The organism is Streptomyces sp. bgisy130, from assembly GCF_057708345.1.
Window position 1 is genome coordinate 112,822 of the sequence record NZ_JBYISA010000020.1, and the last position, 44,024, is coordinate 156,845.

General features: G+C 73.2%; 43 protein-coding genes and 3 pseudogenes (1 of these 46 running past the window's edge). 22 read left to right on the plus strand and 24 right to left on the minus strand.

Annotated features, from left to right (window positions below; all coding sequences use genetic code 11):
* Both AC3EUV_RS24420 and AC3EUV_RS24425 read right to left on the minus strand, forming a co-directional pair.
* Window positions 1-489: the 5' portion of a class F sortase gene (locus tag AC3EUV_RS24420; RefSeq protein WP_432143275.1), read on the minus strand. Its footprint begins 198 nt before the window's first position; the window shows 489 of its 687 coding nt (coding positions 1-489); it begins with the start codon at window positions 487-489; the stop codon falls past the left edge of the window.
* Window positions 486-1,310 carry a hypothetical protein gene (locus AC3EUV_RS24425; protein WP_432143274.1) on the minus strand — a complete coding sequence of 275 codons (825 nt, stop codon included), beginning with the start codon at window positions 1,308-1,310 and terminating at the stop codon, window positions 486-488. Before AC3EUV_RS24425 ends, AC3EUV_RS24420 begins: the two co-directional genes overlap by 4 nt.
* 553 nt (window positions 1,311-1,863) lie before the next feature.
* Between AC3EUV_RS24425 and AC3EUV_RS24430 the strand changes: the two genes are divergently transcribed.
* Window positions 1,864-2,592, plus strand: coding sequence for a DUF4232 domain-containing protein (locus AC3EUV_RS24430; RefSeq protein ID WP_435603903.1), 729 nt, complete (start codon window positions 1,864-1,866; stop codon window positions 2,590-2,592).
* Window positions 2,593-2,729: 137 nt separating this feature from the next.
* Here AC3EUV_RS24430 and AC3EUV_RS24435 read toward each other — a convergent pair whose 3' ends face one another.
* Window positions 2,730-3,491: a S1 family peptidase gene (locus AC3EUV_RS24435; protein ID WP_435603904.1), complete on the minus strand. Its 762-nt coding sequence runs from the start codon at window positions 3,489-3,491 to the stop codon at window positions 2,730-2,732.
* A gap of 69 nt (window positions 3,492-3,560) precedes the next feature.
* Complete coding sequence (locus AC3EUV_RS24440) at window positions 3,561-4,364, minus strand: S1 family peptidase (protein ID WP_432143271.1); 804 nt, start codon at window positions 4,362-4,364, stop codon at window positions 3,561-3,563.
* 193 nt (window positions 4,365-4,557) lie between these two features.
* Here AC3EUV_RS24440 and AC3EUV_RS24445 point away from each other — a divergent pair, with 193 nt between their 5' ends.
* Window positions 4,558-5,055, plus strand: coding sequence for a GNAT family N-acetyltransferase (locus AC3EUV_RS24445; protein WP_432143270.1), 498 nt, complete (start codon window positions 4,558-4,560; stop codon window positions 5,053-5,055).
* A 43-nt stretch (window positions 5,056-5,098) separates the two neighbouring features.
* Here AC3EUV_RS24445 and AC3EUV_RS24450 read toward each other — a convergent pair whose 3' ends face one another.
* Window positions 5,099-5,995, minus strand: coding sequence for a trypsin-like serine peptidase (locus AC3EUV_RS24450; RefSeq protein WP_435603905.1), 897 nt, complete (start codon window positions 5,993-5,995; stop codon window positions 5,099-5,101).
* 260 nt (window positions 5,996-6,255) lie between these two features.
* Here AC3EUV_RS24450 and AC3EUV_RS24455 point away from each other — a divergent pair.
* Window positions 6,256-7,082 (plus strand): annotated as a pseudogene (locus AC3EUV_RS24455) (MFS transporter); the annotation flags it as partial.
* An 85-nt stretch (window positions 7,083-7,167) separates the two neighbouring features.
* On the opposite strand, the gene AC3EUV_RS24460 reads toward AC3EUV_RS24455, so the two are convergent.
* The 3 genes and pseudogenes from AC3EUV_RS24460 to AC3EUV_RS24470 all read right to left on the minus strand — a co-directional run bounded on the left by AC3EUV_RS24460 (window position 7,168) and on the right by AC3EUV_RS24470 (window position 9,961).
* Window positions 7,168-7,443 (minus strand): CsbD family protein, encoded by a 276-nt coding sequence (locus AC3EUV_RS24460; RefSeq protein WP_435603906.1) that lies wholly within the window; start codon window positions 7,441-7,443, stop codon window positions 7,168-7,170.
* Window positions 7,444-7,487: 44 nt separating this feature from the next.
* Window positions 7,488-9,096 (minus strand): annotated as a pseudogene (locus AC3EUV_RS24465) (helix-turn-helix domain-containing protein).
* A 70-nt stretch (window positions 9,097-9,166) separates the two neighbouring features.
* Window positions 9,167-9,961 (minus strand): 3-hydroxybutyrate dehydrogenase, encoded by a 795-nt coding sequence (locus tag AC3EUV_RS24470; protein WP_435603907.1) that lies wholly within the window; start codon window positions 9,959-9,961, stop codon window positions 9,167-9,169.
* Between the two features lie 285 nt (window positions 9,962-10,246).
* On the opposite strand from AC3EUV_RS24470, the gene AC3EUV_RS24475 reads away from it, so the two are divergent.
* Complete coding sequence (locus tag AC3EUV_RS24475) at window positions 10,247-10,789, plus strand: hypothetical protein (RefSeq protein WP_435603908.1); 543 nt, start codon at window positions 10,247-10,249, stop codon at window positions 10,787-10,789.
* A gap of 53 nt (window positions 10,790-10,842) precedes the next feature.
* Here the strand turns inward: AC3EUV_RS24475 and AC3EUV_RS24480 are convergent, their stop codons facing one another.
* From AC3EUV_RS24480 to AC3EUV_RS24490, 3 genes are all read right to left on the minus strand, one after another.
* Entirely contained in the window at window positions 10,843-11,346 is a 504-nt protein-coding gene (locus tag AC3EUV_RS24480; RefSeq protein WP_432143266.1) for an NUDIX hydrolase, read from the minus strand.
* A gap of 75 nt (window positions 11,347-11,421) precedes the next feature.
* Window positions 11,422-12,039, minus strand: a complete 618-nt coding sequence (locus AC3EUV_RS24485; RefSeq protein WP_432143265.1) for a hypothetical protein — start codon at window positions 12,037-12,039, stop codon at window positions 11,422-11,424.
* Between the two features lie 94 nt (window positions 12,040-12,133).
* Window positions 12,134-12,982 carry a glutamate racemase gene (locus AC3EUV_RS24490; RefSeq protein WP_435603909.1) on the minus strand — a complete coding sequence of 283 codons (849 nt, stop codon included), beginning with the start codon at window positions 12,980-12,982 and terminating at the stop codon, window positions 12,134-12,136.
* Window positions 12,983-13,187: 205 nt separating this feature from the next.
* Here AC3EUV_RS24490 and AC3EUV_RS24495 point away from each other — a divergent pair, with 205 nt between their 5' ends.
* Window positions 13,188-14,336 (plus strand): glycosyltransferase, encoded by a 1,149-nt coding sequence (locus tag AC3EUV_RS24495; RefSeq protein WP_435603928.1) that lies wholly within the window; start codon window positions 13,188-13,190, stop codon window positions 14,334-14,336.
* A 21-nt stretch (window positions 14,337-14,357) separates the two neighbouring features.
* On the opposite strand, the gene AC3EUV_RS24500 is transcribed toward AC3EUV_RS24495, so the two are convergent.
* Window positions 14,358-15,740, minus strand: a complete 1,383-nt coding sequence (locus AC3EUV_RS24500) for a TerD family protein (protein ID WP_435603911.1) — start codon at window positions 15,738-15,740, stop codon at window positions 14,358-14,360.
* Between the two features lie 248 nt (window positions 15,741-15,988).
* Between AC3EUV_RS24500 and AC3EUV_RS24505 the strand changes: the two genes are divergently transcribed.
* From AC3EUV_RS24505 to AC3EUV_RS24530, 6 genes are all read left to right on the plus strand, one after another.
* A complete protein-coding gene (locus AC3EUV_RS24505) occupies window positions 15,989-16,441 on the plus strand; it encodes a DUF6643 family protein (protein ID WP_432143262.1) in 453 nt (150 codons plus the stop codon).
* Window positions 16,442-16,488: 47 nt separating this feature from the next.
* Window positions 16,489-17,313 carry an MOSC domain-containing protein gene (locus tag AC3EUV_RS24510; protein WP_435603912.1) on the plus strand — a complete coding sequence of 275 codons (825 nt, stop codon included), beginning with the start codon at window positions 16,489-16,491 and terminating at the stop codon, window positions 17,311-17,313.
* A gap of 130 nt (window positions 17,314-17,443) precedes the next feature.
* Window positions 17,444-18,334, plus strand: a complete 891-nt coding sequence (locus tag AC3EUV_RS24515) for an MEDS domain-containing protein (RefSeq protein WP_435603913.1) — start codon at window positions 17,444-17,446, stop codon at window positions 18,332-18,334.
* Window positions 18,328-18,774, plus strand: a complete 447-nt coding sequence (locus AC3EUV_RS24520; RefSeq protein ID WP_432143259.1) for an ATP-binding protein — start codon at window positions 18,328-18,330, stop codon at window positions 18,772-18,774. Before AC3EUV_RS24515 ends, AC3EUV_RS24520 begins: the two co-directional genes overlap by 7 nt.
* A gap of 175 nt (window positions 18,775-18,949) precedes the next feature.
* On the plus strand, window positions 18,950-19,543 hold the full coding sequence (locus AC3EUV_RS24525; protein WP_435603914.1) for an Rv1733c family protein: 594 nt from the start codon (window positions 18,950-18,952) through the stop codon (window positions 19,541-19,543).
* A 168-nt stretch (window positions 19,544-19,711) separates the two neighbouring features.
* Complete coding sequence (locus tag AC3EUV_RS24530) at window positions 19,712-22,150, plus strand: right-handed parallel beta-helix repeat-containing protein (protein WP_432143257.1); 2,439 nt, start codon at window positions 19,712-19,714, stop codon at window positions 22,148-22,150.
* Here the strand turns inward: AC3EUV_RS24530 and AC3EUV_RS24535 are convergent.
* Window positions 22,120-24,534 carry a hypothetical protein gene (locus AC3EUV_RS24535; RefSeq protein WP_435603915.1) on the minus strand — a complete coding sequence of 805 codons (2,415 nt, stop codon included), beginning with the start codon at window positions 24,532-24,534 and terminating at the stop codon, window positions 22,120-22,122. The genes AC3EUV_RS24530 and AC3EUV_RS24535 overlap by 31 nt on opposite strands.
* Before the next feature lie 414 nt (window positions 24,535-24,948).
* On the opposite strand from AC3EUV_RS24535, the gene AC3EUV_RS24540 reads away from it, so the two are divergent.
* Both AC3EUV_RS24540 and AC3EUV_RS24545 read left to right on the plus strand, forming a co-directional pair.
* On the plus strand, window positions 24,949-25,794 hold the full coding sequence (locus AC3EUV_RS24540) for a DeoR/GlpR family DNA-binding transcription regulator (protein WP_432143255.1): 846 nt from the start codon (window positions 24,949-24,951) through the stop codon (window positions 25,792-25,794).
* Between the two features lie 63 nt (window positions 25,795-25,857).
* Window positions 25,858-26,331, plus strand: coding sequence for an SRPBCC family protein (locus AC3EUV_RS24545; protein ID WP_432143254.1), 474 nt, complete (start codon window positions 25,858-25,860; stop codon window positions 26,329-26,331).
* 67 nt (window positions 26,332-26,398) lie between these two features.
* On the opposite strand, the gene AC3EUV_RS24550 is transcribed toward AC3EUV_RS24545, so the two are convergent.
* Window positions 26,399-27,556, minus strand: a complete 1,158-nt coding sequence (locus tag AC3EUV_RS24550) for a PLP-dependent cysteine synthase family protein (RefSeq protein WP_432143253.1) — start codon at window positions 27,554-27,556, stop codon at window positions 26,399-26,401.
* Window positions 27,557-27,796: 240 nt separating this feature from the next.
* On the opposite strand from AC3EUV_RS24550, the gene AC3EUV_RS24555 reads away from it, so the two are divergent.
* Together AC3EUV_RS24555 and AC3EUV_RS24560 are read left to right on the plus strand one after the other, a co-directional pair.
* On the plus strand, window positions 27,797-28,084 hold the full coding sequence (locus AC3EUV_RS24555; RefSeq protein ID WP_387247854.1) for a hypothetical protein: 288 nt from the start codon (window positions 27,797-27,799) through the stop codon (window positions 28,082-28,084).
* A 175-nt stretch (window positions 28,085-28,259) separates the two neighbouring features.
* Complete coding sequence (locus AC3EUV_RS24560) at window positions 28,260-28,766, plus strand: ATP-binding protein (RefSeq protein ID WP_432143252.1); 507 nt, start codon at window positions 28,260-28,262, stop codon at window positions 28,764-28,766.
* Between the two features lie 24 nt (window positions 28,767-28,790).
* On the opposite strand, the pseudogene AC3EUV_RS24565 reads toward AC3EUV_RS24560, so the two are convergent.
* The 4 genes and pseudogenes from AC3EUV_RS24565 to AC3EUV_RS24580 all read right to left on the minus strand — a co-directional run.
* Window positions 28,791-29,000 (minus strand): annotated as a pseudogene (locus AC3EUV_RS24565) (SHOCT domain-containing protein); the annotation flags it as partial.
* A gap of 27 nt (window positions 29,001-29,027) precedes the next feature.
* Window positions 29,028-30,299, minus strand: coding sequence for a multidrug effflux MFS transporter (locus tag AC3EUV_RS24570; RefSeq protein WP_435603916.1), 1,272 nt, complete (start codon window positions 30,297-30,299; stop codon window positions 29,028-29,030).
* A gap of 3 nt (window positions 30,300-30,302) precedes the next feature.
* The gene (locus AC3EUV_RS24575; protein ID WP_201883201.1) at window positions 30,303-30,947 is read right to left on the minus strand and encodes an NAD(P)-dependent oxidoreductase; all 645 of its coding nucleotides are present in this window, start codon (window positions 30,945-30,947) and stop codon (window positions 30,303-30,305) included.
* A gap of 23 nt (window positions 30,948-30,970) precedes the next feature.
* Entirely contained in the window at window positions 30,971-31,723 is a 753-nt protein-coding gene (locus AC3EUV_RS24580; protein WP_432143250.1) for an MBL fold metallo-hydrolase, read from the minus strand.
* A gap of 82 nt (window positions 31,724-31,805) precedes the next feature.
* Here AC3EUV_RS24580 and AC3EUV_RS24585 point away from each other — a divergent pair, with 82 nt between their 5' ends.
* Complete coding sequence (locus AC3EUV_RS24585; protein ID WP_201883198.1) at window positions 31,806-32,435, plus strand: winged helix-turn-helix transcriptional regulator; 630 nt, start codon at window positions 31,806-31,808, stop codon at window positions 32,433-32,435.
* 35 nt (window positions 32,436-32,470) lie between these two features.
* Here AC3EUV_RS24585 and AC3EUV_RS24590 read toward each other — a convergent pair whose 3' ends face one another.
* Window positions 32,471-32,605, minus strand: a complete 135-nt coding sequence (locus tag AC3EUV_RS24590) for a hypothetical protein (RefSeq protein WP_432143249.1) — start codon at window positions 32,603-32,605, stop codon at window positions 32,471-32,473.
* A 254-nt stretch (window positions 32,606-32,859) separates the two neighbouring features.
* On the opposite strand from AC3EUV_RS24590, the gene AC3EUV_RS24595 reads away from it, so the two are divergent.
* Genes AC3EUV_RS24595 through AC3EUV_RS24605 form a run of 3 tightly spaced genes read left to right on the plus strand, consistent with a single transcriptional unit; the run spans window position 32,860 to window position 35,033 of the window.
* Entirely contained in the window at window positions 32,860-33,462 is a 603-nt protein-coding gene (locus AC3EUV_RS24595) for a TetR/AcrR family transcriptional regulator (RefSeq protein WP_435603917.1), read from the plus strand.
* 30 nt (window positions 33,463-33,492) lie between these two features.
* Complete coding sequence (locus AC3EUV_RS24600) at window positions 33,493-34,077, plus strand: DUF4865 family protein (protein WP_432143247.1); 585 nt, start codon at window positions 33,493-33,495, stop codon at window positions 34,075-34,077.
* The gene (locus AC3EUV_RS24605; protein WP_435603918.1) at window positions 34,074-35,033 is read left to right on the plus strand and encodes a phosphotriesterase family protein; all 960 of its coding nucleotides are present in this window, start codon (window positions 34,074-34,076) and stop codon (window positions 35,031-35,033) included. Before AC3EUV_RS24600 ends, AC3EUV_RS24605 begins: the two co-directional genes overlap by 4 nt.
* Window positions 35,034-35,067: 34 nt before the next feature.
* Here AC3EUV_RS24605 and AC3EUV_RS24610 read toward each other — a convergent pair whose 3' ends face one another.
* Together AC3EUV_RS24610 and AC3EUV_RS24615 are read right to left on the minus strand one after the other, a co-directional pair.
* Window positions 35,068-35,451: a PPOX class F420-dependent oxidoreductase gene (locus tag AC3EUV_RS24610; RefSeq protein WP_435603919.1), complete on the minus strand. Its 384-nt coding sequence runs from the start codon at window positions 35,449-35,451 to the stop codon at window positions 35,068-35,070.
* Between the two features lie 133 nt (window positions 35,452-35,584).
* Complete coding sequence (locus AC3EUV_RS24615) at window positions 35,585-36,805, minus strand: ROK family protein (protein ID WP_432143244.1); 1,221 nt, start codon at window positions 36,803-36,805, stop codon at window positions 35,585-35,587.
* A gap of 17 nt (window positions 36,806-36,822) precedes the next feature.
* Between AC3EUV_RS24615 and AC3EUV_RS24620 the strand changes: the two genes are divergently transcribed.
* The gene (locus AC3EUV_RS24620) at window positions 36,823-38,052 is read left to right on the plus strand and encodes an MFS transporter (protein WP_435603920.1); all 1,230 of its coding nucleotides are present in this window, start codon (window positions 36,823-36,825) and stop codon (window positions 38,050-38,052) included.
* Between the two features lie 96 nt (window positions 38,053-38,148).
* Window positions 38,149-38,910 (plus strand): maleylpyruvate isomerase family mycothiol-dependent enzyme, encoded by a 762-nt coding sequence (locus AC3EUV_RS24625; protein WP_435603921.1) that lies wholly within the window; start codon window positions 38,149-38,151, stop codon window positions 38,908-38,910.
* Between the two features lie 65 nt (window positions 38,911-38,975).
* Here the strand turns inward: AC3EUV_RS24625 and AC3EUV_RS24630 are convergent, their stop codons facing one another.
* From AC3EUV_RS24630 to AC3EUV_RS24640, 3 genes are all read right to left on the minus strand, one after another.
* Complete coding sequence (locus AC3EUV_RS24630) at window positions 38,976-39,641, minus strand: response regulator (RefSeq protein WP_432143241.1); 666 nt, start codon at window positions 39,639-39,641, stop codon at window positions 38,976-38,978.
* Entirely contained in the window at window positions 39,638-40,930 is a 1,293-nt protein-coding gene (locus tag AC3EUV_RS24635; RefSeq protein WP_435603923.1) for a sensor histidine kinase, read from the minus strand. Before AC3EUV_RS24635 ends, AC3EUV_RS24630 begins: the two co-directional genes overlap by 4 nt.
* A 197-nt stretch (window positions 40,931-41,127) precedes the next feature.
* Window positions 41,128-42,333 (minus strand): geranylgeranyl reductase family protein, encoded by a 1,206-nt coding sequence (locus AC3EUV_RS24640; RefSeq protein WP_432143239.1) that lies wholly within the window; start codon window positions 42,331-42,333, stop codon window positions 41,128-41,130.
* A 174-nt stretch (window positions 42,334-42,507) separates the two neighbouring features.
* Between AC3EUV_RS24640 and AC3EUV_RS24645 the strand changes: the two genes are divergently transcribed.
* Window positions 42,508-43,860 carry a dipeptidase gene (locus AC3EUV_RS24645; protein ID WP_435603924.1) on the plus strand — a complete coding sequence of 451 codons (1,353 nt, stop codon included), beginning with the start codon at window positions 42,508-42,510 and terminating at the stop codon, window positions 43,858-43,860.
* Window positions 43,861-44,024: the final 164 nt, after the last annotated feature.

The window sequence follows — 44,024 nt, forward strand, 5'->3', positions numbered from 1 at the left end:
CCGGGAGACCTCGATGGTGTCCCCGCGCTTCATCGACGACAGCTTGTGGAACACCGACGGCTTGCCGTTCCAGGAGACATGGCCGGCGATCACCGCCGGTCCCTGGGAGCCGGGCGTGGGCCCCGGCTGGTACCAGCCCGCCTTGTCGGGGTCCCGGGGCGTCTCCATGGCACCGTTCTTCTGCTGTCCCAGTGTCTCCAGCGTGGAGGAGACCTGGAGCGACGGGATGGAGAGCCGCTGCGGAGCCGACTTCGGCAGGCTGGCGGCCGCCTTGCTCCCGGAGCCGCCGCCCGGTGCCGTGTCGCCGGACGACTGCCCGCCGCCGTCACCCGGCTGCTGCCCCGCGGGGAGTGACTGGGCCGGTGGCGCGTCCTGCCCTCCGCACCCGGCGAGAAGCACGGCCGACAGGGCCGCGGCGACGGCGCAGGCAGCGGCGCGGTGGCCCCGGCGGCGTACGGTGCTCATGGTGTCCTCGTTACGGCGGCTCACGCGGCGGCTCCGTTGTCCCCGGCCCGCCCGGCGGCGAGGACGGCCTTCCGGCGCCGCGCGAGGGCCAGCGCCCCGGCCGTCGCCACGAGGGCGGCCCCGCCGGCGCCGAGCACCGCGGCCGGCACCCCGTTCTCCTCGACGGGCCCGGTGCCGGTCTCGACGCCGCCGACCGGAATGGAACCCACCGCGGCGCCCAGCACCTCACCGCAGTTGGTCGGGGCGGTGGCCTCCTGGGGGAGCTTGGGGTCGAGTTCGCTCTTGCCCGCCCCCTCGAAGTCGTACTTCTTGTTGTCGTTGCGGTCGATGCCGTGCTGCACGATGTGCAGGTCCTTGATGTGGTCGACCACGTCCTGGGAGACCGGGATGGTGCGCTCGTAGGAGAGCTTGCCCTGCGCGTTCGCCACGGGCATCCGGTCGACGGCGAGACCGCTCTTCATGTCCGTGGGCCCCTTGGTGGTGAGCGAGATGTTGATATCGCCGTAATCGACCGTGGCTTCGGTGTTGTTGAGGACGCCATCACCGTTCGTGTCGTCGCTCGCGTCCGGGCAGTGAAAGTCATGGCCGTCGGTGGAACCGTGGAGGTGCTGGGCGGAGGGCTGACCGGGCACGAGCCCCTCGGACTCGATCTTCACGGTCAGCTGCCTGCCCTGGAGGCTGAGCATCGCCGTGCCCTTGGAACCGGAGTTGTTCAGCTGCGCCAGGTTGATCTGGAACGCTCCGGTGCCCTGGGCGACGGCCTGGGACGAGGCGCCTGCGGTGAGGGCCAGGGCGGCGGGCAGAGCGACGACTACGGCGAGGTGGCGGGTGCGCTTGGCTATCACGATCGTTCCTTTTCCGGCGGCCTCCACGGAGGAGGGGGGACCGCACGTCGTCCGGGTTCGACAGCAACACCTCGGCGAGGTGTCACGCGTCATTCGGAGCCGCAACGCCCGCGGATTGGTGGCGGATTAAAAAAATTTTCGACGGCCTTCTCCCGGGGCCCGCGACGGCCCCTCCCCCGGCTTTCTCAGGCGCAGTTGCTCTCCCGGCTCAGCCGTGCGCCGGCCGCCACCCCAGCGCCTGAGGTCCCCGTTTCCGTCCCCACCCTGCTCCCCCGTTCGTTCCGCCGTTCCAGGAAAGCATTCCAGGCAGTGGTCGTTTCCCCAGGTCAGCGCCTGTTCCAGCGTTCCGGCTTCTCTCCTTGTCCCGGGACGGTTGGCACCCGGGCGCCCGCCGCGCAGGCTGGGAGCAGCACCACCGAGACGGGAGCCGCCATGCGAACCCGCTGGTGTATCAGCGATGTTGTCGCCGCCGCCGTGGTGATCATCTGTGCCGCGGTCGTGATTTCGCTGATCATTCGCCCTTGAAACCCTCGCTAGGAGAAGTCGAATCACCATGCGCACCATTCGATCCCGTACCGCGGCCGCCGCCACCGCCGTCGTTCTCGCGGGCCTGTCCCTGACCGCCTGCGACAGCGACGGCAATGCGGCGTCCGGCGGCCGGTCCGCGCCCCGCCCGGAATCCGGCGCCCCGAGCACGCCGGGCGGCGAGGCCGGCGGAACCGGCAAGGCCGACGGCGAAGGCTCCGGCTCGGGCTCCGGGCAGGGAGCCTCCAGCGGTCAGGGCAAGGACGCCGGCAAGACCGGCGGTGCCGGAAAGTCCAACGGCTCCGGGGCGAACCAGGGCGCCGGGAACGGCTCGTCGGGCCCCTGCACCGGAGCGAACGTCAAGGCCGTGGTCAGCAAGGTCAAGCGCCCCATCAATCACTTGCTCCTCACGATCACCAACACCGGATCCCGCGCCTGCGACGCCTACTCCGCACCCTTCCTGGGCTTCGACGACGATCAGTCGACGACCCGGATCATCGAGGACAGCAAGCCGCAGTCCGTCGTGTCCGTCGCCCCGGGCCAGTCCGCCTACGCCGGGATCCAGCTCAGCGGCGAGCCCGGCGGTGACACCCATGGCCGCACCGCCCGGAAACTCTCCGTGCACTTCGCTCCGCGCAACGGCTCCGGTTCGGTGGGCACCCCCGCCAAGCTCACCCTGCCCGCGGACACGCACAAGGACGACAACGCCGCCGTCACCTACTGGCAGAGCTCGGCGTCCGACGCGCTGACGTACTGATCACTCGTGACGCATAACGCATGACGCATGCCGCATGCCGCACTGACGACTGATCCTCATTGATCGGCCGGTGATCTCTGATTGATCAACCACTGATCCGTCGTTGATCAGTTGCCGCCCCGATCACGACGCCTCCCTCACCCGAGCTGCTGGGCGATCTCGCGGGAAAAGGCGGCGACCCGGGTGTAGACGCCCGGCGTCGGTGTGGCGGCGTCGCTGTTGGCCAGCCAGCTGACGATTCCGATCAGCCTGCCGCCGGCGACGAGCGGGCCGCCGCTGTCGCCCTCGGCGTGGTGGGCGCCGGTGACCGGATTGTTGGCACAGACGTGCATCGAGGGGTCGAAGTCGCCCCCGGGGTTGAGCCTTTGGCACGTCCGGTCGGGGAGCACCCGCAGGTTCGCCGCCCGGAGCACGTTCGCCGAACGGTTCTCGTAGTCCAGCAGGCCCCAGCCGTACACCCGCGCGCCGGTGCCGGGGCGGTACAGCCCGGTATCGGCAGCGGTGGCTATCGGCAGCGGGGTGTACCGCGGCGGCATCGGCCGGTCGAGCGTGAGGACGGCGACATCGTTCTCCAGATGGCGGCCGAACCGCGGATGGATCCAGACCTTGGTCACCTTGCGCATCCGGCCCTCGTGACGGCGCAGGTCGGTCCGGCCGGCCACCGCCCCCAGATCGGTGGGGGCCTCGTCCACGACGCAATGGGCCGCGGTGACGACCTTCGTCGGAGTGACGAGGGTGCCGCCACAGAACTGCCCCGAGCGCGGGTAACTGTCGGTCTGCCGCCACAGATTGATCGCGACGACCCAGGGTGCCTCCGCCGTGCTGGTCTTCTGTCCGCCGACGACGGCCTGGGCGGTGGGGGCCGGCAGCACGGCGAAGCCGGCGCCGACGAGCACCATGAGACCCACCAGAACCGGCCACCGCAGGCAGCGGTGTCGTGTCGTCCTCCGCATCATCCCTCCCACCCCCTATCCGGCGATCTGGCTCTGGAGGAGCGAGTAGTAGGAGGCCGACTTCACCGCGACGCCCGGGTAGAGACGGCTGGTGCAACTGCCGCCGCCACTGATGACACCGACGAGCCGCCCCCGCACCACGACCGGTCCCCCGCTGTCCCCTGCGCACGCACTGACGCCGCCCGCCGGATAGCCGATGCACATCGTGTACGACGAGCGGTACCTACGGGTGCCATACGCCGTGATGCACTGCTCATCGCCCCTGTTGGGGATCAGCGCGGTCTGCAACGGCGGCACCCGGGTGTCGTCATCGCGGCCCGTCGTGGAGCCCCAGCCCAGCACCCGGTTGGGCGTGCCCTCCTCGTACAGCTTCTGCTGCGCCGGGGTGGCGAGCGGCAGCGTGCGGTACGGCATGGGGGCGTTGAGGGTGAGGACGGCGAGGTCGTGCGCGTAGGTGGCGCCGTGCCCTTCGGTGTCGGCCTTGGGGTGGATCCACAGCTTCGTCACCTTGCGCACGGTGCCCTTACGGGTGTCCCGGAGGTCCTCCCGTCCGCCCACCACACGCACCCCGTCGACGGTGGCCGGGCTCACGCAGTGGGACGCGGTCAGCACCTTGCGCGGCGCGACGAGGGTACCCGCGCACTCCGGCTCCTTCACGTCCCGCGACGACGTCAGCGCGACGGTCCAGGGATATTTCTTGATCTCGGCCCGGTCTCCGCCGACCACCGCGGCGGCGGGCGGGGCCGCCGACACCACCAGCGCCGCCCCCGCCACGACCGCACCCACCCAGGCAGCACAGGGTGTTCTCGCCTTGCCCATCAGTCCTCCATTGGCGATAGAACAAAGTCGCCCATGGAGAGGCCACGATCCGCGACGCGGTTGCCTGCCCCGTCCCACCACTCGCAGTTGGCCGGCCTGAGCCCGGACCTCTTGACAGCGTTCCGCCCCTGCCCTTACGGATGCGCACAAACTCCCGCGCCGCCCGCGGCGACCGGTTGTAGCCTCAGCCCTTATGAGCTGGCTTCCTGACGACTTCGTCCACCCCGTGCACGTGCCCGTGCCCCACACCACGCTGCACTTGCGGCCGATCCGGGAGGCGGACACCGCGCTCGACTACCCCGCCGTGATGGGCTCCCGGGAGCGCTTGTGGGAGATCTTCGGCCCGGCCTGGGGCTGGCCCACGGAGACGATGACCTATGAAGAGGACCGCATCGACCTGCTGCGGCACGAGAAGGAGATAGCCGCGCACCAGTCGTTCAACTACGCGCTGCTGGACGAGGAGGAGACGGCGATCCTCGGCTGCGTCTATGTCGACCCGCCCGAGCGCACCGGCTCCGACGGGGAGATCTCCTGGTGGGTGGTGGACGACCTCGTCGGCGGCGAGGCGGAGCGCGCGCTCGACACGCTGGTGCCGCAGTGGATCGCCGCCGACTGGCCCTTCCAGCAGCCCCGTTACCTGGGCCGCGACATCAGCTGGCAGGACTGGCTCGCGCTGCCGCCCACCTCGTGACGTCCGAGGCGGTGCCCAGCCGTCTTGACGCCCGAGGCGGTGTCTAGCCGTTCTGGGCCCGCTCGTACACCTTCTTGGCCGTGTCTCCCAGCACTTCTCCCTGCATCTCGGTCGGTGTCAGGGAGTCCAGTGCACTGTTGACCGAGACCAGGGTGCCCTTGCCAGTGGTGGCGTTGAAGTCGGCCAGCCACGGGCCGCCGCTGGAGCCGCCCGTCATGTCGCAGGGGACGGCCTGTACACCGTCCTTCTTCGTGGCCGTACCGACACAGTGGAGGAGTTCCTCGCCGAGCTGCGGGCGGGTGGCTGAGTAGCCGAAGGCGGAAATCGTGCCGCCAACGGGGCGGTTGAAGGCGATGTCCTGGCCGCCCACGACGTCGGTGAGTTTGCGGCCGCTCCTGTCGGCGTCGACGACCAGCGTGGACAGGTCGTCGGTGGAGTCGTTCTCCCAGTTGCGCGGGGTGACGGCGGTGCGGACCGCGAACGCGCCGTAGGGCATCTTGCCCTTGCTGTAGGCGGGGACGAACACCATCGCGATGTGGGTGTTGGCGGGCGAGGAGCCCCGGCGCACGCAGTGTGCGGCGGTCATCACGGCGGAGCGGTTGGCGCTCTTGACGGCGGTGGCCGTGCACCAGGTATCGGCGCCGTTCGCGTTGACGAAGAAGAGCCGCCCCACGGTCTTCAGAGCGGTGCCCCGCCACGGCTTGGCCTTCGGCCCGGTCGGACCGAGGTCCACGGACTTCCCGACGGCCTTGATACGGGCGGGCGTCCAGTAGGCGAGGGCTTCCTGGCGCTCCTTGGCGGTGTACGTCAGGACGGAGACCGGGTCGGCCGGGGCGGCAGGGGCCGGGCCGGCCACGGCCGTCGCCGGGCCCGGGGCCACGAGAACGAGGGCCGTACCGGCCACGGCGAGCCCCATGGCCCGGCCACGAAGGCGACGCATTAAGGATGTGGATGTCTCGGACACGGCGGATGTCTCCTCGGCTGGTACAGGCGGCGGACAGGGACTGTCAGTCCGCTCCACAAGAGGGGACAACCCGCCTGTTCGGTTGCATTGTTGACGACCCGTGACAAATCTGGAGGGATGAGCGTCAAGTCGGAGGTGATACTCCGCCGAGGAGGCGGCCGCGGCCGGACGATGCACCACCTCGTTCCGGGCCCGTTCATGGCGGACGGCGCGCCCGCGGGACATGGTGCCATCGGCTCTCGGGTGTGCTGGTGGTCGTGGGCTGTGGGTGCGGCTCTCGGTGGATGGATCACCGGTGTTCCGGGCCGCGTTGGCGCGTGCCGAGGCCCGGCGGGCGGAGGGGGCCGCGGTGGAGAAGATGCCGTTGGTGGCGGTGCTCAGGCACCACTGGCGGGAGGTGCTGATCGCGATGGGGGCGCGGATGGCCGAGAACATCTCGTACTACGTGATCACGGCCTTTGTGCTCGTGTACGCGACCTCGCACACCGCGCTGTCCCAGCAGACCGCGCTGAACGCCGTATTGATCGCCTCGGCGCTGCACTTCGCGGTGATCCCCGCCTGGGGCGCGCTCTCGGACCGGATCGGGCGCCGGCCGGTCTATCTGCTGGGCGCGGCCGGCGTCGGCGCCTGGGCGTTCCCGTTCTTCGCGCTGGTCGACAGCGGCCGGTTCGGGCCGCTGCTGCTCGCGGTGAGTGTCGGGCGAGTCTTCCACGGGGCGATGTACGCGCCGCAGGCGGCCTTCTTCGCGGAGATGTTCGCGACCCGGATGCGGTACTCGGGCGCCTCGATCGGTGCCCAGTTCTCGTCGGTCGCGGCCGGTGCGCCCGCCCCGCTGATCGCGACCGCGCTGCTCGCCGACTACGACAGCCCGACGCCGATCGCGCTGTACGTCATCGCCGCCGCGCTGCTGACGCTGGTCGCGGTGGGCGTGGCACGGGAGACCCGCAGCCGGGATCTGGTCGCGGTGGACGGGGCGGTGCCCGGCGGGGGCCGGACGGCCGGGCCGGGTACGGCCGGTCCGGACGGCGGGGCGTCGTCGGCCGTACCGTCCGGAGGGGCCTGAGAAACCTGATGTACGGCGGGGGCGTGGCGGGCCCGGGGACGCTCCGGGAGACGGGGCAGCGGGTCCGCCACGCCCCCGCCGGGCGTCAGGAGCGGTCCCTGCCCTTCATGGAGTCCTTCATCCCGCGGGCGTTCTCCTTGGCGTCGCTCATCGCGCCCTTGGCCCTGCCCTTGGCCTCGTCCGCGCGGCCCTCGCCCTTCAGCCGCTCGTCGCCCATGATCTTGCCGGCCTTCTGCTTGGCCTTGCCCTTCATCTTGTCCATGGCACCCTTGTCAGCCATTTCGCACTCCTCTGTCGGTGGGGGGAAGCTTCGGCACCACGCTGCCGCAGGTCGCGACGGCGCGCACCCGGAGGCGGCCATCGGTACGGACCGCTTCGCGGCACGCCGCGGATCCTCGCTCCCTGCTACGCACCGGTATCGCCCACCACGGCTGAGGAGAGCTGATGCAGCCGCAGCGCCAGCTGGATCTCCAGGGCACGCGCCGGCGTCTGCCAGTCGGGTCCCAGCAGCCGGCTCACCCGGTCCAGGCGCTGCGCCACGGTGTTGACATGCAGGTGCAGCGCCTCCTTGGTGCGGGCCGGGCTCATCCCGCAGGCGAAGTAGGCGCCGAGGGTGCGCAGCAGTTCCGTACCGCGACGGGCGTCGTAGTCGGTGACCGCGCCGAGCGTGCGGTGGACGAAGCCGTGCACATCGCGGGTGTCGGCGAGCAGCAGGCCGAGGAAGCCGAAGTCGGCGGCGGCCGCGCCCTGGCCGGTCCGGCCCAGCACCCGCAGCGCCTCCCGGCAACAGCTCGCCGCGCACCCGCTGTTCGGCCTCGCCGGCGGTCCGCCGGGCGAGCAGAAGCAGCGAGGTGACCACGGCGGCCCGCTCCAGGGTCCGCTGGTCGACCGGGTCGAGGGCCGGATGCCCGCGCAGCACGAGGGCGCCCAGGACCTCGCCGCCCGCCCCTACCGCCGCGACCCAGTCCGCGCCGTCCCGTACGGCGTGCCCGTCGGCGCGCGAGCGGTCCAGGGCCTCGGCCGGTGCCGCGCCGGGCTCGGCGAACTCGACCTCGCCGTCCAGCACTTCCGCCACCGCCCCGGCGACGTCCTGGACCCCGCCGCCGCGCAGCACCAGTTCGGTCAGCCGGTCATGGATGTCCGAGGCGCGCTCGATGACCGCGCTGCGGTCGCGGATGATCTCGTTCGCGGCCTCCAGTTCGGTGAGTGTCTTACGGGTCTCGGCAAGGAGGTTGGCGGTGTCGATGGCGACGGCGGCATGGGCCGCGTGGGCGGCGAGCAGCGCGATCTGGCCGTGTTCGAAGACCCGCTCCCGCCGGTCCGCGGCGAAGAGCACCCCGATCACGCCGCTGCCGAGCATCAACGGCACCCCGAGGATCGCCACCAGCCCCTCGTCCTGGACGCCCGAGTCGATGCTGCGGGTGTGCCGGAACCGCTCGTCGTGGAAGTAGCTGTCGGTGACGTACGGGCGGGCGGTCTGCGCGACCAGCCCGCCCAGCCCCTCGCCCATACCGAGCCGCAGCTGCTGCAACCGCGCCGAGACCGAGCCGCAGGTGACCCGCACATAGGTGTCACCGGCGGACGGGTCGTGAAGGGTGAGGTAGGCGACCTCGGTGCCCAGCAGGGAGCGGGCCCGGCGGACGATCGCGCGCAGCACCGCGTCGAGGTCCCGCAGCCCGGCGAGGTCGTGCGCGGTGGCGTAGAGCGCGGACAGCTCGGCCTCCCGCCGCCGGCGGTCCTCCAGTTCGGCGCGCACCCGCAGCGCGCGCAGCTTGGCCCGCTCCAGTGCGGCGAGCCGGCCGGCGGACGCGCCCCCGGCGCGGGCGCGCAGCACCGGGCGCTCGTACTCCTCGGCCGCGGCGCCGGTGGCCAGCAGACCGAGGAAGGGGGCCTCGGCCGGGTCGTGGCCGTCTTCACCGGGCGGGGCGCCGTCCGGTGCGTACGGAACGGGCGCCGCCCGCGCGGTGTTCACGGGCTCGGGGCCCGGCCCGGGCGCCGGCTGTTCGATGGGCATGGTCACAGGGATACCTCCGGGTCGTCGCGGTGCGCCAGCCTCCGCCGCCCGGATACGGAGCAGGAGCCGCTCAGTGCGCGGTCCAGCCGCCGTCCAGGGCGAGCGAGGCGCCCGTCACGAAGGACGCCTCCGGGGTACAGAGATAGGCGACGGCCTCGGCGACCTCCGCCGGTTCGACCAGCCGCTTGACGGCGGAGTCGGCGAGCAGGATGTCGGCCAGTACGCGGTCCTCGGGGATGCCGTGCGCGGCGGCCTGGTCGGCGAGCTGCCGTTCGACCAGCGGTGTGCGGACATAGCCCGGATTGACACAGTTGCTGGTGACGCCGTGCGGGGCGCCCTCCAGCGCGGCGGTCTTGGACAGCCCTTCCAGACCGTGCTTCGCCGCGACATACGCCGACTTGAAGGGGGACGCCCGCAGGCCGTGCACGGACGAGATGTTGATGACTCGGCCCCAGCCGCGCGCGTACATATGGGGCAGCGCGCCCCGCAGCAGCCGGAAGGGCGCCTCCAGCATCACGGTCAGGACCTGGTGGAAGACCTCGGGCGGGAACTCCTCGATGGGCCGGACGAGCTGGAGGCCCGCGTTGTTGACGAGCAGATCGGTGCCGGCCGCGATCCGCTCGGCGGCGTCCAGATCGGTCAGGTCCAGCGGGCACGGTTCGATCCGGCCACGGGCGCCGTTCGGGTGGTCCGTCACGAGGCGGGCCAGGCCGTCGGTGTCCCGGTCGACCGCGCGCACGGTGGCGCCGGCCGCCGCCAGCCGCAGCGCGCAGGCGCGTCCGATGCCACCGGCCGCACCGGTGACGAGAACGGTACGGCCGTCGAGATCGAGGGATACCGGGCCTGGGGTGCCGATCGCGGTCATGTCCGCACCCTAGGCAGCGGGCGCTCCGGCACCGATGTGGCCCGGCCCCACACTTCGGGGCCCGGGTGTGGCGGTGGCACCTGCCGGGCACCACCGGCGGACCGCCGCCGCCCGGTTACCCGGCATCCCGCAACTCCCCGGCGCGGAGCCTGCCACGCCCCAAGCCATGGCCCATGCACGTCACCCGAACGGCCGTCCCGGATCGCCCGGCGCCCGGCGGGCTCCTAAGGTCTGTGCGGTGGGGCGGCATGCCGTCTGCGCACCGCCGCCACCAGGGAGGCCGACATGCGGAGACTCATCGCCGTACCGACGGTGCTGCTCGCACTGGCCGCCGCGGGCTGCGGGGACGCGGACGGCGGCCAGGACACGGCCGCGGCCTCCCCCACAGGCGCCGGGCCGGACCGCACCCCGGGCGGTGGGGCGGGCTCCGCTTCCCCGACCGTGCCCGGCCAGCCGGTGAACTGCGGTGAACTCCCCGACGCGCTGGGCCCGGAAGGCGACGTCACCCTCTTCGCCGACCCCGGGGCCGGGGGCACGGTGGGCTGCGGGGAGGCCCGCACAGTGATGTCCGAGTTCTTTCTGCGGGCGCCGCGGGACGCCCGCGACGACCGGGCCACGCTCTCCGTACGCGGCTGGATCTGCCAGTACGAGAGCGGCCCCACCGGCACCTGGATCACCACCTGCCGCAAGGCCAAGCGGGAGATGCACACGGAGGAGCCGCCCGGCGCGAACACCGACGAGCCCGGCTCCCCGGAGGAGTCGGAGCTGCCGCCGCTTCCCGACGAGTCGTCCGACCCGATGGACGAGCCGTCGACGGAGGAGCTGTAGCCGGTCGCCCGTCGCCGACGGCCTGAGCCCCCGGAGGCGGCCGCCGGGGGGACTCAGGCTTCCGGGTGTCCGCCCGACGGCTCCTCGCCCATCCCCTGAAACCACGTCGGCCCGGCCTCCTGCGCCCGCTTGATCCGGGTCAGCGCGTACTCCTTGAGCTCCGGCAGGGCGTCCACGTCGAACCAGCCCACCTCCAGCGACTCGTCGTCATTGACCCTCGCCGCACCGCCGACCGCCCGGCAGCGCAGCGTCACATCCATGAACTGGCAGACATCGCCGTTGGGGTAGTGGGTGGGCGGCATGGTCTCGACGAGGACGATGCCCTCGGGGACGACCCGTACGGCGGTCTCCTCGTAGACCTCCCGCACCGCGGTCTCGGCGGGCTGCTCACCGGGCTCGGGGATGCCCCCGATCACCGACCAGCCACCGGTGTCGACCCGCTTGCCCAGCAGGACACGGCCCTGGTCATCGAAGACGACCGCGCTCACCCCGGGAAGCCAGAGGAGCTGTCGGCCGATGGAGTTCCGGAGGTCACGGATGAAGTCGGGGGTTGCCATGATCCCGACCCTACGGGACATCCCCGGTCCGCCCCGGCGGGCGGGCACGGCCTGGGACACCCGCCGACGCGGCGCTCAGGTGCCCGCCGGGGTTCCTTCCCGCGGCCGGAGCCGGCCCCGGATCGCCCGGACCGCGCCCTCGGCGTCATCGACGGTGACAGTGAAGGTCATCCCGTCGCCCAGCTTGAGGATCACGCCCTCTCCCCGGCGGACGACCACGGCCGTGCCCTGCTCGGGGCGCCAGCGGTAGCCCCAGCCGCCCCAGTGGCGGGGCGTGACCTGGGGGGTGAAATCGGCGCCGACGACAGTGTCGAGCGGAATCCGTCGCCGTGGCACCCCTATATGGCCGCACCGCACTTCCAGGCATTCCTTGTCGACGCGTACCGCGACATGGACGAAGGCGAGCGTGCCGAAGAGGACCAGCAGACCGGCCGCGACACAGCCCACCACCGACATCACCAGGGGCGCGCGCCCCGAGGTCCAGTTGCTCTCGACGGCGAGCAGGATGCCCAATGCCAGGCAGGCCGCGCCGATCGCGGCCAGCAGCCACTGGATGCGGTTGGTGGCGCTGCCTTGCCAGACCTCGGGGATCTCGGCATGGGAGCCGCCGCCGGGGCGCGCCCCGCTGGCGTCGCCGTCGGTACTGCCGTGGTTACCGGGGGCTGCTGCCCCCTCGTGGGGGTGGTCCCTCATGAAACGCAGCGTACGCGTCTTTGCACCCCGTGGCAGTGCGTCGGACGGCCCCATTCCGGCCCGGGTTGCGAGACGGGAGACGCCATGGGTCACGTCAGCGGCGGACCGCGGCGGCCGCCCCGTCGGGCTCGGGAGCGGCCGGCAGCACGCCTTCCGGCGCCAGGTCCGTACCGCTCCGGGCGAGCAGCCGGCCCTCGGCGTAGGCGAGCGCCTCGGCCGGGAGTCCGGCGGGGCGGCCGCTGAGGATCACGCTGACGCCACCGGTCGGGGCGGCCGCCGGGGCCGGTTCGGCACCGATACGGCGCAGCGCCTGGGCGGCGACCGCCTCGGCGGAGCCGTGCAGGACGAGGGCGGGCGCGCCGGGCTGCTGGAGGGCGGCCCGGATGCGCTCGGCGACCAGCTCGTAGTGGGTGCAGCCCAGGACGACGGTCCGCACGTCCCGTGGGGTGAGCTGGGCGGCGGCCTCGATGGCGTCGTCGATCGCGCCCTCGTCGGCGACCTGGATCGCGTGGGCGAGCCCCGGACAGGGCACCCCGGTGATGTCCAGCCCGCGCCCGAACCGGTCGATCAGATCCCGCTGGTAGGGGCTGCCGGTGGTGGCGGGGGTCGCCCAGATGGCGACCGGGCCGCCGCCGGCCGCGGCGGGCTTGATCGCCGGGACGGTGCCGATGACCGGGATCTGCGGTTCCAGTTCGGCGCGGAGCGCGGGCAGCGCGTGCACGGACGCGGTGTTGCAGGCGACGATCAGGGCCTCGGGGCGGTGCGCGGCCGCCGCGCGGGCCACGGCCAGCGCACGGTCGGTGACATCGTCGGGGGTGCGGGGGCCCCACGGCATCCCGTCGGGGTCGGAGGAGAGGACCAGATCGGCGTCCGGCCGCAGTCGCCGCATGGCGGCGGCCGCCGCGAGCAGCCCGGTCCCGGAGTCCATCAGCGCGATCTTCACCCGGACACTTTACTCAGCCGCCCGTCCGGCTTGTCATACCGGGCGGCGCGGCCAGGCGCCCCCGGTGACCGCCCGCCCGGCCCCTGCCCGGCGAACTCCCCGGCCTTTCCGCTCCCCTTTTGCCCCGTTTCTCCCGTCCTCCCGACACCGTGTCGCGCGCCCGTGTGTGCCGGGTGCGGTGCGGCAGACTGCGGCCGTGGGAGCGATGGAGTGGATCGGCGCCGGGTCCCTGCTGGCCTGGGTGTGGCTGCTGCTGGGGCAGGGCTTCTTCTGGCGGACGGACGTACGGCTGCCGGACCGCCGGGATCCGGAGCGCTGGCCGTCGGTCGGTGTGGTGGTCCCGGCGCGGGACGAGGCCGCGGTGCTGCCGGACAGCCTGCCGTCGCTGCTCGGGCAGAAGTACCCGGGCCGGGCGGAGGTGTTCCTGGTCGACGACGGCAGTACGGACGGGACCGGCGCGCTGGCCCGGCGCCTGGCGGCCGCGCGGGGCGGGCTGCCGCTGACGGTGTCCGCGCCCGGCGAGCCCGAGCCGGGGTGGACGGGGAAGCTGTGGGCCGTACGGCACGGGATGGCGCTGGCGCGGGAGCGGGTCGCACCGGAGTATCTGCTGCTGACCGACGCGGATATCGCGCACGAGCCGGACAGCCTGCGGGAGTTGGTGGCGGCGGCCCGGTCGGCTGAGCTGGACCTGGTCTCCCAGATGGCGCGGCTGCGGGTGGTGACGTTCTGGGAGCGGCTGATCGTGCCGGCGTTCGTCTACTTCTTCGGGCAGCTCTACCCCTTCCGCTGGGTCAACCGGCCCGGGGCGCGGACCGCGGCCGCGGCCGGGGGCTGTGTGCTGCTGCGGCGGGAGGCCGCGGAGCGGGCGGGCATCCCGGAGGCGATCCGGCATGCGGTGATCGACGATGTGACGCTGGCGCGGGCGGTCCAGCGCGGCGGCGGGCGGATCTGGCTGGGGCTGGCGGACCGGGTGGACAGCGTGCGGCCGTATCCGCGGCCGGGCGCGCTGTGGCGGATGGTCTCGCGCAGCGCGTACGCCCAACTGCGGCACCGGCCCCCGCTGCTGCTCGGCACGGTGCTGGGGCTGGCGCTGGTCTATCTGGTGCCGCCCGTCGCGCTGGTGGCCGGACTGGCCGGCGGCGGTCCGGTGCTGGCGGCGCTGGGCGGGGCGGCCTGGGCGGTGATGAGCGGGACCTATCTGCCGATGCTGCGCTACTACGGGCAGCCGCTGTGGGCGGCGCCGCTGCTGCCCTTCACCGCACTGCTCTATCTGCTGATGACGGTGGACTCGGCGGTGCAGCACTACCGGGGGCGCGGCGCGGCCTGGAAGGGCCGGACGTATCCGGCGCCCTGAGCGGCGCCCCCGGTGCCGGCGTCACTTACGGGCCGGAGACCAGTCCAGGCCCCAGCCATAGGCGTAATCGACGGTGCGCTGCGGGCTGACTCCGGGCTCGGGGACGAGGTAGCGGGCCTCGCGCTGGACGACGAGTTCGCTGCCGGTGTTGGTGATCAGCGCCAGCGCGCAGACGTTGGAGGGCACCGTGCAGGCGTCCAGGGTGAAGTCGACCGGGGCGCCGTGCTGGGGCTGGAGGGTGACGGTCGCGCTGAGCCCCTCGAAGCTGCGGGCGCCGGCGTAGACGGTGACGAAGATCAGGATGCGCTTGATGCGGTCCTGGTGGTCGAGGTTGATCGTCATGTTCTCACCGGCCGCGACGCCGCCGGTGCGGTCGTCGCCGTCGAGCTGGATGTACGGCGGGGCGTGCAGCGCGCCGAAGTTGTTGCCCAGCGGATGGACCACTCCCGCGGCGCCGTCGGTGAGTTGGTAGAGCGCGCACAGGTCGAGGTCGAGCTCCCCGGAGGGCAGCAGCGCGCCGCGGGCACCCATGGCCTCCATCGCCTTGCGGCCGAGCTTCTTGCCCAGCCGCTTGCCCGCCGAACCGGCGCTCCAGTTGAGGTTCACCCGCATCGCGCCGGAGGTGCCGCCCTGCTTCGTGAGGGAGACGGCCGGGGCGTCCTTCGTGAGGGTGACCTTCGTCAGACGCACGGGCGGGGGCGCGGGGGCGGGCGCGGGCTGTCCCGGCGGGGGCGGGATGGACGCCGCCGGCTGCCCCATGGGCGGCGGGGGCGCCGTCGGCGGCGCCATGGGGGGCGCGGGCGCCATGGCCGGGGGCGCGGCGGGCGGCGGAGCGGGCGCGGTGGGCGCGGGGGCCGGAGCCGGGGCCGGTGGCGCCGCCGGTTCCTCGACGCTGATGCCGAAGTCGGTGGCAAGGCCGGCCAGCCCGGTGGCGTACCCCTGGCCCACCGCACGGAACTTCCAGCCGCCCTGGCGCCGGTAGAGCTCGCCGAGGACGAAGGCGGTCTCGGTGCCGGCGTCCTGGCTGTCGAAGCGGGCGAGTTCGGCGCCGCCGGCGGCGTCCAGCACCCGGATGTGCAGCCCCGGGACGCTGCCGAAGCTGCCGCCGTCGGCGGAGGCGGCGAGCACCACCGTGTCGACGGCGGGTTCGACGGCGGCCAGATCGACGGCGAGGCAGTCGGTCATCGCGCCGCCAGCCGGGCGCTTGCCTTCGTGGCGTACGGCGCCGGAGGCGTGCGCGGCCTGGTTGTAGAAGACGAAGTCGCCGTCGTCGCGGACCTTTCCGGACACCAGCAGCAGGGCGGAGGCGTCCACGTCCGGTGTCCCCGGGGCCGTCTGCCAGCCCAGTTCGACCCGGACCGCCGGGGCCGGAACCGGAACATTGCTGCCCTTGAGCATCGACATCGCCGCGCCTTCCTCATCGTCCGTCGTGCCCCGTCGGTGGTGGCACCTCCCAACCTACTTGTCCCCCACCGCTCCGAACGCCCCTTGTTCACCTGCGAGAAGCGCGGCCTTTACACGATCCCTACGGGCGATCGCGACCGATTTCCACGAGTTCGCTCACATTGGTGCTCCATGGCCACTCCGAACACGTGAAACAACCCGCCTTCCAGACTCCCCAATCGGCACATCGTGGGCTTAACTTATGAGGCATGACCTCCCCCCGCTCTACCTACGGCGGCGGCTACTACGCTTCGCCCTCCTTCCCGGACACTCCGATCTACGACAGCCTCGTCGCAGAGCGCGGCACGCCGCAGATCGCCCCGATCCGGGTGAACCCCTCCCCTTATGAGACGGGTTCGTCCTATTTGCCGGCCCTGCCCTCGGCACTGCCGGCGCTCCCGGCCGCGCCCTCCCACCCCTCGCCCGCGCAGGGTTACCCGGGAGCGGCCGCCCAGCCGGTCGCCCCGCTCCAGCAGGCGCCCGCGCCGTACATCCCGCAGCAGGCGGGTTCCCGCGGCTATCAGTCCCCGCAACAGCAGCAGCCCCATCGCCCGCCCATGGGCACCGGGTATGAGGCGATGCGCCCGGCCGCACCGGTCGCGCCGCGCCCCGCCTCGCCCTACGACGATCCGTACGGCCGCCAGTACCCGCGCGGGTACTGACCTGGGCAATCGGTCAACTGTCCGAGGCGGCTGGCAGGATGGCAGACATGCCGAAGCCTGCGCTCCAGTCGATCCACCTCTACCCGGTCAAATCCATTGCGGGGTCCGGTCCCGGCGAGGCGGTCGTGGAGCCGTGGGGGCTCGCCGGGGACCGACGCTGGCTGCTGGTGGACGCCGAGGGCAGGCAGCTCACCCAACGGCAGCAGCCGACGCTGGCGTTGGCGCGCGCCGAGGTGCTGCCGGGCGGAGCCCTCGGGCTCAGCGCGCCCGGGAGGGAGCCGCTGACGGTCGCGGCGCCCGGGTCCGGGGAGACGGTTCCGGTCGAGGTCTGGAAGGACGAGGTCGAGGCGGTGCCCGCGGGCCCGGAGGCGGCCGAGTGGTTCCGCGGGTATCTGGGCGTCGAGTGCCGGCTGGTGTATCTCGACGCCCCGGAGAAGCGCCGGCCCGTCGACCCGGCGTACTCCGCGCCCGGCGACACGGTCAGCTTCGCCGACGGCTTCCCGCTGCTGCTGACCACGACCTCGTCGCTGGACGCCCTCAATTCGCTCATCGCGCAGGGCGACCACGCCGACGAGGGGCCGCTGCCCATGAACCGTTTCCGGCCCAATGTGGTGGTGGACGGCACCGCGCCCTGGGCGGAGGACGACTGGCGCCGGATCCGTATCGGCGAGGTGGACTTCGAGGTGGCCAAGCCCAGCGCACGCTGCGTGGTCACGACAACCGACCAGCGCACCGCCGAGCGCGGCAAGGAACCGCTGCGGACGCTCGCCCACCATCGCCGCTTCGGTGACCGGTTGGTCTTCGGCCAGAATCTGATACCCCGTGGGACCGGCACGATCCACATCGGCGACCCGTTCGAGATACTCGGCTGACGGGCCGGCGCGCGCCCCGCGCCGTGGGGGTTCCGACCGCCGTAGGAGCCGCCGCCCGGTGACCACCTGTCCACGGTGTGCGCCCGGCGGCGCCGACGGAGGGGCCGGCGGACGACGGAGAGCTGGGCCGATGACTGCGAGGGACACCGGATGCGACCGTCTGCGTCCCGTCCAGCAGCTGCGGCCCGGGGACCACGCCTTTGTGAGTTACGGCGATGACGAGGTGCGCTGGGAGGTCGTCACGGCGTTCGTACGGCTCGGGCTGGCGCGCGGCGAGAAGGTGCTGGTCCTGCCCTCCCCCGGGGTACCGGAGGACGAGGTACTGGCCCGGATCGACTTCCCCAGCCGCAGCACGGTCCGGGCGCGCGGGCGCGGCCAGTTGGTGGTGAGCAGCATGCGCGAGGTGATCGGGCCGGACCGGGAGTTCACCGCCGCACGCCAGATGAGCCGGCTGCACGCGGAGACCGACCGGGCGACGGCCGAGGGCCACACGGGCCTGCGGGCCTTCATCGACATGGGCTGGGTGCGCGTGCTCGGCGCGGACGTGGCGGTGATGGCGGCCCGCGAGACCGGCGCGCAGGCGCTTTTCAGCGGCCGCCCGTACACCGAGATCTGTGCCTACGACCGCCGCGGTTTCGACCGCGGCGTGCTCACCGCCATGGAACGGGCCCATCCCTGCGCGCTCCTGGAACGGCTGGGCGGTCTGCGGTCGACCCGCGGACCGGACGGCGCGCTGTGCTTCATCGGCGAGGCGGACGCCGCCCATCGGCCCGCGGTCGGCAGCGCGCTGGAGCTCGCGCTGGCACAGACCGCGCCGGCCCGGCGGCTCACCGTCGATCTGACCCGGCTGCACTTCCTGTCGGTCGGCTGCGCGGTCGGCCTGCTCCTGCTGGCCCGGGACGCCGCGGGCCATGAACGGATCGAGGTGCGCTGCGACCGCGGGCAGCTTCGGCTGCTGCGCCGGCTGGGCGCCGGGACGGTGTCACGGCTGGTCCTGACGGAGGTGGTGCGCGCGTGGTGAGCTCCGGTCCGGCCGAAGAGGTGCCGGCGGGGGAGTCCGGCCACCGGCTGCTGGAGCGGCGTTTCACCGCCCGGCTGCTGCCGCAACTACGGCTGCTGGTCGAGGAGTGCGCTGCCCGGGAGGGCCTGGGTGAGCCGCGGCGCGGCGAGTTCGTGCTGGCGGTGGACGAGATCGCGGGCAACGCCGTGGAGCATGCGGGCGGCTCGGGGCGGCTGGTGCTGCGTCGGGTGGGCGAGGAACTGGAGTGCCGGATCAGCGATGCGGGGCCCGGGTTCAGCGAGGAGGTGATCCCCGAGCTGCTGCCCGGACTGGACGGCGCGCCAAAGGGGCGCGGGCTGTGGCTGGCGCGCCTGGTGGCGGACCGGTTCGCGGTGACCGGCGGGGCGCCGGGGACGAGCCCGCCGGGCGCCGTGGTGACGGTAGCCGTACGGCTGCGCTGACCAGCCAGGAAGCCGGGCCCGGCGGGCCCGGGCCGAGGGCGGCCGGGGCCCCGTTCCGTACGTCCGGATGTTGCTTTTTGTACCCGGTGATGTTGCTCTCTCTTCGCAGAACTCTCGCGTGGACCACCCCTGATGCGGTATTCACGGACACGGAGAGGGGGCAACGATGCGAGCGATGAGAGGTGTGTGGCGCTGGCGGCACAATCCGCTGCGGCGCCGGACCGATCGGATCGAGGCCTGGGTGGCGCTCGTCGCGGCCCTCCTGATCGCCTTCGGGGCGAGCTCCGCGGGCTGGCTCACCGGGCGGGCCGCGCAGGGCGCACTGCTGGAGACCGTACGGCTACAGCACCAGCAGCGGCATCTGGTGTGGGTCACGGTCGACCGGCTGCTCTCCCGGGCCCCGCTCGACCCCGACCCGGAGACCTCCTCGCAGCGTGATGCGCACCGCCGGGTCCTCGCCCGCTGGACGGCCCGGGACGGCAGCGCGCATATCGGGCAGCTCGCCGCGCCCCGTCCGGTGGAGACCGGCGAGCGGTTCCGGATCTGGACGGACGACCGGGGCCGGGTGATGCCGCGGCCGATGGACGCGAGTACGGCCGCCACCCATGCGGTGCTGGCCGGGCTGGGCACCACGGCCGGGGTCGGCATGATGATCGAGGGTGCCCGGCGGATGGTCGTCTGGCAGCTGATGGTGCGTCGTTTCCGCCGCTGGGACCAGGAGTGGAAGCGGGCCGGCCAGGACTGGGGCCGGGCCGACGCGGGCAGTTGAGCGGCTGCCTTCCGAGGCGGGCCGACCCTGTCAACTGCCGCCCGCCGGGCGCGCTACGGTGGTGGCGCCAGCCTCTCGGCTGGGGCCTCGCAGACCGGAATACGGACATCCGCGGACGGATGGTGCCGGGCCGACAACAGCCGCACGAAGTGGGGGCACGACAGCGCCATGGCACAGGGCTCGGTCCAGGTGACGCACTCCGGAACGTCCCGTTGGCGACGCCGTACAGGGGAGTACAGCTCGCTCGCCGCCGCCCTGGAGGCCGCCGGGGACGGTGATGTGCTGACCGTCCCGGCCGGTACCTACCGCGAGAATCTGGTGCTGGCGCGCGCGGTGACCCTGCGCGGCCCGGACGGCGCGCGCGGTTCGGTGCGGATCGCCCCGTCCGACGGGGTGGCGCTGACCGTACGCGCCTCGGCCACCGTCCACGATCTGCATCTGGAGGCGACGGATTCGGCGGCGCCCGCGCTGCTGGTGGAGGACGGTGCGCCGGAGCTGGCCGGGCTGCGGGTGGTGACCCGGTCCGCGTCCGGCATCGAGGTCCGCGGCGGTGCCCGCCCCACGGTGCGCCGCTGCACGGTCGACAACGCGGGCGGAGTGGGCATCAGCGTCCTGGACGGCGCCGGCGGGGTCTTCGAGGAGTGCGAGGTGATGGCCGCCGGACAGGCCGGCGTGGCGGTGCGCGGCGGGGCCCACCCCCGGCTGGAGAACTGCCGGATCCACCACGCCTCGGGCGCCGGGCTGTCGCTGCACGGCGAGGGCAGCGCGGTCGAGGCGGTGGGCTGCGAGCTGTACGAGATCAAGGGCGCGGGCATCCAGGTCGCGTCGCGGGCCACCGGGCACTTCACCGACTGCACGGTCCACCGCACCGCCGCCGACGGCGTCACCCTGGACACCGACGCGGTGCTCACCCTCGCCGACTGCGATATCCACGACATCCCGGAGAACGCCGTCGATCTGCGGTCCCGTTCGGTGCTGACCCTGACCCGCAGCACGGTGCGGCACTTCGGACGCAACGGGCTGTCCGTCTGGGACCCGGGGACCCGGGTGGACGCCAACCAGTGCGAGATCCACGACAGTACGGGCGACTACCCGGCGGTGTGGGTGAGCGACGGCGCCACCGCCGTACTGGACGCGACCCGGGTACACGACGTCCCGGACGCGCTGTTCGTCCTGGACCGGGGCTCCCGCGCCGATGTCGTCGACTGCGATATCGCGCAGGTCCGCAACACCGCGGTGTCGGTGAGCGACGGGGCGACCGTGCAGCTGGACGACTGCCGGATCCGGGAGGCCGCGACGGGTGCCTGGTTCCGTGACCACGGCAGCGGCGGCACGCTCGCCAACTGCACCATCGACGGTGCGCAGACCGGCGTGATCGTCACCAAGGGCGCGGACCCCACCATCGAGGGCTGCACGGTCAGTTCACCGGCCGAGGCCGGCTTCTATGTCTCCGCCGAGGGCCGCGGCACCTTCCAGGGCTGCCGGGTCACCGGGAGTTCGGGCTTCGGCTTCCATGTGATCGACGGCTGCCGTACGACGCTGACCCGGTGCCGTACGGAGCGGTGCGCCCGCGGCGGCTACGAGTTCGCCGAGGGCGGGGCCGGCCAGGGCGACGGGCCGACGGTCCAGGACTGCACCAGCGACGAGAGCCGCGCCGTACCGGCACCGGCCGACGGGGCGACGGCACCCGCCGTACAGCAGATGACGCAGACGGCCGGGCTGCTGGGCAACGTCCCGGCGCAGGGCCCGCCGCCGGCCGCGCCCGCGCCGGTGCCCGCGGAGCCGGCCGTCAGCAGCCGGCCCTCCGACGAGGTGCTGGGCGAGCTGGACACCCTCGTGGGGCTGGAGAGCGTCAAGCGTGAGGTGCGCAGCCTGATCAACATGATCGAGGTGGGGCGCCGGCGGCAGGAGGCGGGGCTCAAGGCCGCGTCGGTGCGCCGCCATCTGGTCTTCACCGGCTCCCCCGGCACCGGCAAGACGACCGTGGCCCGGCTGTACGGCGAAATCCTGGCGTCCCTGGGGGTGTTGGAGCGCGGGCATCTGGTCGAGGTGTCCCGGGTGGACCTGGTGGGCGAGCACATCGGCTCGACGGCGATCCGTACCCAGGAGGCGTTCGACCGGGCGCGTGGCGGGGTGCTGTTCATCGACGAGGCGTACGCCCTCTCCCCCGAGGACTCCGGACGGGACTTCGGCAAGGAGGCCATCGACACCCTCGTGAAGCTGATGGAGGACCACCGGGAGGCGGTGGTGGTGATCGTGGCGGGCTACACCGCCGAGATGGAGCGCTTCCTTGCGGTCAACCCCGGTGTGGCGTCCCGATTCTCACGGACCATCACCTTTGGTGACTACGCGCCCGAGGAGCTGCTGCGGATCGTCGAGCAGCAGGGCGAGGAGCATGAGTACCACCTCGCCGAGGGGGCCGGCGAGGCGCTGCTGAAGTACTTCACCGCGCTCCCCAAGGGCCCCTCCTTCGGCAACGGCCGTACCGCACGGCAGACGTTCGAGGCGATGGTCGAGCGGCACGCGGGCCGGGTGGCGCAGCTGACCGACCCGAGCACCGACGACCTGACCCTGCTCTACCCGGACGACCTGCCCGAACTCCCCTGATCCGGGCGCCCCTCGGTGCTCGCGTCAGCGGGCCGCTGACCCGGCAGGTCCGGGCTGAGCCGGGCGATCAGCTCGGCGCGGACCGTCACGAAGACCGGGTCGGCCTGATAGTCACCGTGGCCCAGGATCTGGGCGGGCAGCGGGTTCTGTAGCGTGCGGCCGAAGGAGAGCGGGTCGCGCAGCGGCCCCTGGTCGATCCGCCGGCCGCCCTCGCAGGTGAGCCGGATCGGGCCGCCGATGGGGTCGGTGAAACGCCACAGATTGCGCCAGTCGTCCATCTCGCGGTGCAGCCCGGTCAGCGCGGGCGGCCCGAAGAAGGCCGGGAACCAGCGCCCGTAGAGACGCTCCAGGGGACTGCCGTACGTCAGCAGGGCGACGCGGCTGCGGGTGACCAGGTCCAGCTGCCAGACCGCGGCGGCGGCCAGCACACTGCCCTGGGAGTGCCCGGAGAGCACCAGCCGGCCGTCGAACCGCTCGGTCCACGTGGCCATCCGCCAGGTGAGGTCGGGGACGGCGCGCTCGGCGTAGCAGGGCGGTGCGAAGGGGTGGGCGGCGCGCGGCCAGAACGTGCCGACGTCCCAGAGGATGCCGATGGTGCGGCGGGCGGAGTGGTCACGGTAGGCGCGCCGGCCCATGGTGATCAGCAGTATGACGCCGGCGCCCATCAGCCAGGACCCCAGGGACTCCGCGGTCTCGGCGGCGGCGTGCACGACGGGCGGCGCGCCTTCGGTGGCGCGGCCGGGCGCCCGGCCGGTGAGCCACGCGCCGATCACCGCGCCGGCCCCGAGGACGAGGGTGACGGCGGAGGTGGCGGCGATCAGGACGGGCGCGGAGTCGGTGAGTCCGGCGCCGGCGATGGTCGCGGCGATGCGCTTGGTGCGGCCCGCGTCGGGCTGCTCGCGCGGGTCGTAGAGCCCGGGGACGTCCTTGGCCACCCGGTTGCGGACGATCACCACGCGGACGGCGGCGAGCACCGCGACCGCGGCGACGACCACCAGCAGCGCGGGAATGACCGAGGCCTGCCAGGACAGCAGCACCGGTGGCCCGGGGATGGGGGCGTGCGCCTGACCGGGGGTCGCGCCGCCGTCCAGCCAGTCCGCGAAGCGCTGGGCGACGCCCCCGGACAGCACCCCGCCGACCGCACACGCCAGCAGCGCGACGGCGGGCCCGCCCATGCCGCGCAGCGCGGTGCGGGCGTCGTCGCGGGCCGCGCGCTGGAGTACCCAGGCGGTCACCGCCAGCGCCAGGACCAGCACCCCCTGGAAGACGGCGATCCCGCCGAAGGCGTCGGCGCCGGGCAGCGGGCCGTGGCTGCGCGCACCGGGGCGGGCCCAGCCGATGTGCAGCATGGTCAGCGCCAGCACCGCCAGGGAGGCGAACGGCAGTGCCCGGACGACCAGGTGGTCCGAGGCGACGTCCGGTGCGTCCTCGCTGCGGGCGGTGCGCCAGACCACGATCAGGGTGGCCGCGGCGAGCACGATGACCAGGGCGGTCAGTGCCCGGCCGGTGACCGCGAGGACGGGGTGGCCGCCGTCCCCGTCGGCCTTCGCGGCGGCGGCGAGCAGCACCGCGGCCACGGTCAGCACCCCGGCCGTGGTGTGCGCCGCACGCAGCCTGGCGACCAGCCGGCGGCCGTACCAGAAGCCCTCACGGCTGAGCGCGGTGCGCTCGGCGACCGGGGTGTCGCGGGAGGTGCCGGGCAGCCGCGGCGGCGGTGAGGCGGATTCGTAGGCGCTCCAGGTGCGCCGGGAGAGCCCCCACAGGAAGCCGATGACGAGCAGCGGCACCATGGACGCGAGCGCGAGACGGCGGCCCGGGGCGCTCCACCAGCCGGAGTTGTCGGGGCTGAGGAAGCCCATCCAGGATTTGCCGGCGGCGCAGACGGTGGTGCCGGCGCACTGCCAGGCGGTGAGGTCGAGGGCCACCTCACAGGCCGCGGCGGCGAGCAGGACCGTGAGGGTGAGGGCGAGGATCCGGACGAGCAGGTCGTAGATCCGCTGGGCCGGATGCTCGGACGGGGCGGCCGGGCGCATCCAGTGGGCGAGGTTGGCGACCATGAACGGCACCAGGATCAGCCACAGGGCGCGGGCGCCGTTGCCCGAGGTGAGGTTGGACCAGCAGTACGCCTCGCGGACCGGCTCGCCCCGGTAGCCGTCGGGGCGTTGCTCGGCGTCCGCGTCGTCGGTGCGGCGGTAGCAGGCGGCGGTGTCGTCGCCGGTGATCAGCTGGACGCGTGGGTCACCGAGCATCTCCTGGGCGGTGGTGCCGCCGACACCGTGCACCAGCAGCTCCAGGGAGAGCTGCGGTGCGCTGCGCGGTGGCCCATCTGCTGCGGTGTCACGGTCCGTTGAGCGGGCGTGCGGTGTCGGATCCGCGGTCTCCACTGAATTCCCCCGTAGTCCGTGCGGCGCCATGCGGTGCGACGCCCCCAGGATTGTCTCTTCCCTTCGCGGGGACATCCAGCACCGTGGGGGGTGGGGTTCTTGGGGGCGGCTTCGCGGCTTCGCGCGTCCCCCCACCCCCGAACCCACCCCCGCCCCCTCCCCCGAAGGGGGAGAGGGGGAGGGGGCGGGGGAGCAACCGCCGGGGCAACCAGCGGCAGCCACGCCCTCCCCCGAAGCCCCACCTGGCACGCGCCGCAATGCCGCCCCAGCACCCCACCGCCCCCACCCGTCTCCCCCGACCACGCCGTCACTGTCAGTGCCTCGTGCGAGGATGTGGGCAATCAGTGATCGCAGGCGGGAAAGCCAGCGCGTACGACCCGACACAGCGAGCCGGGGCGGAAGGGACGGGCCGGGGTGAGCGACAACCAGAATCTCCTCGCGGAGCAGCGGCGTGCCCTGATTCTCGACGAGGTCAGACGGCGGGGCGGGGTGCGGGTCAATGAGCTGACCCGCAAGCTGAACGTGTCGGACATGACGGTCCGTCGCGATCTGGATGCGCTGGCCCGCCAGGGCCTGGTGGAGAAGGTGCACGGCGGCGCGGTGCCGGTCAGCGAGCCGAGTGCGCATGAGCCCGGTTTCGAGGCGAAGTCGGCGCTGGAGCTGAGCGCCAAGGAGGACATCGCGAAGGCGGCGGCCGAGATGGCGGCGCCGGGCAGCGCGATCGCGCTGGCGGGCGGCACGACCGCGTTCGCGCTGGCCCAGCAGCTGCTGGAGGTGCCGGATCTGACGGTGGTGACGAATTCGGTGCGGGTGGCCGATGTGTTCTACACCGCGCAGCGGGCGGCGGCCAGCGGCGGCACGGGACCACGCGCGGGGGCCGCGACGGTGGTCCTGACGGGCGGGGTGCGTACGCCGTCGGACACCCTGGTGGGCCCGGTGGCGGACGCCGCGATCCGGTCGCTGCACTTCGATGTGCTCTTCCTCGGGGTGCACGGCATATCGGTCGAGGCGGGTCTGTCGACGCCGAATCTGGCGGAGGCGGAGACCAACCGGCATTTCGTGCGGTCCGCGCGGCGGGTGGTGGTGGTCGCCGACCACACCAAGTGGGGCACGGTCGGCCTGAGTTCGTTCGCGACGCTGGACGAGGTGGATGTGCTGGTGACGGATGCCGGGATTCCCGCGCAGACGCGTGCGGAGTTCGCGGAGCTGCCGCCGGAGCTGGTGGTGGCGGGCGAGCAGCCGGACGACGCAGACATCTGACGGGTCGCCAGCTATGGTGAGCCGCGCAGGATCACCGACCGTCCCGTAGGGGGTGCTCGTCCCATGGCACGCCGACTCCGCCCCGTAGAGCTCGACTTCGTCGAGTCCGCCCCGTTGCGGCTGGTGTTCGCCGCGGAGGTCGGTGCGCCGCCGAAGGCGGTGTACGCGGCGCTGGCGGACGATGTGGCCGGCTGGTCGTGCTGGTTCACCGGCGTGGCGCGCTCGGCGGCGACGCGGGGCGGCGCGGGCCGGGAGGTGCGGCTGACCGGTGGCACCCGCTTCACCGAGACGGTCCTGGCAGCCGAGCCCGACGCGCACTACGCCTACCGGGTCGACACCACCAACGCCCCTGGTCTGCGGGCCCTGTTGGAGGACTGGCGGCTGACGCCGGCGGGCGGCGGCACCCGGCTGCGGTGGACGTTCGCGGCGGACGGCCCGGCGCCGTTCCGCTCGCTGCTGACGCTGGCCAGGCCCGGCCTGGGCCACGCCTTCCGGCAGTCGGCGCGAGCCCTGGACCGCAGGCTGACCCGGTCCTGAGCCCTGCCTCCGCGGCCCGCCCGGCGGCTCACCCGGCCCTGACTGCCTCCGAATCCCGCCCGGCGGGTCAGGCGGGCCAGGAGCCGGTGGCCAGGAACTCGTCGATGGTGCGCGCGTAGGGCGTGATGTCCAGGCCCTGGGCGGCCAGCCAGGCGTCGGAGTAGTACTTGTCGAGGTAGCGGTCACCGGGGTCGCACAGCAGGGTGACCACGGATCCCGTACGGCCCACGGCGACCATCTCGGCGACGATCTTCAGGGCGCTCCACAGCCCGGTGCCGGTCGACCCGCCCGCCTTGCGGCCTATCGCGGTCTCCAGGGCGCGTACGGCCGCGACGCTGGCCGCGTCCGGGACCTTCATCATCCGGTCGATGGCGCCGGGCACGAAGCTCGGCTCCATCCGGGGCCGCCCGATGCCCTCGATACGCGAGGCGGTGGCGCAGTCGGTCTTGGCGTCGCCGGTGCGCCAGCCGTCGAAGAAGCAGGAGTTCTCCGGGTCGGGGACGCAGATGCGGGTGTCGTACTGCATGTAGTGGACATAGCGGGCGATGGTCGCGGAGGTGCCGCCGGTACCCGCGGTGGCCACGATCCAGGCGGGCTCGGGATAGCGCTCCAGCCGCAGCTGCTGGTAGATCGACTCGGCGATGTTGTTGTTGCCGCGCCAGTCGGTGGCCCGTTCCGCGTAGGTGAACTGGTCCATGTAGTGGCCGCCGGATTCGGCGGCGAGCCGGGCGGAGACCTCGTAGACGGTCCGCGGGTCCTGCACCAGATGGCAGGTGCCGCCGTGGAACTCGATCAGCCGGGCCTTCTCGCGGCTGGTGGTGGCCGGCATCACCGCGATGAACGGCACCCCGATGAGGGAGGCGAAATACGCCTCGGAGACGGCCGTGGAGCCACTGGAGGACTCGATGACGGGCTTGCCGGGGCGGATCCAGCCGTTGCACAGCCCGTAGAGGAACAGCGAGCGGGCCAGCCGGTGCTTGAGGCTGCCGGTGGGGTGCGTCGACTCGTCCTTGAGGTAGAGGTCGATGCCCCACCGCTCGGGCAGCGGGAAGCGCAGCAGGTGGGTGTCGGCGGTGCGGTTGGCATCCGCCTGGACCTTGCGCACGGCTTCTTTGAGCCAGCTTCGGTAGTCCTGATCCGTGCGGTCGACGTCGACGGTCGGTATCGGGGCTTCGGCCGCGGCCTGGTGGTCAGGCCGGCTCTGCGGCTGCTGTGCAGTGCTCACGGCGCGCTCCTCCGGGGGTGTGAAGGCCCGTGGAAATCCGCGGGCCGCTTCCGACTATAACCACCCGCCGCACCCTTCTCACCTGCATAAACATCACTTTGAGATACCCCAAGGAGGCCAGGGGACAGGGCTGTTGTGCGCACCGCGGGCCGGTGCCACTGGTGCGCCGGGCGCGGTACCGGCAGACTTCCCCCAAGGGGCGGTGGAGGGCAGCTGCCCGTCTACCGAGGAGGTGCCGGCATGGCGGAGCCTGAGTTCAACGCGACCGGCGTACGGATCGAGCGATGGCTGCGGTCCCTGACCCGCGCCGGCCAGGTCGTCATCAGCGACGGCAGGCTGGCGCTGCTGACCAGCTACGGCACCGAGATCGACAGTGCCCCGCTCCAGGCCGTACAGGCCCATAAACCGCTGTTCGCGGCGCGGGACCGGGCGCTTGCCACGCTCAACGGGCACCGCTATTCGCTCACGCTCGGCACCCCGGAACTCTTCTTCAAGGCCCTGGAGGCGGCCCGCCCGCCGCGCCGCTGACGGTCTGCTCCGGCCGTGGAGGTGCGGTTGCGGGAGCGCTGCGGCTGCCTGACCCTGGACTCGTATCACTGAGGGTTCACCAGCGGTGACGCTGTGGTGCAGTCGGCATCGCTGGATCCGATCTTCGCCCCTGCCCGGTACGAGGGGCGCCCGGCCTCATCAGGGAGTCGCGGTCGTGATCAGGCAGCCCAGCAGGCACTGCACGGTGGAGCTCCAAGCCGTTCCGGCTCGCATCGGACATGTGCGCAGAATCGTCTCCGCCCAGCTGCGGTACTGGCGTCTCGACGCCCTGATAGACCCGGCGGCGCTCGGGGTGACCGAACTCCTCGCCAATGTGCACCGGCACGCCCGTCCCAGCAAGCAATGCACCGTGGAACTGTGCGTTCTTCTGGATCAGTTGACGGTGTCGGTACACGACGAGGACCCCCGGCTGCCCCGTATCCGGGTCGCCGAAAGCTGGGAGACCTGCGGCCGCGGCCTGGCGCTGATCGCGGCGCTCAGCGAGAGCTGGGGGGTGCGCCCGGACGGCAGCGGCAAGGTCGTGTGGTTCACCCTTCCGGCCCTGACCACGCCGCCCGAAGAGGCCCGTACGGTCTGCGGATACGGGGAGTCCGTGCAGCTGGAGGACGCCCGTACGGTGACCGGCTCGCACGCCCGCAGTCGGGGCACCAGGGTCGGCTGACGGGCCGTCCCCGTCAGCCGGCGGTCATGCCGCGCCCCCCTTGGGGCCCGCGCCGAAGTGTTCCTCCAGGACGGAGAGCCGGCGCCAGTACTCCTCCTCGTCGATCTCGCCCGCGGCGAAGCGACGGCCGAGGACCGCGACGGGTGAGGGCGTCTCGGCACGGGCGGGGTACTGCGGTCCGCGGAACGGCCGTCCGGGCCCGCCATGGCGCCAGACGGTGCGGCGCAGCAGTGAGCCTTGCGCTACGAAGGATGAAACGGCTCACTGGATGCCGGCTCGTCTGCGATCGATGTGCCGGCGCGGTTGCCGGTGCCCGGCAGGTCCTTGGCGAGCCGGCCTGCGAGTGCGCTCACCGGGCATCGACCGGGTGAGGACGCCGAGTGTGAGCAGAGCGAGCGCCGGCAGCACGGCGACGATGATTCCCATCGGCAAGGCGTCGGTGGCGCCACCCGCGCCGGCCAGCGGAGCAAGTGCCCCGCCGAACATGAACTGGCTGAAGCCGAGCAGAGCGGCGGCCGACCCGGCGTGTCCGGCGTGGTCGGCCAGGGCCTGGGCCGCGGCGTTCGGCATGACCAGGCCCACGCTGGAGACCAGGACGAACAGGCCGGTCAGGAGCACGGGCAGGGGTGCCCGTGTCAGCACCGCGCCCAGGACCGTGGTGCCACCGGCTGTCGCGCCCAGCAGACCGGCGAGCAGCAGCACGCGGGCGCCGGCCCGGGCCACCAGCCGGCCGCTGATCTGGGCGGCCGCAATGAGTCCGGCGGCGTTGACGGCGAACACGGCGCTGTACTGCTGCGGTGACAGGCCGTGGATTTCCTGCAGGACGAACGGCGAGCCGGAGATGTAGGCGAACATCGCCGCGAAGACCAGGCCGTTGGCCAGGACGTACCCGGTGAAGACCCGGTCGCTGAGCAGCTGCCCGACGACAGCCAGCAGCGGCTGGCGTGACGCGGAGGGCCGGGTCTCCGGCAGTCCTGCGGCGGAGGCCGCCAGCATCACGGCGCCGAGTACGGCCAGGGCCACGAAGATTCCAGGCCAGGCCGTGACGCGCAGTAGCTGGCCGCCGAGGACCGGCGCGAACACCGGCGCCAGGCCGGTGATCAAGGTCAGTGCGGAGAAGAGACGTGCGGTGCGGGTTCCGGAGGTGCGGTCGCGGACCATGGCGTTGGCGTTGGCGATGACGATGCCGAACGCCCCGCCGATGCCCTGGACCAGGCGTAGGCCGACGAAGGTCCGGACGTCGGGCGCCACCGCGCAGAGCGCGCTGGCGATCGTGTAGAGGGCGAGGCCCGCCAGCAACGGGCGCCGCCGGCCGTAGGTGTCGCTCAGCGGCCCGGCGATCAGCTGCCCGATGGCCAGCCCGGCCAGACAGGCGGTGATGGTGAGCTGGGTGGCCGCGGCGCTGGCGCGCAGGTCGCCGGCGAGGTCCGGCAGTCCGGGCAGGTAGCCGTCGATGGACAGTGGTCCCAGGGCCACGAGCGCTGCGAGCAGGACGATGAATCGGGTTTGCCGGCCGGCGGCGTCGTTGCTCATGGCTCAGTACGCCACGGTGATGCGGCGGCGGATCGCGGTGCCGCTCTCGATCGTGTCGGCCAAGGCGATCGCGTAGTCGGCGTACGAGATGCGGCTGTTGCCGTCGTCGTCGGTGAGCAGGGTGTCCCCGGCGCTGCGGTAGGCCCCGGTCCGCTCGCCCGCTCCGATGACCGCGGCGGGCGACACGTACGTCCAGTCGAGATCGTGCACGCCGCGATAGAGGTCGAGCGCTTCGGACTGGGCCTGGGCGTTGGCCTTCCACAGCGCGGGGAAGTCCGGGTCGTCCATGACCCGGGCGCCGGTCGGCGTGCGCAGGCTACCGGCACCGCCGATGGTGACCAGGCGGGTGACGCCGGCTCGGCGGAGTCCGTCGATCAGCGCACGGGCGGCGCCGACGATCGTGGCGCGGTCGCTTTCCTGGCCGATCCGGGGGCCGACGGCCGAGAGCACGGCGTCGTGGGAGGCGGCGAGGCCGGCGACCGCCGCGGGGTCGGTGACGTCACCGGTGGTCACGGTCAGGGCCTTGTGCTCGAGGCCGTCGACGTGGCCGGCTCGGGTGACCGCGGTGACGGTGTGGCCGCGCCGCAGCAATTCCTCGGTGGTGGGCCGACCGATGTTGCCGCTGGCACCGAACAGGACGATCTTCATGTGTTGCTCCTTGTTTCTGATGGTCAGAGGACGGGCTGGCCGTCGGCGATGATGGCCGCGGTGATGCCCCGCTCGTCGGCGGCGTGCTGGAAGCGCTGCTCGATATCGGGTTGTTCGGTGTAGAACGGCGGGTTGTGGAACAGGCCGTAGTGCATGGCGCAGACGGTGCCGGCGCCGAGTGCGACGGCGGCCTCGACGCCCTGCTCGGGGGTCATGGTCGCCGGGACGTTGGCCGCGTAGCCCTCGAAGTGGGCGATGACGCCGTTGACCGGGACGAACGCGACGTCGAACGGGCCGTGGTCGCGGGCGATCTGCCACCAGCTGCCGTGCCACTGGGTGTCGCCGCAGTGGATGACCCGCCGGCCGGCGCCTTCGACGACCCAGGCGACCTGGTCACAGTCGTTGCCGCGCCAGTCCAGCGAGGTCACCGGGGTGACGGTCAGCTTTCCGATGCGCCGCGACTGGCCCAGGTCCTGGGCAACGGGGGTGATGCCCGCCTCGCGCAGCCCGGCCGCGCTCGGGGTGTGGCAGCCGATCGTGCCGGTGGCCGCGATCCGGGCGATCAGGTCGTGGTCGTAGTGGTCGGGGTGCAGGTGGGTGATGAGGGCGTGGGTGCCGGGCGGGGTATCGACCGGGTCGACCGGCCGGTGCGGCTGCCCCATCACCGGCGCCAGCGGAGCGACGTTCTCGAGCGGGTCGATCAGCAGGCGGGTGTCGCCGAGACGGATCTCGACGCCGGCCCAGGCCAGCCGACGCACGGAAAGGGTGGTGGTCATGGGCAGCGACGCTAGACCGACGTTGTTGAGAAAGTCAACAAGAGAGTTTTGAATCTCAACGTCACAAATGTAGGGTGGGGGCATGCGCACCTACGGGCAGTACTGCGGCATCGCGAAAGCACTGGACACCATCGGCGACCGATGGACCCTGCTGATCGTCCGCGAACTGCTCGCCCTCGGTCCTTGCCGGCACACCGACCTGCGCAACGGGCTGCCCGGGATCGCCAGCAACCTGCTGGTCGACCGGCTCCGCGAACTCGAGGAAGCCGGCCTGATCCACCGCGAGGCCGCCCCGCCGCCGGTGGCCACCACCCTGTTCTCCCTCACCGAGCGTGGCCGCGCGCTGGAGCCGGTGCTGCAGGAACTGAGCCGATGGGGAATTCCGCTGTTGCGTGAGCCGGCCGGCAGCGACACCTTCCGCACCCACTGGCTGGACATGCCCGCCCGGGCACTGACCGACCACCGCCCCGACCAGCCGGCAATCGCCCTGCAACTGCACGCCGACGGCAACGAAGACCTGGTCATCGAAGTCAAGGACGGCTCGGTGCACACACACGCCGGCCGGGTCGACCACCCCACCGCGTCCCTGACCGGACCGCCGCACCTGCTGGCCGCGACCCTGCTCGGCGACCTCGACCTGAGCGCCGCAGTACAGCAAGGCCTGCGGCTCAGCGGCGAACACGAGGCAGTACTGCGCATCCTGCCCCGCTGAACGACCGGCCGCTCGCGAGACTGCGACCTCAAGCTCTACCGAGTCTGCGCCGGTCTCAAAAGCGGTCCATTTGTCACCACGCCGGCGATGACCAGCACCCAGACGACGGGGACGAACAGGACCCAGGGGCCGGGGCCACCCCCGGACCAGGGGTCGGCGAGTTCGAACATCGCAATCAGCTCCTTGAAGGGGAAGGTGTCGGCCGGGGCCTTCGGTCCCGGCCGGACCGGGCATGTCCGGCCTCCTTCGAGACTCGCCCTTCGGGGGCCGCCGGTCGTCGTACGGCCAGCGGCTCCGTCCCGTACGACGCGGGAAGTACGCGGGGCGCCGACGGCTGCTCCCCGCCGCCCGGAGGCCCCCGCGCCCCCGTTCCCCCCTCCCCCATCCTTGATCACTGTAACTACTAGTATGTACAGTGCCGTGCATGAGCACTCAGGAACCGCTCGGCACACAGGAGCGACTCGTCCGGAGCACCCAGGAGTTGCTGTGGGAGCGGGGCTATGTCGGCACCAGCCCCAAGGCGATCCTGGAGCGCTCGGGCGTCGGCCAGGGCAGCATGTACCACCACTTCACGGGCAAGTCCGAGCTCGCCCTGACGGCGATCCGGCGCACCGCGGAGGAGCTGAAGCAGGGCGCCGAGTCGTGCCTGGGCGGTCCCGGTACGGCGTACGACCGGGTCGCGGCGTATCTGCTGCGTGAGCGGCGGGTGCTGCGCGGCTGCCCGATCGGCCGGATGACACAGGACCGCGATGTGGTGCACAGCCCGGAGCTGCGGCAGCCGCTGGACGAGCTGTTCGGCTGGCTCCAGGGCCGGATCGCCGAGGTGCTCGCCGAAGGGCAGAGCCGTGGGGAGCTGTCCGCCGGGCTGGATCCGGCGGCCGGCGCCGCGGCCGTCGCGGCCGTCGTCCAGGGCGGCTATGTCCTGGCCCGCGCGGCCGACGACCCCGCGCCCTTCGACGCCGCCGTGCGGGGCGTGCTGGCGCTGCTCGCCGCACAGTGCACGCCCGGCACCCGCACCACCGGCTGAGCCCCTCCCCGCACCCGTACGGAGCCCGTCATGCACGCCATGCAGTACGCGATCACCCTGCCCGCCGACTACGACATGCAGATCATCCGGGACCGCGTCCGGACCAGGGGCCACCTCCTGGACGACTTCCCCGGGCTCGGCCTGAAGGCGTACGGGATCCGGGAGCGCGGGGTCGACGGCGCGCCGGTCAACCAGTACGCGCCGTTCTATCTCTGGGCCGACCCGGAGGCCATGAACCGCTTCCTCCTCGGCGACGGATTCCGCGGTGTGGTCCGCGACTTCGGCCGGCCGGCCGTCCAGCACTGGCAGGGGCTGTTCCACCGCCCCGGCCCGGCCGCCGGTGCGCTCCCCCGCGCCTTCACCCGGCGGACCGTGCCGCTCGCCGGGGACGCCGACGCCGCCACCGTCATCACGCAAGAGGTCGCCGGACACGAGGAGTTGGCCACTACGGACGGGGTGCACACCACCGCGCTGGCCCTCGACCCGCGGCGCTGGGAACTGGTCCACTTCACCCTCTGGACGGACGGCGCCCCGCGGTCCGCGGGCGACCGCTATCAGGTACTGCACCTGTCCGCCCCGGGCACCGGCCTGCTGGGCGAGGGACGACAGTGGTGAACCGGGCCGCCGCGGAAGCCCCCGCCTCCCCCGCCGTCCGTACGGTCCTCGGCGATATCGCGCCCGCCGACCTCGGCGTCTGCGACGCCCACGACCATCTCTTCCTGCGCAGTCCCCAACTCCCGGGCCAGGAGCTGGACGACGCCGAGGCGACGGCCGCCGAGCTGAGCGCCTTCCGCGCGGCCGGGGGCGGGGCGGTGATCCAGTGGACGCCGTACGGCATGGGCCGCCGCGCCGCCGAACTGCCGCGGCTGGCACGGGAGTCGGGCGTACGGATCGTCGCCGCCACCGGGCTGCACCAGGCGGCGCACTACTCCCCCGAGCTGCTGGCGCGGGTCGGTGCGGACCTGGCCGGGCTGTTCGTCGGCGAGCTGACCGAAGGGATCGGCGGCACCGGCCCCCGGGCCGGGATGATCAAGGTCGCCGGCGGCTTCCACGGGCTGGACCGGCACGCCCGGCACACCATGACGGCCGCCGCCGAGGCCCAGCGGGCGACCGGCGCCGCCCTCGGCGTCCACCTGGAGCTGGGCACCGGGGCGCTGGACGTACTCGACCTGCTCTGCGGCACGTTGGCGGTCCCGCCGGACCGGGTGATCCTCGGTCATCTCAACCGCTCGCCGGACCTCGTCGTGCACCGGGCGGCCGCCGAGGCCGGGGCGTATCTGGCCTTCGACGGCCCCTCACGGGCCCATCACGCGACCGACTGGCGGCTCCCCGAGGCACTGGCCGCGCTGGCCGACGCGGGCTTCGCCGACCGGATCCTGCTGGGCGGCGACACCACCACGGCCGGCGCCAGATCGGTCAACGGCGGCCCCGGCATGCCGTATCTGCTGCGCCGCCACCGGGAGCGGCTGGCACGCGCGCTGGGCGCGGACCTGGTGACCCGGTTCCTGACGGCCAACCCGGCGCGCGCATTCGCCGCCGACTGGGCGCGGGCGCCACACGGGAGCGGGTGAACGGAGCCGAGAGTTCGGGCGGCGCGCCCGGCCACTACAGGGTGACCGAAATCCCCACATGCGGCCGCTTGCCGCCGCGCACCAGCGCGCCGACGACGTCCATCAGCCGGAACCGCAGCCCGTATTTGCGCGCCATCGCCTTGCGCACCCGGCCCAGCCCGGCCACCCCCTCCAGGAGCCGGCCGGTGCCCTCGACGGTCCGGGCGCCCTCGGCGATCCGGCCGCGCACATCGCACGGGGTGACGGTCACCCGCGGGTCATGCCGCAGCCGCTTCACCTTCCAGCTGTCGTCCCGCGTCCACACCAGGAGTTCGGCCCCCTCGGCCACCGCCCATACGGGGGTGGCGACCGGGGTCCCGCTCCGGCGGAAGGTGACCAGGCTGACGTACGGACTGCGCGCGACCGCTTCGGGAATCATGACCGCAGCCTACGGACTCCGCCGTCTTCCGCTGTGCCCCGGTGCCTGGCCCTGGCCCTGCCGCGGGGCACAGGCCGTGCCCAGCCGCCCTCAGCGGACCACGCTGCGCCCCGCGCCGCCCCGCGGACCGCCCCTACCGGTCGACGACGACCAGCGGATCGTCCAGCACCGGCTGCCAGGCCAGTTCGGCCGCGCCGACCAGGCTGTTGTGGTCGAGGCTGCACGGCAGGATCGGCACCCCGCCGCTGCGGCCCCACAGGCTGCGGTCGGCGACCACCGCGCGCAGCCGTTCCGGGTCGGCCTCCAGCAGGGCGCGGTGCAGTCCGCCGAGGACGATGCGGTCGGGGTTGAGGATGTTGACGAGGCCGGCGAGGCCCAGGCCGAGGCGGTCGATGAGGAGATCGGCGGCGGCACGGACGCCCGGATCGGCGTACTCGTTCCGCAGCAGATCGGCGGACTGCTGGAGCAGGGAGCCCTCGGGGCCCGGTTCGCGGCCCGCGGCGCCGAGGAAGGCGAGCGGGTCCGCCTCGACGTCCAGGCAGCCGCGGCTGCCGCAGTGGCAGGGGGCCCCTTCGGGGTGGACGGTCAGATGGCCGACTTCCAGCGCCAGGCCCGAACTGCCGCTGTGCAGACGGCCGTCGAGCACCAGCGCGCCGCCGACGCCCCGGTGCCCGGAGGCCACGCAGAGCAGGTCGCGGGCGCCGCGGCCGGCCCCGTGCCGGTGTTCGGCGAGCGCCATGAGATTGACATCGTTGCCGCTGAAGCCGATCTGCTCGGTGACGCCCGGGATGCCGGCGTCGGCGAGCGAGCGCAGGAAGAGCGCGCGTACGGGGGCGCCCCGAGGCCAGGCGAGATGCAGCGGGTTGAGGGCCTCGCCGTCGGGTTCGGCGACCGCGGAGGGCACCGCGAGGCCGGCGCCGAGGCAGCGCCGTCCGGTCTCGCGCAGCAGGTCGGCGCCGGCCGCGACGACATCGGCGAGCACATGCGCCGGGTCGGCGGGGATGGCGCCGCAGCCGGTCGAGGTCGCCACGATGCGGCCCCCGAGGCCGACCAGAGCGACCCGGAAACCGTCCGCGTGGATCTGCGCGGCGAGCACGACCGGTCCGCGCTCGGCGACGAACAGCCGGTGGGAGGGCCGCCCTTGCGAGCCGGCCGAGGCGGTCGGCCGGGAGTCGACGGTGATCAGGCCGAGCGCTTCGAGCTCGGCGGCCACCGCTCCCGCGGTCGCGCGGGTCACGCCGAGTTCGGAGGTCAGGACGGCGCGGGTGGGCGCGCGGCCGGTGTGTACGAGCTCCAGTGCGGGTCCGAGGGCGCCGCGGCCCCGCTCCAGCCTGGTTGTCCGAGTCTGGGTCACACCCCTATTCTGACTTTGTGCCGACGCTAAACAAAATGCGGAGGGTCCCCACACGGGAGCGAGGCTCCGTCCCCACCGGGCCGAGCCTGACCCGCACCCGTATCGCGCTCACCGCATTCTTCGCCATGGACGGCTTCCTCTTTGCCGGATGGGTCGTCCGGATCCCCGCGATCAAGGCGCAGGCCGGCGCCGGAGCGGGCGCCCTCGGGCTCGCCCTGCTCGGCGTGTCGGCCGGCGCGGTCGCCTTCATGATGATCGCCGGACGGCTCTGCCGGCGGTTCGGCAGCCCCCTGGTGACGGTCGCCGCCGCGGCTGCCCTGTCTCTGAGCATCGTGCTGCCGCCGCTCACCCGCTCCGCGACCGCACTGGGACTCGTCCTGCTGCTCTTCGGCGCCGCCTACGGCGCGCTCAACGTCGCGATGAACAGCGCCGCGGTCGCGCTCATCGGCGCCCTGCGGCGCCCCGTGATGCCGGGCTTCCACGCCGCCTTCAGCCTGGGCGGCATGCTCGGCGCGGGCCTCGGCGGACTGCTCGCGGGCGGGCTGTCCGCCACCGTCCATCTTCTGGTGCTCGCCCTGATCGGCCTGCTGGTGACGGCCGTCGCGGGGCGCGCGCTGGGCCGGCACCCGGTGCCGGAGGTCCCCGAGCGGCTGCCCGCGCCGGCGGACGACCCTTCGCGGAACGGCCGGACGGGCCGGGCGCGCCGTCTGGTGCTCGTGTTCGGGCTGATCGCCCTGTGCACCGCGTACGGCGAGGGGGCGATGGCCGACTGGGGCGCGCTGCACCTCTCCCAGGACCTGGACGCCGGGCCCGGTACGGCCGCCGCCGGATACGCGGTGTTCGCGCTGGCGATGGCCGTGGGGCGGCTGTCCGGAACGGCGGTCGTGCAGCGCTTCGGAGCGGCCCGGACGCTGATCGCGGGCGGCACGACGGCGACCGCGGGGATGCTGCTCGGCGCCCTCGCGCCCACGGCCTGGTGGGCCTGTGCCGGCTTCGCCGTCGCGGGCCTGGGCCTCGCCAACATCTTCCCCATCGCCCTGGCGCGGGCCGGCGAGACCGGCGGCCCGGACGGCGTCGCGGTGGCCTCCACGGTCGGCTACGGCGGCATGCTGCTCGGCCCGCCGGCCATCGGCTTCCTCGCCGAAGCCGTCGGGCTGCCCGCCGCGCTGACCACCCTCGCCCTGCTCGCCGCGCTCGCGGCGGGTATCGCCTGCGCCACCCGAGGGGCACAGACCGGGCGAACGTGACGCACCGGGGCGACCCCGGGCGCCGTCGCCCGCTGCGCGGTCGGCGTCCGGACCCGCGAGGGTTCGCTGTCAGTGGCGGCTGGCAGACTCGTGGGTATGGAGATCACTGAGTTCGTCGAAACGCTGCGACTGGACGGCGGCCTGCTCGCCGATGCCGCGCAGGAGGCGGGGCCGGATGCCCGGATTCCGGCCTGTCCCGACTGGCAGATGCGGGATCTGGTCACCCATGTCGGACGGGTGCACCGCTGGGCGACGGAGTTCGTGACGCAGGGCGTGCAGCAGCCCAGCCGTCCCCCCGAGGCCCCGGATCTGGCCGACGATGAGCTCGTTCCCTGGCTGCGCGAGGGCCACCACCACCTCGTCCTGGCGCTGCACTCCGCGCCGCAGGACCTGTCCGCCTGGACGTTCCTGCCCGCCCCGTCCCCCCTGGCGTTCTGGGCCCGCCGGCAGGCGCACGAGACCTCGGTGCACCGCGCGGACGCCCAGCAAGCGCTCGGCGCCTCCCTCACGCCCCTGCCGTCCGCCTTCGCCGCCGACGGCATCGATGAACTCCTGACGGGCTTTCACGCCCGCGACCGCAGCCGGCTCCGCACGGACGCCCCCCGTACGCTGCGGCTGCGGGCCGTGAACACCCCCGGCGCCGACTGGACCGTCCACCTCTCCGACGCCCCGCCGCAGACGGTGCGCACCGCCCCGGACGCCGACGGTCCGGACGCCGGAAAGCCGGCCGACTGCACGGTCGAGGGCCCGGCCGAGGAGCTGTATCTCGCGCTGTGGAACCGTCTGCCGTGGGACGCGCTGACCCTCACCGGCGATGAGACCCTGCCCCGGCTGTGGCAGGAGCGGGGCGGCGTCTGAGCTTCCGGGGCGGCGCGGCGGGCCGGCCGCTGGTCCGGCCCACGGCCATCGCCCCGCCTCCGGCCTCACCCCAGCCAGCCGGGCCGCACCAGCCCCGACTCATAGGCCAGCACGACCAGTTGGGCACGGTCGCGGGCGCCCAGTTTGACCATCGTGCGGCTGACATGCGTCTTGGCGGTGAGCGGGCTGACGACCAGCCGGCGGGCGATCTCCTCGTTGGACAGGCCGATGCCGACCAGCGCCATCACCTCGCGCTCCCGCTCGGTCAGTGCGGACAGCGCATCGGCCGCGGCCGGTTCCTTGGAGCGGGCCGCGAACTCGGCGATGAGGCGGCGGGTGACACCGGGCGAGAGCAGGGCGTCACCGGCGACGACCGCGCGCACGGCCCGTAGCAGCTCCTCCGGTTCGGTGTCCTTGACCAGAAAGCCGGAGGCTCCCGAGCGGATCGCCTCGAAGACGTACTCGTCCAGCTCGAAGGTGGTCAGCATGACGACCTTCACATCGGACAGCTGTGGGTCCCCGGTGATCCGGCGGGTGGCGACCAGGCCGTCCGCCACCGGCATCCGGATGTCCATCAGGACGATGTCCGGGCGGTGTTCGCGGACCGCGGCCAGCGCCTGCTGCCCGTCCGCGGCCTCGGCGACCACCTCGATATCGGGCTGGGCGTCCAGCAGCACCTTGAAGCCGGCCCGCACCAGCAGCTGATCGTCGGCGAGCAGTACCCGGATCACGACTCCTCCTCGGGGGCGGTGGGGGTCACCGTATCCGCCCCCTGGCCCGGGTCCGGAGTCCCCGTACCGGACAGCGGGATACGGGCCCGGACCCGGAAGCCGCCGTCCGGGCGCGGCCCCGCCTCGACGGTGCCGCCCAGCGCGGCGGCCCGCTCCCGCATCCCGATCAGTCCGTTGCCGCCGCCCGGCTCGCCCCCGCCGGCGGTCGCCGGGCCGTCGTCGTCGACCCGGATCTCCAGCGCTCCGGGAGTGTGGCGGAGCAGCACCCGGGCGGTACGGGAGCCGGAGTGGCGGACGATGTTGGTGAGCGCCTCCTGGACGATGCGGAACGCGGCGAGGTCGGTGCCGGGCGGCAGCGTGGCCGGGGTGCCCTCGGTGGTGATGTCCACGGTGAGCCCGGCGCTGCCGGCCTGCTCGGTGAGTTCGGGCAGCCGGTCCAGCCCGGGGGCCGGGGAGCGCGGCGCGTCGCCCGGCGTACGCAGGGTGTCGAGGACCTGACGGACCTCGCCGAGCGCTTCCTTGCTCGCGTCCTTGATGGTGGTCAGCGCGCTCCGCGCCTGCTCCGGGTCGCTGTCGAGCAGCGCCAGTCCCACGCCCGCCTGGACGTTGATGACGGAGATGCTGTGGGCCAGGACGTCATGCAGCTCGCGGGCGATCCGCAGCCGCTCCTCGTCCGCCCTGCGGCGTTCCGCGGCGGCCCGCTCGGCGTGGGCCCTCGCCAGCTGCTCCCGGCGCACCCGCACCAGCTCGGAGAGCGCCACCACGGCCACCACCCAGGCCGTGACCAGCAGTTCCTCGCCCCAGGGCGCGGGCCCGTCGTGCGGTGGCGGCAGCCACCTGTAGAGCCAGTGGGCGACCAGGACATGGCAGGCCCACACCCCGCCCAGCGCCCACCAGGCAACCTTGCGGTGTCCCGCGACGACCGCCGCGAAGGCCCCGAGGGCGAGAACGAGGAAGACCGGGCCGTACGGATAGCCGGCCGCGAGATAGGCGGCGGTGACGGTGGCCGTGCCGACGGCGACGGTGCGGGGGAAGCGGTGCCGGAACAGCAGCAGGGCACCGCCGAGGACCAGCAGCGCGCGCCCGAGGGAGTCCAGCGGGACGCGGTCCGGCTGACCGTGACCGGCGAAGCCGGAGCCGACCGTCACCACGAGCGTCACGACGAGGGTCGACAGCCAGGGCAGCCGGGTGCCGGGCCGCCCGCGCGGTTCCCCGGGCGGGGTCGCCAGCCACCGCTCCCACGCCGGGCCGACGGAGCGCCGCGCCCACGGCGGCCGTGCGTTCTCCATGCCGTCACGCTAGTCCGCGAGGGGGCCCGGCGGCGTCAGCCCGGCGCGGTGACCGGACGTACTCCTGCGGGAGTACGGCCCGCCCCACGTCGAGACCCTGGGGCGAGCGGCCCGCGGCCCCGCGCACCACGCGCGAACAGCCGGGCCCTCGCACCAGGACCGGGCGGCCCGCTCTCCAGGCACCCGGCCGCCCGGCCTCAGCCGCGGTCCATCGCCTCCAGCGCCCGACGCGCCACCGCATGCGTGCGCACGATCTCGGCCAGCGTCGTCGTCCCACGGGTGATCTTCGCAAAGGCCAGCCAGGCCGGGCGGAAGCCCGTGACCGCGGCATGCAGCAGACCGGGGCGGCGCGAGAAGACCTTGAGCATCTGACGGCCCACGCCCATCTCCACCCCGAGGCCCGCCTTGATGGCGAAGGCGTAATTGAGGGCCTGGCGACGGGCATCCACCGCGTCATGCGCCTCGGAGACCCGCACCGCCCACTCCCCCGCAAGCCGCCCGGACCGCAGCGCGAACGAGATGCCCTCCCGCGTCCACGGCTCCAGCAGCCCGGCCGCGTCACCGCACACCAGCACCCGGCCCCGGGACAGCGGGGAGTCATCGGCGCGGCAGCGCGTCAAATGCCCGGACGAGATACTCGGCTCGAAACCGGCCAGGCCCAGCCGCCCGATGAAGTCCTCCAGATAGCGCTTGGTCGCCGCGCCCTCGCCACGCGCGGAGATGACACCGACGGTGAGGGTGTCCCCCTTGGGGAAGACCCAGCCATAGCTGCCGGGGATCGGCCCCCAGTCGATGAGCACCCGCCCCGCCCAGTCCTCGGCGACCGGCGGCGGCACCGGGATCTCCGCCTCCAGCCCCAGATCGACCTGGTCGAGCTTGACCCCGACATGCGCTCCTATACGGCCCGCGCTGCCGTCCGCGCCGATCACCGAACGCGCCAGCACCACCTCGCCGTCGCCGAGCACCACCGCGACGGTCCGCCGGTCGGGCACCTCGGCACCGTGCTGCTCCACCCGGGAGACCGTGACGCCCGTACGGAGCGTCGCGCCCGCGTCCTTGGCCGACTCGACCAGCCGGGCGTCGAACTCGGGGCGGTTGATCAGCCCGAAGAGCATGTTCTTGGAACGGCGGGTGCGGGCCAGCCGGCCGTTCAGCGAGAACGTCACCGCATGCACCCGGTCGCGCAGCGGCAGATCGAAGCCCGGCGGGAGGGAGTCCCGGGAGGGTCCGATGATGCCGCCGCCGCAAGTCTTGTAGCGCGGGAGTTCCGCTTTCTCCAGGAGCAGGACGCGGCGTCCCGTACAGGCCGCGGCATGCGCGGCCGAGGCGCCCGCAGGCCCCGCGCCCACCACCACGACGTCCCACACCTGCTGGTTGTCCTCCGCTGCCCGCTCGCTGCTCACCTGTGCTTCTGCTCCCGTTCGATGCCTGGCTGCGTGTACCCCGCATCCTACGGGCCGCTGTTGCACAAGGGGCCTGTGGGAAGATCGGGTGACTGATGCCCGTACGTCCGGCCCGTCCGGCTCACGAGGCCGGACGGCCCGTACGCACAACGTCGTGCCCACAAGGAGCGTTCCATGCCTGACAGCCCGCTCGCACGCACCGTCGCCGCACTCCAGCCCCGCGCCAGGACCGAGCTGGCCGAGCTGGTGGCCTTCAAGTCGGTCGCGGATCCGGCCCAGTTCCCCAAGAGCGAGTGCGAGGCGGCCGCCAACTGGATCGTCGACACGCTGCGGGCGGACGGCTTCCAGGACGTGGCACTGCTGGACACCCCCGACGGCACCCAGTCCGTGTACGGCTTCCGCCCCGGCCCGCCCGGCGCTCCCACGGTCCTCCTGTACGCCCACTACGACGTGCAGCCCCCGCTGGACGAGACCGCCTGGATCTCCCCGCCCTTCGAGCTGACCGAGCGCGACGGCCGCTGGTACGGCCGCGGTGCCGCGGACTGCAAGGGCGGCCTGATCATGCATCTGACGGCGCTGCGCGCGCTCAAGGAACACGGCGGCATCCCGGTCAACGTCAAGGTGATCGTGGAGGGTTCGGAGGAACAGGGCACCGGCGGCCTGGAGCGGTACGCCGAGGCACACCCGGAACTGCTCGCCGCCGACGCCATCGTCATCGGCGACACCGGCAACTTCCGGGTCGGGCTGCCGACGGTGACCGCGACCCTGCGCGGCATGACCCTGGTCCGCGTCCAGGTCGACACCCTGGAAGGCAATCTGCACTCCGGCCAGTTCGGCGGCGCGGCCCCCGACGCGCTGGCGGCACTCATCCGCATCCTGGACTCGCTGCGCGCCGAGGACGGTTCGACGACGGTGACCGGCCTCGCCGCGGACGCCGCCTGGGACGGCCTCCAGTACCCGGAGGAGGACTTCCGCAAGGACGCCAAGATCCTGGACGGTGTCGGCCTGCTCGGCAACGGCACGATCGCCGACCGGATCTGGGCCCGCCCGGCCGTCACCGTACTCGGCATCGACTGCCCCCCGGTGATCGGCGCCACCCCGTCCGTACAGGCAGGCGCCCGGGCACTGGTCAGCCTGCGGGTCCCCCCGGGCACGGACGCGGCCGAGGCCACCAAGCTACTGGCCGCCCACCTGGAGGCCGCCGCTCCCTGGGGCGCACGGGTCGCGGTCGAACAGGTCGGCCAGGGCCAGGCGTTCCGCGCCGACACCACCAGCCCCGCGTACACCTCCATGGCCGAGGCCCTCCAAGAGGCCTACGACGGCGCCGAGATGCAGACCTCCGGCATGGGCGGCTCCATCCCCCTGTGCAACACGTTGGCTTCGCTCTACCCCGACGCAGAAATCCTCCTCATCGGCCTCAGCGAGCCGGAGGCCCAGATCCACGCGGTCAACGAGAGCGTGTCTCCGCAGGAGCTGGAACGACTGTCGTTGGCGGAGGCGATCTTCCTCCGGCGCGTTGGGGGTTAGTCCCACGTTTTTGTCTTTCCCGCCCGTTCGCTGCGCTTTGCCTTTGGCCCGCGTTTTTGGCGTTCCCGCCGTGGTGGTTGCTCGCCGTTGCGCCTGCGGCGGGCCGGGTGGTTGTTGGGTGCGGTGACGGGCCTCCGGGGCCTGGTGTGTGGACTGCTTCGCTT

What these genes read in the sequence shown, in the direction of transcription:
- AC3EUV_RS24430 (WP_435603903.1), top strand. Translation starts at nt 1,864, where the DNA reads ATGCGCACCATTCGATCCCGTACCGCGGCCGCCGCCACCGCCGTCGTT.
- AC3EUV_RS24435 (WP_435603904.1), bottom strand. Translation starts at nt 3,491, where the DNA reads ATGGTGCTCGTCGGCGCCGGCTTCGCCGTGCTGCCGGCCCCCACCGCC.
- AC3EUV_RS24440 (WP_432143271.1), bottom strand. Translation starts at nt 4,364, where the DNA reads ATGGGCAAGGCGAGAACACCCTGTGCTGCCTGGGTGGGTGCGGTCGTG.
- AC3EUV_RS24445 (WP_432143270.1), top strand. Translation starts at nt 4,558, where the DNA reads ATGAGCTGGCTTCCTGACGACTTCGTCCACCCCGTGCACGTGCCCGTG.
- AC3EUV_RS24450 (WP_435603905.1), bottom strand. Translation starts at nt 5,995, where the DNA reads ATGCGTCGCCTTCGTGGCCGGGCCATGGGGCTCGCCGTGGCCGGTACG.
- AC3EUV_RS24460 (WP_435603906.1), bottom strand. Translation starts at nt 7,443, where the DNA reads ATGGCCGCCTCCGGGTGCGCGCCGTCGCGACCTGCGGCAGCGTGGTGC.
- AC3EUV_RS24470 (WP_435603907.1), bottom strand. Translation starts at nt 9,961, where the DNA reads ATGACCGCGATCGGCACCCCAGGCCCGGTATCCCTCGATCTCGACGGC.
- AC3EUV_RS24475 (WP_435603908.1), top strand. Translation starts at nt 10,247, where the DNA reads ATGCGGAGACTCATCGCCGTACCGACGGTGCTGCTCGCACTGGCCGCC.
- AC3EUV_RS24480 (WP_432143266.1), bottom strand. Translation starts at nt 11,346, where the DNA reads ATGGCAACCCCCGACTTCATCCGTGACCTCCGGAACTCCATCGGCCGA.
- AC3EUV_RS24485 (WP_432143265.1), bottom strand. Translation starts at nt 12,039, where the DNA reads ATGAGGGACCACCCCCACGAGGGGGCAGCAGCCCCCGGTAACCACGGC.
- AC3EUV_RS24495 (WP_435603928.1), top strand. Translation starts at nt 13,188, where the DNA reads ATGGAGTGGATCGGCGCCGGGTCCCTGCTGGCCTGGGTGTGGCTGCTG.
- AC3EUV_RS24500 (WP_435603911.1), bottom strand. Translation starts at nt 15,740, where the DNA reads ATGTCGATGCTCAAGGGCAGCAATGTTCCGGTTCCGGCCCCGGCGGTC.
- AC3EUV_RS24505 (WP_432143262.1), top strand. Translation starts at nt 15,989, where the DNA reads ATGACCTCCCCCCGCTCTACCTACGGCGGCGGCTACTACGCTTCGCCC.
- AC3EUV_RS24510 (WP_435603912.1), top strand. Translation starts at nt 16,489, where the DNA reads ATGCCGAAGCCTGCGCTCCAGTCGATCCACCTCTACCCGGTCAAATCC.
- AC3EUV_RS24515 (WP_435603913.1), top strand. Translation starts at nt 17,444, where the DNA reads ATGACTGCGAGGGACACCGGATGCGACCGTCTGCGTCCCGTCCAGCAG.
- AC3EUV_RS24525 (WP_435603914.1), top strand. Translation starts at nt 18,950, where the DNA reads ATGAGAGGTGTGTGGCGCTGGCGGCACAATCCGCTGCGGCGCCGGACC.
- AC3EUV_RS24530 (WP_432143257.1), top strand. Translation starts at nt 19,712, where the DNA reads ATGGCACAGGGCTCGGTCCAGGTGACGCACTCCGGAACGTCCCGTTGG.
- AC3EUV_RS24545 (WP_432143254.1), top strand. Translation starts at nt 25,858, where the DNA reads ATGGCACGCCGACTCCGCCCCGTAGAGCTCGACTTCGTCGAGTCCGCC.
- AC3EUV_RS24555 (WP_387247854.1), top strand. Translation starts at nt 27,797, where the DNA reads ATGGCGGAGCCTGAGTTCAACGCGACCGGCGTACGGATCGAGCGATGG.
- AC3EUV_RS24570 (WP_435603916.1), bottom strand. Translation starts at nt 30,299, where the DNA reads ATGAGCAACGACGCCGCCGGCCGGCAAACCCGATTCATCGTCCTGCTC.
- AC3EUV_RS24575 (WP_201883201.1), bottom strand. Translation starts at nt 30,947, where the DNA reads ATGAAGATCGTCCTGTTCGGTGCCAGCGGCAACATCGGTCGGCCCACC.
- AC3EUV_RS24580 (WP_432143250.1), bottom strand. Translation starts at nt 31,723, where the DNA reads ATGACCACCACCCTTTCCGTGCGTCGGCTGGCCTGGGCCGGCGTCGAG.
- AC3EUV_RS24585 (WP_201883198.1), top strand. Translation starts at nt 31,806, where the DNA reads ATGCGCACCTACGGGCAGTACTGCGGCATCGCGAAAGCACTGGACACC.
- AC3EUV_RS24590 (WP_432143249.1), bottom strand. Translation starts at nt 32,605, where the DNA reads ATGTTCGAACTCGCCGACCCCTGGTCCGGGGGTGGCCCCGGCCCCTGG.
- AC3EUV_RS24595 (WP_435603917.1), top strand. Translation starts at nt 32,860, where the DNA reads ATGAGCACTCAGGAACCGCTCGGCACACAGGAGCGACTCGTCCGGAGC.
- AC3EUV_RS24600 (WP_432143247.1), top strand. Translation starts at nt 33,493, where the DNA reads ATGCACGCCATGCAGTACGCGATCACCCTGCCCGCCGACTACGACATG.
- AC3EUV_RS24610 (WP_435603919.1), bottom strand. Translation starts at nt 35,451, where the DNA reads ATGATTCCCGAAGCGGTCGCGCGCAGTCCGTACGTCAGCCTGGTCACC.
- AC3EUV_RS24625 (WP_435603921.1), top strand. Translation starts at nt 38,149, where the DNA reads ATGGAGATCACTGAGTTCGTCGAAACGCTGCGACTGGACGGCGGCCTG.
- AC3EUV_RS24635 (WP_435603923.1), bottom strand. Translation starts at nt 40,930, where the DNA reads ATGGAGAACGCACGGCCGCCGTGGGCGCGGCGCTCCGTCGGCCCGGCG.
- AC3EUV_RS24645 (WP_435603924.1), top strand. Translation starts at nt 42,508, where the DNA reads ATGCCTGACAGCCCGCTCGCACGCACCGTCGCCGCACTCCAGCCCCGC.